This window comes from Limnohabitans sp. Rim8, assembly GCF_943326455.1.
Lineage (GTDB): Bacteria > Pseudomonadota > Gammaproteobacteria > Burkholderiales > Burkholderiaceae_C > Limnohabitans_A.
On record NZ_CALPTI020000023.1, the window covers coordinates 1 to 52,911 of the forward strand.

52 protein-coding genes and 1 pseudogene are annotated in these 52,911 nt (G+C 60.6%); 33 read left to right on the forward strand and 20 right to left on the reverse strand.

Translation table 11 applies throughout. From position 1 onward, the window contains the following. Positions 1-1,826: selenide, water dikinase SelD (gene selD, locus Q1M54_RS13480; protein WP_300558075.1), on the reverse strand; the 1,826-nt coding region annotated here is incomplete at its 3' end. A 166-nt stretch (positions 1,827-1,992) separates the two neighbouring features. On the opposite strand from selD, the gene arsS reads away from it, so the two are divergent. The 5 genes from arsS to Q1M54_RS13505 are packed head-to-tail and all read left to right on the forward strand — an operon-like array spanning position 1,993 to position 6,178. After that, positions 1,993-2,994, forward strand: coding sequence for an arsenosugar biosynthesis radical SAM (seleno)protein ArsS (arsS, locus tag Q1M54_RS13485; protein WP_300558078.1), 1,002 nt, complete (start codon positions 1,993-1,995; stop codon positions 2,992-2,994). 7 nt (positions 2,995-3,001) lie between these two features. Further along, entirely contained in the window at positions 3,002-3,685 is a 684-nt protein-coding gene (locus tag Q1M54_RS13490) for a TIGR04283 family arsenosugar biosynthesis glycosyltransferase (protein ID WP_300558080.1), read from the forward strand. After that, positions 3,682-4,365, forward strand: a complete 684-nt coding sequence (locus tag Q1M54_RS13495) for a TIGR04282 family arsenosugar biosynthesis glycosyltransferase (RefSeq protein WP_300558083.1) — start codon at positions 3,682-3,684, stop codon at positions 4,363-4,365. Before Q1M54_RS13490 ends, Q1M54_RS13495 begins: the two co-directional genes overlap by 4 nt. Next, positions 4,362-5,330, forward strand: a complete 969-nt coding sequence (locus tag Q1M54_RS13500) for a hypothetical protein (RefSeq protein ID WP_300558086.1) — start codon at positions 4,362-4,364, stop codon at positions 5,328-5,330. Before Q1M54_RS13495 ends, Q1M54_RS13500 begins: the two co-directional genes overlap by 4 nt. Positions 5,331-5,332: 2 nt before the next feature. Next, positions 5,333-6,178, forward strand: coding sequence for an MTAP family purine nucleoside phosphorylase (locus Q1M54_RS13505; protein ID WP_300558089.1), 846 nt, complete (start codon positions 5,333-5,335; stop codon positions 6,176-6,178). 6 nt (positions 6,179-6,184) lie between these two features. Here the strand turns inward: Q1M54_RS13505 and senB are convergent, their stop codons facing one another. After that, positions 6,185-7,147, reverse strand: coding sequence for a selenoneine biosynthesis selenosugar synthase SenB (gene senB, locus Q1M54_RS13510; protein ID WP_300558092.1), 963 nt, complete (start codon positions 7,145-7,147; stop codon positions 6,185-6,187). Between the two features lie 181 nt (positions 7,148-7,328). Here senB and Q1M54_RS13515 point away from each other — a divergent pair, with 181 nt between their 5' ends. The 5 genes from Q1M54_RS13515 (at position 7,329) to senA (ending at position 14,563) form a co-directional block, all read left to right on the forward strand. Further along, on the forward strand, positions 7,329-8,684 hold the full coding sequence (locus Q1M54_RS13515) for a TolC family protein (RefSeq protein ID WP_300558095.1): 1,356 nt from the start codon (positions 7,329-7,331) through the stop codon (positions 8,682-8,684). A gap of 5 nt (positions 8,685-8,689) precedes the next feature. Beyond that, positions 8,690-9,865 (forward strand): efflux RND transporter periplasmic adaptor subunit, encoded by a 1,176-nt coding sequence (locus tag Q1M54_RS13520; RefSeq protein WP_300558098.1) that lies wholly within the window; start codon positions 8,690-8,692, stop codon positions 9,863-9,865. Positions 9,866-9,879: 14 nt separating this feature from the next. Further along, a complete protein-coding gene (locus Q1M54_RS13525; RefSeq protein WP_300558101.1) occupies positions 9,880-12,969 on the forward strand; it encodes a CusA/CzcA family heavy metal efflux RND transporter in 3,090 nt (1,029 codons plus the stop codon). Between the two features lie 15 nt (positions 12,970-12,984). Next, complete coding sequence (locus tag Q1M54_RS13530) at positions 12,985-13,314, forward strand: P-II family nitrogen regulator (protein WP_300558104.1); 330 nt, start codon at positions 12,985-12,987, stop codon at positions 13,312-13,314. Positions 13,315-13,402: 88 nt separating this feature from the next. Continuing rightward, positions 13,403-14,563: a selenoneine synthase SenA gene (senA, locus tag Q1M54_RS13535; RefSeq protein ID WP_300558106.1), complete on the forward strand. Its 1,161-nt coding sequence runs from the start codon at positions 13,403-13,405 to the stop codon at positions 14,561-14,563. A 7-nt stretch (positions 14,564-14,570) separates the two neighbouring features. Here senA and egtD read toward each other — a convergent pair whose 3' ends face one another. Continuing rightward, entirely contained in the window at positions 14,571-15,539 is a 969-nt protein-coding gene (gene egtD, locus Q1M54_RS13540; protein WP_300558108.1) for an L-histidine N(alpha)-methyltransferase, read from the reverse strand. Positions 15,540-15,711: 172 nt separating this feature from the next. Here egtD and Q1M54_RS13545 point away from each other — a divergent pair, with 172 nt between their 5' ends. The 4 genes from Q1M54_RS13545 to phnE are packed head-to-tail and all read left to right on the forward strand — an operon-like array spanning position 15,712 to position 19,191. After that, a complete protein-coding gene (locus Q1M54_RS13545; protein ID WP_300558111.1) occupies positions 15,712-16,587 on the forward strand; it encodes a putative selenate ABC transporter substrate-binding protein in 876 nt (291 codons plus the stop codon). An 18-nt stretch (positions 16,588-16,605) separates the two neighbouring features. Then, entirely contained in the window at positions 16,606-17,442 is an 837-nt protein-coding gene (locus tag Q1M54_RS13550) for an ATP-binding cassette domain-containing protein (RefSeq protein WP_300558113.1), read from the forward strand. Positions 17,443-17,476: 34 nt separating this feature from the next. Beyond that, positions 17,477-18,361, forward strand: a complete 885-nt coding sequence (locus Q1M54_RS13555) for an ABC transporter permease subunit (RefSeq protein WP_300558116.1) — start codon at positions 17,477-17,479, stop codon at positions 18,359-18,361. Continuing rightward, positions 18,358-19,191 carry a phosphonate ABC transporter, permease protein PhnE gene (phnE, locus tag Q1M54_RS13560; RefSeq protein ID WP_300558119.1) on the forward strand — a complete coding sequence of 278 codons (834 nt, stop codon included), beginning with the start codon at positions 18,358-18,360 and terminating at the stop codon, positions 19,189-19,191. The genes Q1M54_RS13555 and phnE overlap by 4 nt, the downstream gene beginning before the upstream one ends. A 36-nt stretch (positions 19,192-19,227) precedes the next feature. Here the strand turns inward: phnE and Q1M54_RS13565 are convergent, their stop codons facing one another. From Q1M54_RS13565 to Q1M54_RS13585, 5 genes are all read right to left on the reverse strand, one after another. After that, positions 19,228-19,395 (reverse strand): hypothetical protein, encoded by a 168-nt coding sequence (locus tag Q1M54_RS13565; protein ID WP_300558122.1) that lies wholly within the window; start codon positions 19,393-19,395, stop codon positions 19,228-19,230. Between the two features lie 11 nt (positions 19,396-19,406). After that, entirely contained in the window at positions 19,407-20,480 is a 1,074-nt protein-coding gene (locus Q1M54_RS13570) for a YeeE/YedE thiosulfate transporter family protein (RefSeq protein WP_300558125.1), read from the reverse strand. Positions 20,481-20,489: 9 nt separating this feature from the next. Continuing rightward, positions 20,490-21,440 carry a sulfurtransferase gene (locus tag Q1M54_RS13575; RefSeq protein WP_300558128.1) on the reverse strand — a complete coding sequence of 317 codons (951 nt, stop codon included), beginning with the start codon at positions 21,438-21,440 and terminating at the stop codon, positions 20,490-20,492. A gap of 147 nt (positions 21,441-21,587) precedes the next feature. Further along, positions 21,588-22,838 (reverse strand): MFS transporter, encoded by a 1,251-nt coding sequence (locus Q1M54_RS13580; protein ID WP_300558131.1) that lies wholly within the window; start codon positions 22,836-22,838, stop codon positions 21,588-21,590. A 55-nt stretch (positions 22,839-22,893) separates the two neighbouring features. Next, positions 22,894-24,426, reverse strand: a complete 1,533-nt coding sequence (locus Q1M54_RS13585) for a YifB family Mg chelatase-like AAA ATPase (protein ID WP_300558133.1) — start codon at positions 24,424-24,426, stop codon at positions 22,894-22,896. Between the two features lie 195 nt (positions 24,427-24,621). Here Q1M54_RS13585 and Q1M54_RS13590 point away from each other — a divergent pair, with 195 nt between their 5' ends. From Q1M54_RS13590 to Q1M54_RS13625, 8 genes are all read left to right on the forward strand, one after another. After that, positions 24,622-25,365: a TorF family putative porin gene (locus Q1M54_RS13590; protein WP_300558136.1), complete on the forward strand. Its 744-nt coding sequence runs from the start codon at positions 24,622-24,624 to the stop codon at positions 25,363-25,365. Positions 25,366-25,393: 28 nt separating this feature from the next. Then, on the forward strand, positions 25,394-25,732 hold the full coding sequence (gene glnK, locus Q1M54_RS13595; protein WP_019426247.1) for a P-II family nitrogen regulator: 339 nt from the start codon (positions 25,394-25,396) through the stop codon (positions 25,730-25,732). 23 nt (positions 25,733-25,755) lie between these two features. Next, positions 25,756-27,291: an ammonium transporter gene (gene amt, locus Q1M54_RS13600; RefSeq protein ID WP_300558141.1), complete on the forward strand. Its 1,536-nt coding sequence runs from the start codon at positions 25,756-25,758 to the stop codon at positions 27,289-27,291. A gap of 117 nt (positions 27,292-27,408) precedes the next feature. Further along, entirely contained in the window at positions 27,409-28,239 is an 831-nt protein-coding gene (locus Q1M54_RS13605) for an SDR family oxidoreductase (RefSeq protein ID WP_300558144.1), read from the forward strand. Between the two features lie 39 nt (positions 28,240-28,278). After that, positions 28,279-29,220, forward strand: a complete 942-nt coding sequence (locus tag Q1M54_RS13610) for an SMP-30/gluconolactonase/LRE family protein (RefSeq protein WP_300558147.1) — start codon at positions 28,279-28,281, stop codon at positions 29,218-29,220. 77 nt (positions 29,221-29,297) lie between these two features. Next, the gene (gene glcE / locus Q1M54_RS13615) at positions 29,298-30,443 is read left to right on the forward strand and encodes a glycolate oxidase subunit GlcE (protein ID WP_300558149.1); all 1,146 of its coding nucleotides are present in this window, start codon (positions 29,298-29,300) and stop codon (positions 30,441-30,443) included. 11 nt (positions 30,444-30,454) lie between these two features. Continuing rightward, the gene (gene glcF / locus Q1M54_RS13620; RefSeq protein WP_300558151.1) at positions 30,455-31,696 is read left to right on the forward strand and encodes a glycolate oxidase subunit GlcF; all 1,242 of its coding nucleotides are present in this window, start codon (positions 30,455-30,457) and stop codon (positions 31,694-31,696) included. A gap of 128 nt (positions 31,697-31,824) precedes the next feature. Next, the gene (locus Q1M54_RS13625; RefSeq protein WP_300558154.1) at positions 31,825-32,211 is read left to right on the forward strand and encodes a hypothetical protein; all 387 of its coding nucleotides are present in this window, start codon (positions 31,825-31,827) and stop codon (positions 32,209-32,211) included. Between the two features lie 45 nt (positions 32,212-32,256). Here the strand turns inward: Q1M54_RS13625 and Q1M54_RS13630 are convergent, their stop codons facing one another. From Q1M54_RS13630 to Q1M54_RS13645, 4 genes are all read right to left on the reverse strand, one after another. Next, complete coding sequence (locus Q1M54_RS13630) at positions 32,257-32,739, reverse strand: glutathione peroxidase (protein WP_300558157.1); 483 nt, start codon at positions 32,737-32,739, stop codon at positions 32,257-32,259. A 69-nt stretch (positions 32,740-32,808) separates the two neighbouring features. Beyond that, on the reverse strand, positions 32,809-33,597 hold the full coding sequence (locus tag Q1M54_RS13635; protein WP_300558160.1) for a hypothetical protein: 789 nt from the start codon (positions 33,595-33,597) through the stop codon (positions 32,809-32,811). Positions 33,598-33,637: 40 nt separating this feature from the next. Then, positions 33,638-34,534: a DMT family transporter gene (locus Q1M54_RS13640; RefSeq protein ID WP_300558163.1), complete on the reverse strand. Its 897-nt coding sequence runs from the start codon at positions 34,532-34,534 to the stop codon at positions 33,638-33,640. 8 nt (positions 34,535-34,542) lie between these two features. Beyond that, on the reverse strand, positions 34,543-35,259 hold the full coding sequence (locus Q1M54_RS13645; protein ID WP_300558166.1) for a DedA family protein: 717 nt from the start codon (positions 35,257-35,259) through the stop codon (positions 34,543-34,545). 137 nt (positions 35,260-35,396) lie between these two features. Between Q1M54_RS13645 and alr the strand changes: the two genes are divergently transcribed. Next, positions 35,397-36,494: an alanine racemase gene (alr, locus tag Q1M54_RS13650; RefSeq protein WP_300558170.1), complete on the forward strand. Its 1,098-nt coding sequence runs from the start codon at positions 35,397-35,399 to the stop codon at positions 36,492-36,494. 55 nt (positions 36,495-36,549) lie between these two features. After that, the gene (locus Q1M54_RS13655) at positions 36,550-37,473 is read left to right on the forward strand and encodes a DMT family transporter (RefSeq protein ID WP_300558173.1); all 924 of its coding nucleotides are present in this window, start codon (positions 36,550-36,552) and stop codon (positions 37,471-37,473) included. Between the two features lie 60 nt (positions 37,474-37,533). Here the strand turns inward: Q1M54_RS13655 and Q1M54_RS13660 are convergent, their stop codons facing one another. The 3 genes from Q1M54_RS13660 to Q1M54_RS13670 form a co-directional block, all read right to left on the reverse strand. Then, positions 37,534-38,292, reverse strand: coding sequence for a TSUP family transporter (locus Q1M54_RS13660; RefSeq protein WP_300558175.1), 759 nt, complete (start codon positions 38,290-38,292; stop codon positions 37,534-37,536). A gap of 280 nt (positions 38,293-38,572) precedes the next feature. Next, positions 38,573-40,261 carry a GMC family oxidoreductase N-terminal domain-containing protein gene (locus Q1M54_RS13665; RefSeq protein WP_300558177.1) on the reverse strand — a complete coding sequence of 563 codons (1,689 nt, stop codon included), beginning with the start codon at positions 40,259-40,261 and terminating at the stop codon, positions 38,573-38,575. A 53-nt stretch (positions 40,262-40,314) separates the two neighbouring features. Beyond that, entirely contained in the window at positions 40,315-41,826 is a 1,512-nt protein-coding gene (locus tag Q1M54_RS13670) for a CoA-acylating methylmalonate-semialdehyde dehydrogenase (protein WP_300558197.1), read from the reverse strand. Between the two features lie 105 nt (positions 41,827-41,931). Between Q1M54_RS13670 and Q1M54_RS13675 the strand changes: the two genes are divergently transcribed. Further along, the gene (locus Q1M54_RS13675; protein ID WP_300558200.1) at positions 41,932-42,906 is read left to right on the forward strand and encodes a LysR family transcriptional regulator; all 975 of its coding nucleotides are present in this window, start codon (positions 41,932-41,934) and stop codon (positions 42,904-42,906) included. Positions 42,907-42,915: 9 nt separating this feature from the next. Here the strand turns inward: Q1M54_RS13675 and Q1M54_RS13680 are convergent, their stop codons facing one another. From Q1M54_RS13680 to Q1M54_RS13690, 3 genes are read right to left on the reverse strand one after another with little or no spacing between them, the layout of a single operon-like run. After that, a complete protein-coding gene (locus Q1M54_RS13680; protein WP_300558203.1) occupies positions 42,916-43,551 on the reverse strand; it encodes a MarC family protein in 636 nt (211 codons plus the stop codon). A gap of 18 nt (positions 43,552-43,569) precedes the next feature. Continuing rightward, on the reverse strand, positions 43,570-44,055 hold the full coding sequence (locus Q1M54_RS13685; protein WP_300558205.1) for a MaoC family dehydratase: 486 nt from the start codon (positions 44,053-44,055) through the stop codon (positions 43,570-43,572). Continuing rightward, positions 44,055-44,801 (reverse strand): SDR family oxidoreductase, encoded by a 747-nt coding sequence (locus Q1M54_RS13690; protein WP_300558208.1) that lies wholly within the window; start codon positions 44,799-44,801, stop codon positions 44,055-44,057. Before Q1M54_RS13690 ends, Q1M54_RS13685 begins: the two co-directional genes overlap by 1 nt. A 76-nt stretch (positions 44,802-44,877) precedes the next feature. Between Q1M54_RS13690 and Q1M54_RS13695 the strand changes: the two genes are divergently transcribed. Continuing rightward, complete coding sequence (locus tag Q1M54_RS13695; RefSeq protein ID WP_300558211.1) at positions 44,878-45,480, forward strand: 2-hydroxychromene-2-carboxylate isomerase; 603 nt, start codon at positions 44,878-44,880, stop codon at positions 45,478-45,480. A gap of 25 nt (positions 45,481-45,505) precedes the next feature. Then, complete coding sequence (locus Q1M54_RS13700; RefSeq protein WP_300558214.1) at positions 45,506-46,195, forward strand: dienelactone hydrolase family protein; 690 nt, start codon at positions 45,506-45,508, stop codon at positions 46,193-46,195. 45 nt (positions 46,196-46,240) lie between these two features. Here the strand turns inward: Q1M54_RS13700 and Q1M54_RS13705 are convergent, their stop codons facing one another. Together Q1M54_RS13705 and hemB are read right to left on the reverse strand one after the other, a co-directional pair. Further along, entirely contained in the window at positions 46,241-47,386 is a 1,146-nt protein-coding gene (locus tag Q1M54_RS13705; protein ID WP_300558233.1) for a magnesium transporter CorA family protein, read from the reverse strand. 32 nt (positions 47,387-47,418) lie between these two features. Next, positions 47,419-48,423: a porphobilinogen synthase gene (gene hemB, locus Q1M54_RS13710; protein WP_300558217.1), complete on the reverse strand. Its 1,005-nt coding sequence runs from the start codon at positions 48,421-48,423 to the stop codon at positions 47,419-47,421. Between the two features lie 325 nt (positions 48,424-48,748). On the opposite strand from hemB, the gene Q1M54_RS13715 reads away from it, so the two are divergent. The 6 genes and pseudogenes from Q1M54_RS13715 to rpsL form a co-directional block, all read left to right on the forward strand. Beyond that, on the forward strand, positions 48,749-49,177 hold the full coding sequence (locus Q1M54_RS13715) for a CopD family protein (protein WP_300558220.1): 429 nt from the start codon (positions 48,749-48,751) through the stop codon (positions 49,175-49,177). Positions 49,178-49,201: 24 nt separating this feature from the next. Continuing rightward, positions 49,202-50,308, forward strand: coding sequence for a VanZ family protein (locus tag Q1M54_RS13720; RefSeq protein ID WP_300558223.1), 1,107 nt, complete (start codon positions 49,202-49,204; stop codon positions 50,306-50,308). A 36-nt stretch (positions 50,309-50,344) separates the two neighbouring features. Continuing rightward, on the forward strand, positions 50,345-50,689 hold the full coding sequence (locus Q1M54_RS13725) for a (2Fe-2S) ferredoxin domain-containing protein (RefSeq protein ID WP_300558226.1): 345 nt from the start codon (positions 50,345-50,347) through the stop codon (positions 50,687-50,689). After that, on the forward strand, positions 50,689-51,315 hold the full coding sequence (locus tag Q1M54_RS13730) for an alpha/beta family hydrolase (protein ID WP_300558228.1): 627 nt from the start codon (positions 50,689-50,691) through the stop codon (positions 51,313-51,315). Before Q1M54_RS13725 ends, Q1M54_RS13730 begins: the two co-directional genes overlap by 1 nt. 104 nt (positions 51,316-51,419) lie before the next feature. Further along, positions 51,420-52,577 carry a D-alanyl-D-alanine carboxypeptidase family protein gene (locus tag Q1M54_RS13735; RefSeq protein ID WP_300558230.1) on the forward strand — a complete coding sequence of 386 codons (1,158 nt, stop codon included), beginning with the start codon at positions 51,420-51,422 and terminating at the stop codon, positions 52,575-52,577. 138 nt (positions 52,578-52,715) lie between these two features. Next, positions 52,716-52,911, forward strand: a pseudogene (gene rpsL, locus Q1M54_RS13740) (30S ribosomal protein S12); the annotation flags it as partial.

A 52,911-nucleotide genomic window follows, 5' to 3' on the forward strand; every position in this document is an offset into this window, starting at 1 on the left:
AGCACATCGCCCGGCTGCATGCCGCCCTTGCGCATCACGCTCTCCATCTTTTCATCGATCAGGCCGTTGATGGCAAAGCCCAGAGCCAGCTCTGCGCCCTCGCCCGTGTGACCACCGACCAGGGCGCAGCCTGCGGCGTTCAGCACTTCGATGGCCCCGCCCATCATCTGGGTCAGCAGGTCTTCGACCTTGCTCTCCAGACCCGGCGGCACGGTGACCACGGCGGTGGCTGTTTGCGGCTCGCCTCCCATGGCAAACACATCGCCTAAAGCGTGGTTGGCTGCCACCTTGCCAAACAGGTAGGGGTCGTCTATGAATGCCCTGAAAAAGTCAACCGTCTGCACCACCGCCATGCCCGGCGGCACGCGCACCACGGCCGCATCGTCTGGCGAGTGCAGACCAATCAACACATCTTCACGTTCGACAGGCTGCAAGCTGCCCAGTGCGCGGGACAAAATGTTGGCGCCTACTTTGGCACCGCAGCCCCCGCAACGCATGGCGATGGCCGAGATGGCTTGAAGCGACTCTTCGGACGTCAGACTCAAACGCGAGGTGGACGCTTTGCCTTGACTTTGAAGGTTCTTGAAAAGTTGGCCAAGGGTGTCCAGCGCTTGGCGCACATGGGCCACTGGGGACGGGTGACCTGAACTGTGCATGGCGGGCAGGTCAGTGAAGCGCCGCATGAAAGTTCTGTCAATTCGGTCTTTCCACCGCCAGACCCAATCACCCCCAAAGCCCAATGAGCCGCGTGAACCCACGGCATAGCGGTTGCCGGTTGAAATCAGGGCCAGCCAGTGGCGTTGCGGGCTATAGGCCAATAATTTTTGTCCGCGCAAGCTGCGTCGCAAATTCGCGGCCAAGGGCTTGGCCATGCGCACCGCAAAAACGCCGGCTTTTTCGAGGGAGCGATCGACAAATGAAGCCACATCGCCTGCGGCAAACACCAAAGGGTCGTTCAAAGACTGCAATTGCGGGTGGACCAAGATGAAACCTTGCGCGTCCAGAGCGAGCCCCGTGCTTTGCAACCAAGCCGGGCCACCTGCCTGCGTGACCCACATGGTCTCATCGGCGTCAAAGGTTCGCCCATCGCGCGTGTGCAGGCAACCGGGCGAGACTTGCACCACTTCGGCATGGGGATGCACTTCGACATTGCGCTCTTGCAGCACATGTGCAAACCGTGCGCGCACACCCGGGTTGTGGGTGGGCAAAATGGACTCACCGGATGTCAACAGCACAAATTTCAGGTCTTCTGGGTTGCGCCCCAAGGCCTTGAGCTCGTGGCGCAAACGGTATTGCATGGACAACACCAGTTCCACACCACCCGCGCCGCCACCCACCACCGCGATCGTCATGCGTCCTCGGTGGGATGGCCATTGGCGCGCCTTGTCCAGCAGGGCCAGCCAGCGCTGGTTGAACTGTGCAATCGGTTTGACCGGTGTGGCCAGCGCTTGCGCGCCTTCGATGTTTTGTACTTGGGGCGTCGAGCCGGTGTTGATGGACAACAGGTCGTAAGCCACCGGTGGCCGGTTGGCGCAGATCACACGCTGGTTTTGGCGGTCAATGCCCACCACCGCATCGCGGTAAAAGCGTGCACCCGCAAAGGCACACAAACGACCCAGATCAATGTGCACTTCGTCAAAGCTGTAATGCCCTGATATGTAACCCGGCAACATGCCAGAGTAAGGCGTGTCGATGTCGCTGCAGATCAGCGTGAGGCGAACCCCTGGCTCAGGCTGCATGGCGAACATGCGCAGCACGCCCACATGGCTGTGGCCGCCGCCAACCAACACCAGGTCACGCAGCACGGGTTGAGGGGTAGATTGCATTCTCAAAAGGTCCAGGGGTTGACATGCACCCAGTGGTGCCCGGCTGCTGGGATCACAGCCACCGCTCAAGTGTGCCACCAGATTAAGTAGGGGCAACTGTCACTTTTTGATCTGATGTAACGTATTGAATTCAGAATCAAGCCATTTTGACCAGGAACCCCCTTTCATGCACCCCACCTTTCCGCTTTTGAAGGCCACCGACTTCCCAGCCATACAGCGCAAAACCCTTGACATCTTGCAGGTCAACCTGGGCTACAAGTGCAACCAAAGTTGCTTGCACTGCCATGTGGGCGCAGGCCCCAACCGCACAGAGATGATGGATGCGGTCACCATCGATGGTGTGTTGGCAGTGTTGGCGCGCCGAAACATTCAGACCCTTGACCTCACTGGGGGAGCGCCCGAACTCAACGACGGCTTTCGGTCATTGGTGGTGCGTGCGCGTGCTTTGGGTGTGCGGGTCATTGACCGCTGCAACCTGACGATCTTGAGTGAGCCCGGCCAAGAGGGTTTGGCCGAATTTTTAGCCGACCACCAAGTCGAGGTCACGGCTTCCTTGCCGTGTTATTCACCGGCCAACGTGGACCGCCAACGGGGTGACGGTGTGTTTGAGCGCAGCATTGCCGGTCTCCAGCAGCTCAATGCCTTGGGCTATGGCCAAGCATCGCACCCCGAGTTGGTGTTGAACTTGGTCTACAACCCCCAGGGCCCTTCCTTGCCGCCGCCCCAAGAAGCCTTGGAGGCTGACTACAAGCGCGAGCTGCTGGCGCATTTCGGCATTCGGTTCAACCACCTGTTTGCCTTGACCAATATGCCGGTGCAGCGTTTCGGCAGCACCTTGGTCAGCAAAGGTCAATTTGCCACTTACATGCAGTTGCTGCGCAGCGCCTACCGGCCTGAAAACCTGGACACGGTGATGTGCCGAACGCTCATCAGTGTGGATTGGCAGGGCCAGTTGTACGACTGCGACTTCAACCAAATGTTGGGCATGGCAAGCCCTCTGTCTGGGCCCAAGCCGGCCCGCATTGAAGACCTGTTGACCTTGGATGTCGCTGGTCAAACGATCGCCATCGCAGACCACTGCTACGGCTGTACCGCGGGTCAGGGCAGCAGCTGCGGGGGCGCTTTGGAAGACAAACAGGCCATAGCGGCCATGGCGCATTCGGCTTGAGATGCCCTTGCCCACGTCGTCCTCTTTGTGCATCGTGGTGCCCGTGCTGAATGAGGCTCAAGGCATTGAAGCTACATTGCGCGCTTTGGCACCTGTACGCCAGCGTGGCGCTCGCGTGGTGCTGGTGGACGGTGGCAGCCAAGATGACACCTTGGCCCTGGCCCGTCCGAGCGCCGATGCCGTGATCGTGTCCCCGCGCGGACGCTCGGCCCAAATGAACGCTGGCGCTGCACTCGGCTGGGGCGATGTATTGCTGTTCCTGCACGCTGATACCACTTTGCCTGAGCGGGCCGATGTGCACCTGTTGAAGGCCTTGGCCCAAGGGCGCGCTTGGGGGCGCTTTGATGTGCGCATCGACGGGCGGCCGCGCATGCTGTCGGTGGTGGCCATGATGATGAACCTGCGCTCGCGTTGGACCGGGATTGCCACGGGCGATCAGGCCCTCTTCATGCGCCGCGAGGCCTACGACCAGGTGGGCGGCTTTGCGCCGCAGCCCTTGATGGAAGACATTGAAATTTCCAAGCGACTGCGCGTGCTTGGCGCACCAGCTTGCCTGCGCGAGCGGGTGATCACCTCCGGGCGGCGCTGGGAGCAGCGCGGTGTGTGGCGCACCATTGCCTTGATGTGGCTTTTGCGCTGGCGTTATTGGCGAGGAGAGTCTGCGCACGTTTTGGCTGAGGATTACCGGTGAGCACAGCATTGATCATTTTTGCCAAAGCCCCTGTCGCCGGCCAAGTCAAAACACGCATGATCCCGGCCTTGGGGGCGGAAGGCTCGGCGCATCTGGCCCAGCAGTTGTTGCTGCATGCGGTACAGCAAGCAGCGCAAGTGCCTTGGAATGCGCTGGAGCTGTGCGTCAGCCCCGACGGCACGCACCCGGCTTTTGCGGTGGCACAAAAACTGACGCAAGACCTGACGCAAACCCCCACCGTGCCCAAGGTCCCATGCCATTTGACTCTGAGCGTTCAAGGCGATGGCGATTTGGGGCAACGCATGCACCGCGCTTTGGTGCGCGGTTTGTCGCAACATGCGGCGGTCTTGCTCATGGGCACAGATGCTCCGGGTCTGAATGCTGTGGTGTTGCAGCAAGCGGCACAGTGCTTGCAAACGCACGATGCCGTGTTTGTGCCCGCGCACGACGGGGGCTACGCTCTGGTGGGCTTGCGCCAGCCAGTACCTGAGCTGTTCGAGGGCATGGTTTGGAGCACGGCCAGCGTCATGGCCGATACCCGGATTCGCGCCCATCAAGCCGGTGTTCGCTGGTTCGAACTGGCGCCGATATATGACATGGACGAACCCACCGATTTGCACCATTTGCCGCCTGATTGGCCTAGCCGATCTGATTTGCTCAAAGCCATTTCAAATCCATGAACCCAAACACCCAAGCAGGCCGCAGTTGCCCCCTGCACTACCAATACGGCCCCGACGTTTTCAACTCAGCCCCCGACCCGCAGTTGACCGATCTGGACACGCTGTATGTGGTGGGTGGTCTGTATGGCAACGAGTTGGCGCTCCACGAGGTGCTGCGCCTGTTTGAACAAGAGTCCGGCCGCAAGCGTCTGGTGTTCAACGGTGACTTTCACTGGTTTGACATCGACCCGGCCATCTTCGCGCGGGTGCAAACGGCGGTCTTGTCGCATGTGGCTTTGCGCGGCAATGTCGAGACCGAATTGGCGCAAGACGACCCTGACCCCGAGGCCGGCTGCGGCTGCGCCTACCCCGACTGGGTGGGTCAAGACGTGGTCTCGCGCTCCAACCGCATCTTGAACCAATTGCGCACGGCCACCATGCCCGAGCAGCGCGCGCAGCTGGCCGCTTTGCCCATGTGGCGCGTGGCGAGGGTGGGTGATGTGCGCGTGGGTCTGGTGCACGGCGACGCACAGTCCTTGGCTGGCTGGGGCTTTGCCCAAGAACACTTGCGCGACCCCGCACATCTGCCCTTGGTGCGGCGCTGGTTCGAGCGGGCGCAAGTGGACGTCTTTGCCAGCACCCACACCTGCTTGCCGGTGTTTCAGCAGTTCAGCGTGCCCGGCCGTGCCCGCAGTGCCTGGGTGCTCAACAACGGCGCGGCGGGCATGCCGAACTTTCAAGGCGATGCGGCGGGCTTGCTCACGCGCATCGCGCGCACAGCGTTCTCGGGACCGCAGCGCCGCTGCACGGTGCAAGTCCACGGCCTGCACTTCGAAGCCATCGCCATCGAGACCCCTGCGGCAGCAGCGCAAGCGCGCTTTTTGCAGCAGTGGCCCGAGGGTTCCGACGCACACGCGTCTTATTTTTCGCGCATTGCGGCAGGCCCGGCCTACCGTGAAGCCGATGTCATTCGTTGGGAGACTTGAACATGCTGGCCATCATCGGAGGCACCGGCCTCTACGAACTTCCGAGCTTGCGCATCACGCAGCGGATCGAAGGCATCACTCCTTTTGGGCAGGCCTCGGGCGATGTGCTGCGCGGGCAGTACCACGACCAAGAGGTGCTGTTTTTGGCGCGCCACGGCAGCGGCCACCGTTTGCTGCCGCACGAGGTCAACTACCGGGCCAACATCTTCGCCCTCAAGCAAGCCGGAGCCACGCAGTTGCTCGGATTTTCAGCCGTGGGCAGCTTGAGCCTGGAGGTCAAGCCCGGCGACATGGCCATGCCCGAGCAGTACTTTGACTGGACCCGTGGCCAGCGCAAACGCACCTTCTTTGGCCAAGGCGTGGCTGCCCATGTGTCCACCGCCAAGCCCGTCAGTGTCGGTTTGGTGGATGCCGTCTCTCAGGCCGCGCAGCGCTGCGGCTTGTCGGTGCACCGGGGCCTGACCTATGCCTGCGTGGAAGGCCCGCGTCTGGGCACGCAGGCCGAAAGCCATTTCCTGCGCCAAGCGGGTTGCCACCTGGTGGGCATGACCAATGTGCCCGAGGCTTTCTTGGCCCGCGAAGCCCAGATGGCTTACGCCACCGTGGGCCTGGTCACCGACTACGACTGCTGGTTGGACGATCCGGCGCAGCACGTCAGCGTGTCTGGCATTTTTGATTTGTATGGCAAGACCTTGGGCAAAGCCGCGCAGGTGCTCGATGCCTTGCTGTCGCAGCCCTTGCCCGAGCCCGACCCGGCCAGTCGCCAGGCTCTGGCCAGCGCCATGCTCACGCCCGATGCGGCACTCACGCCCGAGCAGGCCCAGTGGTTGTCGGTGCTGCGGCGCTGAGCGGCCTCACCCGCTGAGCGCTTTTACCCAGCGGTGCAAAGCGGCGCGCTCGGCTGCAGGCGCAAACAAAGGGGCGCGCACAGCGCACTGGGCCTGGAGTTGCTTCAGCGCTGGGGTATTTGTGCGCAGCGCCAACAAGGCGTTGGCCAATGCGTGCGCATCACCGGGCTCGAAGTAGCCTGCGTAATCTTCGCCCAGCAGGCCCACATTGCCGTCGATGCGCGAGGCCAGCACGGGCGAGCCGCTGCACATCGCCTCCATCAGCACATGCGCGCCACCTTCCATGCGGCTGCAGTGCACCAGCAGGTGCGCGCGTTGGATGCGCTGCAGGGTTTGGGCGTGGGGCACAGCTCCCAACCAGCGGTAATGCGGGCACTGGGCCTGCGTGGCCTCAGCCGCTTGGCCCAGTGCTGGGTCGAGCGCAGCGCCAATGTGGTCGATGAACACGCCCGCGTCTGGGGGCAACAGACGCGCTGCGGCCATCAGGGTCAGCGGGTCTTTTTCTTCGCGCAAATGGCCCACCATGAGCACGCGCAGGTGGCGCGAGGTTTTGGGCAGGGTCTGGCGCGTGCCGGTTGACTGAAAGATCACGCGGGCCTTGGCCTGGTGCTCGCTGGGCAGGCTTTGCACGCCCAGGCTTTGCAGCACCACCAGCGAATGCGCCAGGGCCAAAGAGCGCTGCGCTTGCGGGTCGTGCGCGATGTCGCGGTACAGGTCGGTGCCGGTCAGCACCAGCCCCAAGCCGCGTTGGCCATGCCGGGCATGCCAAGTCTGAATCGAGTCGGCCGAGCGGCGGGCGTGGAGGGCCAGCATGAGATTGTCATCCTCTGCCTGCGCGTCAGGCCACTGACGCACGATGCGCGCGCGGTGCGGCAGCAGCAAACGCTGCCAGCGGCGCGCGGTTTGCCAGTTGCCGTTGTTGGCGTCCGCCAAGGCGGGGCTGACGATGACGATGCGCAGGGGATTCATGGTCTGTTTATAGCCGAGCACTCTGAAACGCAGTCAAGAGCAGTGGCTTTGGATAAAACTACCTTTTTTGTGTTCAATTCCCCCTTTGAATTTCGGATAAATCTGAATGTATTCTTTAATCGTTCCGTTTTTTGTAGAATATCGAACTTGTTTGCGATTCTTTCATACCCAGGACCATTTCATGATTCGCTTTAGGCGCGCACCGCTGCCACTGCACAGGCATTCTTTGAACACCATGGCGTGTTTGGCCATCTCGGTGGTCGTTTACGCAGGGGCCATCCCGGCTTTGGCCGCCACCCCAACCAGCACTGCCAGCGCAGCGCAGACCACAGGCCCCAACCGTGCGGCCGAGGTGCAAGAATTTGACACGGCCAGTTTGGAGGCCCTGGTCCTTCAATTCAACCCCTTGCTGCGGGCCACCAGCCAGTCCGTCGACGCTGCTCGGGCATCGGTCACTTCGGCCGGTGCTTTGCTCAACCCGCGCATCGACTTGTCACGCGGGCCTTGGCAACAATTGGGCTCGGGCTCTGCTTCCAGCCAAAGCTGGACTTTCACGCAGCCCATCGAAAACCCCCAGCTGCGCAGGGCGCGCATTGACAGTGCCCAAGCCGGTGTTTCCAGCGCCGAACAGCAGCGTGCCAACGTGCGCAACGATTTGTTGGCGCAATTGCGCATGCGAATTTTTGAAGCCTTGCTGCACCAAGGCGAAGCCGAAGCTGCAGCAGAGTCTTTGGGCTTGTTGGAGCAAGTCCAGCAGCGCGTGCGCGTTCGGGTCAGCAGTGGTGAGGCGCCGCGCTATGAACTGATCAAAGCCGACTCCGAAGTCATCAATGCCCGCGAGCGCCAGCAAACCGCCGCCTTGCGCGCCGACAACACGCTGCTTGAAATCAACCGATTGGCAGCCGGTCAGCTGCCTGCCCGCTGGAAGCTCAAGTCGCCCACCCCCAGCGAAAGAGCGCTCAACCAAACCCTGGAGCAATTGCAAGCCAGTGCCAGCCAGTTCAACCCCGAGTTGAGGATACTGCAGCACGAGTTGGACCGTGCCCAATCGCGTTTGGCAGCTGTACGTGCCAGTGTGATGCCCTCGGTGGACCTGCGTTATTCGCAAATGTCAGACCCTCAGGTTCGCCAATCTCAATGGGGCATCGGCGTGCAGATCCCCTTGTTGGATCAACGCAGTGGCCCCATTGCCGAGGCGGTGGCGGAGCTTGAAAGGGCGCGTACACGCTATGAGGGCCGACAAGCCGAGATGACCCAACAAATTCTGTTGGCTTGGCGGTCTCTTGAAATGTCTCGCCTGCGGGTCGAGGCCTTGAGCCAAGGCGTTGTTCGCGAAGCCGAGTCGGCCTTGCGTGTGGCTGAAGCAGCCTACCGTTTTGGCGAGCGTGGCATTCTGGATGTGCTGGACGCCCAACGTGTTTTGCGCAGCGTGCGCGCCGACCTGTTGCAGGCCCGTTACCAGATGCAAGTCGCCCGCATCACCCTTGTTCAACTCAGTGGCCGCTACGCCGCCGATTCCAACCCATCCGTGAAATGAAACCTATGTCCATCCATGTCCGATCTTTCGTGGGCACGCGTGTCTTGCTGTTGTCCGCTGTTTTGAGCGCAGTTGTTTTGGCAGGCTGTGGCAAGCCCTCTGCGCCAGTGGCGGCCGAGGTGGCCAAACCCGCAGGGGATCCCTTGCAAATCAAGGTCGAGCCTTCTATGGCCAGCCGGTTTGTGGCGGGCGAAGTGCGCATGAGCATCCTGGTTCCGATCCAAGAAGTGCCTGGCCGAATTGAGGCCAATGAACGTCAAGTGACGCGCATCGGCGCCTCGGTCACCGGCCGTGTGACCGAGCTGTTGGTAGAGGTCGGTGACCGCATCAAGGCGGGCCAACCCCTGGCGCGGATTGCCAGCCCTGAGTTGACACAAGCCCAGATGGCCTTCTTGCGCGCCCACTCCAATTCGGGCTTGGCCGAGCGTGCCGTGGACCGTGCGCGCCAACTTTTCCAAGCCGATGTGATCGGTGCGGCCGAGCTGCAACGCCGTGAGTCTGAGTTGTCGGTGGCCCGCGCCGAAATGCGCGCATTGAGCGACCAGCTCAAGTTGTTGGGTATTTCAGGTGCTCCGCTCGAGGCGCTGCGTGACCAAGGCGCTTTGCAATCCCACGCGCCCATCTTGGCCACCCAATCTGGCGTTTTGCTGGAGAGAAAAATCAGCAATGGCCAAGTGGTGCAACCCGGTGACCACCTCTTTACCGTGGCCGATTTGGGCAACGTCTGGGTGAGCGGTGCTTTGCCAGAGCAAACCGCGCGCTCGGTGCGCATCGGCCAACAGGTGGACATCGAAGTACCGGCCCTGGGCAACCGCCAGTTGTCGGGAAGAATCATCTATGTGGGCGACGCTGTGTCACCCGAGACGCGCACGGTGCCGTTTCGCACCCAGGTGGAAAACCTCAGCCGTGACCTGAAGCCCCAAATGCTGGCCACCATGCGCATCCGGGGCGAGGCCGCCAGTGAATTGGTGGTCCCCAACGACGCGGTCATCCGCGAAAGTGACCGTGACCATGTGTATCTGAAAGTCGGCGAAGGCACATACCGGTTCACCCCGGTCGAATTGGCACCCGCACAACACGATTTGCGCCCGGTGATCCGTGGCCTCAAGTTGGGCGATCTGGTGGTGGTCGAGGGAGCTTTCCATTTGCACAACGAGCGCAAGCGCGCTGAACTTCAGTAACAAGGAGCAACCCCATGCTGAAGTCTTTGATCCGCGCCGCCCTCACCCAGCGTTTGCTGGTGGTGGTGGTGGCGCTTGTGTTGCTCGGTTTTGGCGGGCGCGCCGCCATGCGCCTGTCCGTAGACGCATTTCCCGATGTGACCAACGTGCAAGTTCAGGTGGCCACCGAGGTGCCTGGCCGTTCGCCCGAAGAGGTGGAGCGCTTTGTCACGATGCCACTTGAGGTGGCCATGACCGGTTTGCCGGGCCTGACCGAAATGCGCGCGCTCAACCGTGCGGGTTTGTCACTGGTCACCCTGGTGTTCACCGACAAAACCGATGTTTACTTTGCGCGCCAATTGGTGATGGAGCGTTTACTCGAAGTCACCCCCAAGATGCCTGACGGGGTAGTCCCGGTTTTGGGACCTGTCTCCACCGGATTGGGCGAGGTCTACCAATACACCTTGGTCCATCCGGACGATGGCCAGCGCAAGCTTTCCGACAGCGAACTGATGGAGCGCCGCGTCATCCAAGACTGGGTGCTGCGCCCCATGCTGCGCTCCATTCCGGGCGTGGCCGAGATCAACTCGATGGGTGGTCTGGAGCGACAATTTCAGGTGCTGGTCAACCCAGACCGCCTGCGCCACTACCGTTTGTCTTTGCGCGAGGTGCTCGAATCGATTGAGCGCAACAACGCCAACTCGGGGGGCGGTCTGCTGCGATCGTCTGCAGAGCAGTACCTGATCCGCGGCGTGGGCTTGATCCAAACCGCCGAGGACATTGGCAACATCATCTTGAAAGAGTCGGGTGATGTGCCCGTGTTCGTGCGCGATGTGGCGCAGGTCCAAGTGGGCGCTGCTGTGCGTCAGGGCGCCATCGTTCGAAATGGCGAGACCGAAGCGGTTGCCGGCATCGTGATGATGCTGCGCGGCGCCAACGCCAAAGAGGTGGTGGGCAGGGTCAAGACCAAGGTGGATGAAATCAACCAAAAGGGCATGCTGCCCGGTGGCCTGCAAATCGAAGCCTTCTACGACCGCACCGAGTTGGTGGATTCGGCTTTGTGGATGGTGACCAAAGTGCTGTTGGAAGGCATTGTGTTCATCATCATCATCTTGCTGTTGTTTTTGGGCGATGTGCGCTCTAGTCTGGTGGTGGTGGCCACCATCGTCATCACGCCTTTGGTCACCTTCATGATGATGAACCAGTTGGGCATTTCAGCCAACCTGATGTCGCTCGGGGGTTTGGCCATCGCGATCGGCCTGATGGTGGACGGCACGGTGGTGGTGGTTGAAAACGTTTTCCACAAGTTGGGGCAAGCTGGCCGCAGTCGAGAGTCCAGGTTGCGAACCATCTTGGAAGCCACCAATGAAATCGCCAAGCCCACGGTCTATGGCATGTCCATCATCATCTTGGTGTTCTTGCCCTTGATGACCTTGACGGGCATGGAGGGCAAGATGTTCGCGCCTTTGGCTTTGACCATCGCCATTGCCTTGGCGGTGTCTTTGGTCGTGTCGCTGTTTTTGTCACCTGTGCTGTGCAGCTATGTGTTGCGCGGCGGCAGCGACCACGACACCAAGCCGATCGCCTTTTTGAAGCGCCATTACCTGACGGTTTTGCATTTGGCCTTGGGCGCTGAAAAGAAGACGATCACGATTGCCGTGGCTTTGTTGGTCGGCTCCTTGTCTTTGTTTCCTCTGCTGGGTAAAAGCTTCATCCCCACCATGAAAGAAGGCAACATCGTTCCTCAGATCGTTCGGGTGCCCAGCATTTCACTCGAGGAATCGCTCAAAGTGGAGTACGAGGCGATGAAAATTGTCTCGCAAGTGCCCGGTGTCAAATCGGTGGTGGCCAAGCTGGGCCGGGGTGAGTCTTTGGCCGATCCAGCTGGGCCCAACGAATCCGATCCGATTGTGGTGATCGACCGCGAGGCCGGGCGCACCCAGACCGAGATTGAAGAAGACATTCGCAAAGCTTTGGCGGTCTTGCCGGGTGTGCAGGTCATCATGAACCAACCCATCGCACAGCGGGTGGACGAGATGGTGACCGGCGTGCGTTCGCAGTTGGCCATCAAGGTGTTTGGCGATGATTTGGCCGAGCTCAAGCGCATCTCTGAAGAGGTCGCGCGCATCACCAGCACCGTGCCAGGGGCGATCGACTTGCGTGTCGAGCGCTTGTCGGGGCAGCAGACCTTGACGATTGAAATCGACCGTCAATCGATTGCCCGCTATGGCATCAATGTCTCTGATGTCAACGACCTGATCGAAACCGCTTTTGGCGGCAACGAAGTCGGTCAGTTGTACGAGGGTCAGCGGCGCTTTGCCATTGTGGTGCGCTACCCACAAGAAAACCGCAATTCGATTCAGGCCATCCGCAACACGACCTTGAAAACCAGGGATGGCACTTTGGTTCCCCTGTCGGCCGTGGCCAGCATTGAGTTGCTGGACAGCCCACCGACTATCAGCCGTGAGTTTGGCAAGCGCCGCGTGGTGGTGGGCGCCAACGTGAGTGGCCGAGATTTGGGCGGCTTTGTCCAAGAGGTGCAGCAACGCGTCGATGCTGAATTGACCTTGCCCGATGGGTATTACCTGTCTTGGGGCGGTCAGTTTGAAAACATGGAGCGCGCCATGGAAACGCTCACCATCATCGTGCCGCTGACCATCGTGGCCATCTTTTTCTTGTTGTTCATGCTGTTCAACTCGGTCCGATTGGCCACTTTGATCATCTTGGTTTTGCCGTTTGCATCGATTGGCGGCATCTTGGCCCTGTTTGTGTCGGGTGAGTACATCAGTGTGCCTGCCTCGGTGGGCTTCATCGCCTTGTGGGGCATTGCGGTGCTCAATGGCGTGGTGCTGGTCAGCTCAATCCGCAAACTGCGCGAAGACGGCATGTCGGTTGCTGCTGCGGTACGCGAGGGTTGCGTTCAACGCTTTCGACCTGTGCTCATGACCGCCACGGTGGCGCTCCTGGCCTTGGTGCCCTTCCTGTTTGCCACGGGCCCAGGATCAGAGGTTCAACGCCCCTTGGCCGTGGTGGTCATTGGGGGTTTGATTTCCTCTACATTACTGACACTGGTCGTTTTGCCGGCGCTCTACAGGTGGTTCGACGACGTGCCACAAGAAGCTTAAATTTGGAGACAGTTGATGAAAGAAGTACGAGCCATCATTCGCCCGAATCGCCGTGAACGCTTGCGAGAAGCCTTGCGTGCGATCCCTAATTTTCCGGGCATGTCGATGTTCAGTGCCCAGGGCTTCACGGCCCCAGCCTCGATCGACAAGCGCACTGTGCGCGACGAATTGACCGATTTCACAGAGAAGTACATGGTGTGTGTGCTGTGCCCAGATGACATGGTGGAAACCATTCGCAATGTCATCGTGACCTCTTGCGGCACTGGCAATTTTGGCGATGGCTTGGTGTGGGTGCTGGACGTGGCCTCTGTGCACCGGGTTCGCAACGGTGAGCCCATGGCTTGAGACCGCTTTGAATTTGGCAATGGCTGGTATTTTTTGACTTTATTCGCTTTGTGATCTTTACTGTTCACGCACCCCATTTCAGATTATCTTGACAGGGCCTTACGTCAACACGCTGCGCACAGATGGCATCAGAGCCTTAGAAGCGGCTTTGTCACAAACCCGGCAGCGGACGCTGGGCTTGATGCAAGCATGGCAGTCGGCGGTGACCGATTTGTCGGTTCCACTTTCACCTCAAATGAATCCGCCGCTTTGGGAGTGGGGCCACATCGCTTGGTTTCAGGAATGGTGGACGGTGCGCAACCGCCAGCGCTACCAAGGCACACGCAGCGCTTCCTCGGGCAATGGTTTTGCTGCTTCGCTCTTGCCCCACGCCGATGCGTTTTACAACTCCAGTGAAGTGGCGCACGACAGCCGCTGGTCGCTGGCACTGCCCGAGCTACAACAAACCCAGTGCTATATGGCCGATGTGCAGGCGCACAGTCTGGCCCATTTGAGGGCTGCTCCGGATGCCAGTGATGAGGCACTTTACTTTTGGCGCTTGGCCATGCAGCACGAGGCCATGCACAACGAGGCTTCGGTTTACATGGCGCAAAACTTGGGCGTGGCTTTGCCGGAATCTGTGTGTGTAGGGCATGCGCAGAAAGTTGGCCCTGTTGTTTCCAGTCGCGCTTTGCCCATACCCGCCCAAGTCTGCACTTTAGGCCATGCCGGACCTGGATTTGCCTTTGACAACGAATGCCCCGCACACGCGGTGGCCTTGGCGGCGTTCGAGATCGATGCGACGGCCGTGACGTGGGCGCAGTACCTGCCCTTCTTGCAAGAAACGGGTTACGCCCTGCCACCCCATGTCCGCTTGGTGCAAGGTGATTGGCAGGTCCAAGTCTTTGGCCACTGGCAAGCGATGCCGATGGACGCACCCGTGGTGCATGTCAATGCATGGGATGCCCAGGCGTGGTGCCAATGGGCTGGCAGGCGCTTGCCCACCGAGGCTGAGTGGACCTGCGCTGCGAACACCCAGGGTTTTGTGTGGGGCCAAGTGTGGGAGTGGACGTCGAGCGATTTCGCGCCTTACCCGGGTTTTGTGCCCCATCCTTACCGCGAGTATTCAGAGCCATGGTGGCAGGGTCACCGCGTGCTCAAGGGCGCATGCCGGGCCACGTCGCAGCATCTGGTCGATGTGCGGTACCGCAACTTTTTTGTGCCCGAGCGGCGCGATATCTTCGCGGGCTTTCGCTCGGTGGCGCTTTAAAGCGCCATCAGGCCTGCGCCCACAGTACCGCAAAGCGCTGGGCTGGATCGGTCCAGACGCGGGTGCTGGCAAAGCCTGCTGAGCGGAGCAAGACCTCAAAGTTTGGCACCGTCCATTTGCAGGCGTTTTCGGTGTGGATGGTCTCGCCTGCCGCAAACAAGCGCTCGCCTCCTGGCCATTGCACGGTGACCGCTTGACGTGCCTGCAGGTGCATCTCGACCCGCGACTGTGCCGCATTGAAGCGCGACAGGTGCCGCCAGTCGCGCACCGAAAAGTTGCTGCCCACCAAGCGGTTGATGTGCAGCAGCAAGTTCAGGTCAAAAGCGGCGCTCACGCCCAAGGTATCGTCGTAAGCGGCTTCCAATTCGGCGGCATCCTTGACCAAATCCACCCCGATCAGCAAGCCACTGCCCATGGCCGTACCGCAAGCGCGGTGCAGGCTTTGCAAAAAGTCCAGGGCCTGATCGGGCGTGAAATTGCCGATGCTCGAGCCCGGGTAAAACAACACCCGTGGCTGCGCCGGGTCCAGGTCCAAGGCGTCTGGTAAATTCAGTCCGCCAGAAAAGTCGGTGCCCAAGCCCGTCATGGCCAGGCCCGGGTGCTGCCGCTGCAGGCTGCCGAGGGCTTGACGCACAAAGTCCACCGAAATGTCCACCGCCACATAGCGGGCCGCTTGCATAGGGCCCAGGAGACGCCCGGCTTTTTCGCAGTTGCCGGCACCCAGGTCCACCCAGCACGCACCTGTGGGCAAGTGCTGCGCCATGTCAGCGCTGTGCAGGCGCATGAGCAGCGCCTCGGTGCGCGTCAGGTCATATTCGGGCAGCTCGGTGATGGCTTCGAACAATCGCGAACCCAACGCGTCGTAGAGGTATTTGGGCGAGGTGAAGGCCTGTGGGGCGCTCAAGCCCTGCAAGAGTTCTTGCGCCACAGCAACGGCGTTGTGCTGGTAAAGCTGGATGAATTGGGTGGTGCTCATGAGGTATGTTAGGTCAGAGATCTTGCGGGTGTCACTGGGGGAGGAACAAGTCCTTGGTCCTTGTTTTGGGGTCGATCAGCGTCTTGCTCTTCGGGGTTGTTTCGCGCAATCGACGCCAAGCGTCTTGAATTCAGGTTGTAATCGAGTTTGTTTGTTTTTTTGCAAGGGCACCATGTTCAAAGCTTTTCTCTCCCCCATTTTGTCCAGCGTTTTTATCGGCCTGCTGGCACTGTCGGCCAATGTGGCATCGACGGCACAAGCCCAAACCACGCTGCGCGTGACCACCATTCCTGAAGAAGCCGCCACCGAGCAAGTGCGCAAATTCACGCCCTTGGCCAACTACTTGGAAAAGCAGCTGGGCATGAAGGTGTTGTTCACGCCCGTGACCGATTACCCCGCTGCGGTGGAGTCTTTGGTGAACAAGAAGGTGGACGTGGTCTGGTTTGGTGGCTTTACCTTTGTGCAAGCGAGCATCCGCTCGGGTGGCAAGATCGTGCCCATCGCCCAGCGCGAAGAGGACACCCGATTCCAATCGGTGTTCATCGCCAAGACCAACTCGGGCATCAAAAGCTTGGCCGACATGAAAGGCAAGCAGGTCTCGTTTGGCTCGCAAAGCAGCACCTCGGGCCACCTGATGCCGCGCAGCTTTTTGCTGCAAGCCAACATTGACCCTGAAAAAGACTTCAAGCGCATCGCCTACAGTGGCGCGCACGACGCCACCATCGCCTCGGTGGTCAGTGGCAAGGTCGATGCTGCTGCGCTGGACATCACGGTTTGGCGTAAGTTTGTGTCCGAAAACAAGGTCAACACGCAAGACGTGAACGTGTTCTTCACCACCGCGCCTTACTTCAACTACAACTGGTCGGTGCATGCCGACATGCCCGCCGATTTGCGCGAAAAGATCAAGGCCGCCTTGTTGGCCCTGAACCCCGCCAACCCTGAGCACGCAGAGATCTTGAAGCTCAACCGCGCCACCCGCTACATCGCCACCACGCCCGAGAACTACAAGGGCCTGGAGTCTGCAGCCCGCAGTGCGGGTTTGCTCTAAAACCAGAGCCCTTGCGCAGTGAGCATTGATCTGCAGTCTTTGGAGGCGCGCCACCCGGCCGCCCTGCCGGGTACGCCAGCGGCCTTGCGTGCGCTGAACCTGCGCTTGGGCGCTGGCGAACAGGTGGCCATCATCGGCCCTTCGGGCGCGGGTAAGACGACCTTGCTGCAGGTGTTGGCTTGCGCGCAGCGGCCCACGCAGGGCACGTTGCAGTTGTCGGGCGTGAACCCCTGGACGCAATCGCCTGGCGCGTTGCGCGCTTTGCGTGGTCAGTTGTTTTTGGCCCCGCAGGTACCCCCCTTGCCGCCGCGTCAGCGGGTGGTGACCTCGGTGCTGGCCGGGCGCTTGCCTGTCATGGGTTGGTGGGCGAGTCTGCGCTCACTTTTTTATCCATCCGACATCCCGGCGGCTTACGAAGCGTTGACGCACTTTGACCTGGGCGACAAATTGTTCGAACGGGTGGACCGCTTGTCGGGCGGTGAGCGCCAGCGTGTGGGCCTGGCCCGCGCCCTGCTGGCCCCGGCCAACCTGTGGTTGATCGACGAACCGCTGTCGGCCCTTGACCCGATGCGCGCCCGCATGGCCATGACGGCCTTGGTGGGTTTGGCGGCCGAGCGCCAAGTCACGCTGGTGGCCACCTTGCACCAGGTGGACATGGCCTTGGCGCATTTCCCGCGCATCGTGGGTTTGCGCGACGGGCAGCTGGTTTTTGATTTGCCGTCTGCACAAGTCAGCCGCGAGCACTTGGCCCACCTGTATGACCAGCACGAACACGAGTTGCGCGGCGAAGCGCCGATCAGTGTGGACGAGCTGGCCACGGCAACGCCTGCGCCGGCTGTGATGCATTGCCGCTGACGCGGCCTGCGACCTGATTCTTCACGCACGCGACATGTTTGCCACCGTTTCTCGAATACCCGATGCGCGACCCCCTGGGCTGCCACCGGCCAGCGCGCGTTCGGGTGCGCCCTCGCGAGATCCGGCGTTTTTATCTCGGGTGTTCTGGTTGAGCCTGGCGCTGGTGCTGCTGTGGCCATTGGGCGTGGCCACCGAGTTCCGACTTTGGGTGCTGTGGGCGCCTGAGAACCGCAAGGTCACGGCCGACTTTGTGGCCAGCTTTTGGCCGCTGGTGCACAACGCCGAATTCATCGACATGGTGGTGCGCGAAACCTGGCGCACCGTGGCCATGGCCACTGCGGGCGTCACGCTGGCGCTGGTGCTGGCCGTGCCATTGAGCCTGATGGCCACCCGCGTGTTGTCGCTATCGGCCTTGTCCGGCCGCATGGACCGCTGGCCTGCTGCGGTGCGTTGGTGCGTGCGGGCCACCTTGATCGTCTTGCGCAGTGTGCCCGAGTTGGTCTGGGCCTTGGTGTTTGTGCGCGTGGTGGGTCTGGGCCCCACAGCGGGCGTGCTGGCCATTGCCCTGACCTATGGTGGCATGTTGGGCAAGGTGTATGCCGAAATTTTGGAAAGCGGCGAAAGCCACGCCACCCAAACCCTGATGCGCAACGGCAGCGGACGCCTGCAGGCTTTTGTCTATGCGCTGCTGCCCAGCCATGCGGCCGAGCTGGCGTCTTACACGGTGTACCGCTGGGAATGCGCGATCCGCTCGTCGGTGGTGCTGGGCTTTGTGGGCGCGGGCGGCTTGGGCCAGCAGCTCGACAACTCGATGAAGATGTTCAACGGCGGCGAAGTCGCCACCTTGCTGCTGGTGTTCATTGCGCTGGTGGCGCTGGCGGACCGCGTGAGCGCTTGGTTGCGAAAGGCGCTGGCATGAAGTCTTTTGCACGTGAAGCGGCCAACCCGCCCTACAAATTGCCGCCACCCTTGTTTGACGCCCGCTGCCGCGCTTGTTGGTTCACGGCGGCCTTGCTGCTGCTGGTGGTGGCCAGTTTTGTGTCGCTGGACTTGGACTGGGCTGCTTTTGCGTCCATGGAGGCCGCACGCAGCATGGGCCGCTTTGTGGCGGAATTTTTCCCGCCCGATTTGTCGCCCGTGTTTTTGAACAAAGTGGCATGGGCCGCTTGGGAAACCCTGGCCATGTCGGCCTTGGGCACTGTGATGGCGGCGGCGCTGGGCTTGGCGCTGGCTGTGCCCGCCAGCCGCATGTCCGCACAAGACCCGGCTTGGCTGCGCAGCCCCACGCGCTGGTTGCTCAATGCCCTGCGCGCCATCCCTGAATTGGTGTGGGCCGCGTTGCTGTTGATTTCGGCCGGCCTGGGGCCCATGGCCGGCACCTTGGCGCTGGCGCTGCACACCAGCGGGGTGCTGGGACGCTTGTTTGCCGAGGCCATGGAGAACATACCCACCGGGCCGGGTGATGCCTTGCGCACCCAAGGCGTAGGGCCAATGCGTGTGTTCTTTTACGCCACCTTGCCCCAGGTGCTGCCGCAACTCATGAGCTACACGCTGTACCGCTGGGAGAACAACATCCGCGCGGCCGCCGTGCTCGGCGTGGTGGGTGCTGGGGGTTTGGGCCAGATGTTGTCTTTCCATATGGGCCTGTTCCACATGAACAAAACGGCCACCATTTTGGGCGCGATGCTGTTGATGGTGGCCTGTGTCGATGCGCTCAGTTTTGCAGCGCGGCGTTGGTTAACACGTTGATGCGCTCAGACACGGTGGCGTTCAGGCGCAGTTGATTCACTTCGCCATCGAGCAATGCCCCCCGCTGCTCGCCTGGCCGGAGCCTGCAGCGATCAGGGGTGGTTCGTTGCGCAGGTCCACCGGGTCGGAGGCCAGAAAGTCCCAAGCCAAAAACGCGCTCAGGACCAACCAAAAAACCGCTTGCAACTTGTGTGTGTGGCTCATGCGGTGCTCCTTCAAAATTGGTAGTGGCGGCGCACGCGCACGCCAATGAGCGTGCCCGCAAAAGCCAGGGGCACCCACAACCAACCGTGCAGGCTGCCAGTCGAGATGCCACTGAGCATGGCGCCGATGTTGCAACCAAAAGCCAGTCGTGAGCTGTAGCCCATGACGAAACCTGCCACCAAGCCAATCACCCATTGCTGCGTGGTGAGGGGCTTGCTGCCGGCTGGGGACTTGGCCGAGACCCACAGCGCACCGCCCAGAATGCCGATGTTGGTGATGGTGGTGACGTCCATGAACACGGTTTGCGTCAGGCGTTGTGCGTTGCCGGCTTGACCCCAAAAGGCATTGGCGGCAGGTTCAAACGCGCCCAGCGCCACCGAAATCTTGGCCGCCCACAGGCCAAAGCCATACACCACGCCCCATGGTTGCCCAGCCAGCAACAAGTTCAAGGTGGCCAATACGGCAAGCGCCACCGCGCCCCAGACCCAGCGTTTGTCGAGCCAGTTTTGGCCCGCGCCCACCCACAGGCGCACGGCCACCAGCACGGCTGCCAGCAAAGCCAGCGTCAAGACCAAAGCGCCGCCTGTGCCCAGGCTGGCTGAAAAACTGACCGGGGCCATTTGGCCCAGCGACAGCCAGCTGTCCAGGTGTACCGAGCCCAAGAAGCTGCCCAGTGCAAACAGCGGCAAGATGCCCATGTTGAGCGGTACGCCCAAGCCCGCTTTGTACAAACTGCCCGAGCCGCAGCCGTCGGCAATCTGCATGGTCAGCCCGAACACGAAGGCCCCCACCAGCAAGCTCACGCTGGGTGGCCCGAGGGCCGCGTGCAGTTCAGAAAATTGCCCCAGCAGCGGCAGGGCTGCCAAGCTGGCCAGGGCCAGCAGCAGCACTTGGCCGACCACGCCTTGCGGGTTGCGTTGTTCAATGAGTTGTCGCCAGCCGGTGGTGAAACCAAAGCGAGCCCCTGCCAAAGCTGAGCCCATGCCCACGCCCACCAGCATCAGCACGGCTTGCCGGATGGACACGGACAGCGCTAAAAAGATGAAAAAGGCGGCCAGCAAGGCCGCCAAAGGAAGGCGTTTCATGTCCTGAATTTATTTGAAGGTTTTCTCGGCCCAAAATTTGGCGTCGATCATCAGTTGCTTGGGGCGGCTGGGCACATTGGCCATGGGCAGGCCGCTGGCGTCTTTGGACCATTCCACCATCGAGCCTGCATAGAGCTTCACGTTTTTCTGGCCCAGCACTTCAGACATGGCAAACCAGTTGGTCGCAGCCCAGTGGCCAGTGTTGCAAAAGGACACGGTCTCTTTGGCCGGATCGATGGGGCTGGTAGCCGCCACTTTTTGGGCCTGCTCGGTGTTCAAAAAGGTCGAGGTGCCGGGGGCAAACCATTTGTCGTGCTCCACGTTCACCGCGCCTTGCAAGGTGCCGGGCACGCTGGCGGCCACATGGCGGGTCTCGCCCTTGAAGAATTCGGCCGGGCGTGCATCGATCAAGGCGGCGTCACCCGATTTGACGCGGGCCACCAGCTCTTCCTTGGTGGCGACCAGGCTCTTGTCGATTTGCGGCTGGAAGCTGCTGGCCGCTACTTTGACGGCTTGGTTGTTTTGCGGCAAACCTGCGGTGGCCCAAGCCTTCACGCCGCCGTTCAACACCGACAGCTCTTTGAGGCCCAGCACTTTGAGTGTCCAGTACACCCGGGCCGAGGCCCCAAAGTCGGTGGCATCTGCACCGCTGGACACAATCACCGCATGGGTGCTGGGGGACAGGCCCAGGCTTTGTACCAAGGTGGTCAGCTTGGGCAGACCGGGCAATTCCCCCGGGTTGCTGGCCGGGCCGCGCCAGGTGCCATAAGGCGCACTCACCGCGCCAGGGATGTGGTTGGCCGCATAGGATTTGGGGTCTCGGATGTCGATCACGCGCACATTGGCGTCAGACAGTTTGGCTTGCAGTTCAGCGGGGCTGAGCAGAGGTTGGGCGGCCAAAGTGGACGCAGAGAAGGCGGTGGCCGACAGGGCCAGAACCAGGGCAGTTATGTGTTTCATGGGGGCGTTCCTGAATGAAAAGTCGAAAGATGGCGCGATTGTGGTCAGTCGCCAAAGACATGGGAACGATTTTTTAATTGGTTATATATGTCGATATAGATATAAGCCGAGGGTGAACCTAAGACCTTGTCGGCTTGAAAGAGACCTTCAGCGCAGTGTCTTCAGAGCAGAGCGCTGGGCGGCCCACAGGGCTGCCGTGCCCATCAAGCTGGCCGCCAACAGCCACCACAGCGCCAAGCTGTAGCCATGTTCCGCTGACCACAGCAGGCCCAAAATCAAGGGTGCTGCGGCCCTGGCCAAGGCGATGGGCAAACCCAGCAGGCCATTGAGTTGCCCGACATGCGCGCGGCTCACGTACTGCGCCATGGCCGTGCCTTTGACGATGGTGTTCATGCCGTTGCCCAGACCGTAAAGCAGCACAAACAAAAGCGAGGCTACAGGGCTGAAACCACCGATCAGCAAAGCCACGATTCCCGCCGGAATGAGGGTCGGAATCCAGCGGTTGGCGGCATGCACATCCCAATAACGCTCAAACATGAACAGCACCAAGCGCCCCAGCACCTGAATCACCCCAATGGCCGCCGGAATGGCCAGCACCCAAGCAGTGGACAGGCCCGACTCTTGCAGCAAGGCGATCATGTGCGCGGGCAGGGCTGAAGTCACCGACATGGTCAGCACCATGAACAAGGCCAGCAGCCAAAACGGCGCGTGGCGAAGGTGTTCGCGCACGGGCACGGCGGGGTTCCGCTTGCCCGCGGGTGCGGCGTGCTCGGGCTGTGTGCGGTCGGCATGGCTGACCTGCGGGCGTGGCGCCCCGTGCAGCACCCAGAAGTGCACAGGCATGCACACCAGAAACTGCAGTCCGGCTAACGCCCAGAGCGCTTGCCGCCAGCCCCACAGCTCCATCCACCACGCAAACAGCGGAATGAACACCGTGCTGGCCAAGCCACCTAAAAACGTGAGGGTGATGATGGCGCGCCGAAAGTCTTGAGCAAAGCGCCGTGTGACCACGGCAAACGCCGGGTTGTACAGCGTGGCCGCCATCCCTAAGCCCAGCCATATCCAGGCGGCATAAAAACCCACAACCGATGTCACAAAGCTGTGCACCATCAGCCCCAAGCCCACCCACAATGAGCCCAGCGTCATCACCCGCCGCTCGTGCCCGGCATCGATCCAACGGCCCACTTGGTAGGCCATCAGGCCTTCGGCCAGCAGCGCCAAGCTGAAAGCCAGCGAGGACTCGGCCCGGCCCATGCCCAGCTCAGCCTCTAAAGGCGTCATGAGCAATGAGAAAGTGTAGAAAACACTGCCCCAAGTGATCAATTGAGGCAGCGACAGCCAGACACTGAAAGGCCCCAGTGCCTTGGCTTGCGGGGAGTGCTGACGCGCATCGGGCATCCTCACATTATCTGTGCGCCTCAATGCTGCGTGTGTCTCAGCCGTTCAAGGCCTGTCAAGGCCCATTGAGCACACGTCGGTATTGAATGGCTTCGGCCACATGGGCGGCTGCGACGGTGTCGCTGCCTGCTAAATCCGCAATGGTGCGTGCCACTTTCAGGCTGCGGTGCGTGCTGCGCCCACTCCAGCCGAGTTTGTCGGCGGCCCTTTGCAGCAAAGCGGTGGCGCTGTCTTCAAGCCGTGCCTGTGCATCGATGGCTTGGCCTTGGAGGTCTGCATTGGTGCAGTTTTGCCGGGCGATGGCGCGTTCGCGTGCGGCCAAACTGCGCGCCGCAATCTGCTCGGTGCTTTCGCCCGGTGGCGCGTTCAACAGATCGTGCGCGCCCAAGCTGGGCACTTCGATGTGCAGGTCGATGCGGTCGAGCAGCGGGCCACTCAGCTTGCCTTGGTAGCGGCTGACTTGGTCAGGCGTGCAGCGGCATGACCTGTTGGCGCTGCCCAGATAGCCGCAGGGGCAGGGGTTCATGGCCGCGATCAATTGAAAGCGTGCCGGGAACTCGGCTCGCCTTGCCGCTCGTGCAATGGTGATGCTGCCGGTTTCCAGCGGTTCGCGAAGAGCCTCCAGCGCGGCCCTGGGGAACTCGGGGAGTTCGTCCAGAAACAGCACGCCATGGTGCGCCAGCGAGATTTCGCCTGGCCGGGGCGGTGAGCCGCCGCCCACCAAAGCCACCGCACTGGCCGAGTGGTGCGGCTGACCCGTGGGGCGCTGGGCCCAACGCGTCAAATCAAAACGTCCGGCCAAGCTGGCAATGGCCGCCGATTCCAGCGCCTGTTCGGTGGACATGGGCGGCAGCAAACCGGCAAAGCGCTGCGCCAACATGGACTTGCCCGAACCCGGTGGCCCCAGCATGAGCAGCGAATGGCCCCCAGCGGCGGCGATTTCCAGCACGCGCTTGACACCCGCTTGGCCTTTGACGTCCGCCAGGTCGGCATAACGCGGTGGATCTGTGGGTGTGGTGGCGGCCATGCGAGCCCAGCCGTCGCTGGGCTCGGGCGGCGCTTCGTTGGACGGCGGTAAAAACTGCTGCACCACATCGAGTAAGTGGCGCGCCCTGAAGACTTCGGCATCGGGCACCAGTGCTGCTTCTTCGGCACTGCCCGGTGGCAGCACCAGCCGGGTGCGCACTTTTTGTTGGCGCAACACCAGGCTCATGGCCAAAGCGCCGCGCACTGGGCGCAGCTCGCCCGACAGTGACAACTCACCTGCAAATTCATAGCCTGCCAGTTTGCTGGCATCGATCTGCCCACTGGCCGCCAAGATGCCCAGCGCAATCGGCAAGTCCAGTCGCCCCGAGTCTTTGGGCAAGTCGGCTGGGGCCAGGTTGACGGTGATGCGCTGGTTGTGCGGAAAGTCGAGCCCACTGTTTTGCAAGGCCGATCGCACCCGCTCGCGGGCTTCTTTGACTTCGACATCGGCCAGCCCCACCAGCGTGAAGCTGGGCAGCCCGTTGGCCATGTGCACCTCGACGGTGACGGCGGGCGCTTGCAGGCCGACCAAGGCGCGGCTGTGCACCAAACTGAGACTCATATGCCCTCCCTGCCCCGTATTGGTGCGCTTTGTGTGCCCTGTCGCGCAGTCCGAACGCGCAGAACTTATTGAAATGTCATTCAAGCATGCAAGGGCTAAAAGTGCACGGGGATAAGCCCGAATAGAGCGCGCGGCCTCAGTTGGCACGCTCCCTGCTTTAAGGGTTTGTCCTTTTTTCATTTTTTGGAGTTCCTCATGAAAAACATCCTCGTTCCTTCCTTGTTGACTTTGTCTTTGTTGGGCATGACTGGTGTGGCTCAGGCGCAAGCGGCTGAGAGCACTTTGTCCTTCAATGCAGGTGTTGTGTCTGACTACCGCTACCGTGGTATTTCCCAGTCGCGCCTGGAGCCAGCGGCGCAAGGCGGTTTTGATTACGCCGACAAGAGCGGCTTTTATGTCGGCGCTTGGGGTTCGAGCATCAAGTGGATCAAGGACACCCCTGGCGCGACCAAAGGTTCTACCGAGATCGACCTCTACGGTGGCTACAAGTCAACGGTTGGAGACTTGGCTTATGACGTCGGCTTTCTGCGTTACGAGTACCTGAGCAACAACTACGCTTCGGCCAGCGGTGTCAACGCGAACACCAATGAGGTTTATGGTGCCGTGACGTACGGTGTGTTCACCGCGAAATACTCGCACGCCATCTCCAATCTGTTCGGCAATGCCAACAGTAAAAACAGCTATTACGTTGATTTGAGTGCTGCCTTTGACATGGGTAACGGATTGACATTGACGCCGCACGTTGGATACCAGAGTGTGAAAAACGTGGCCAATGCTTCTTACACAGATTACGCCTTGACCCTTGCCAAAGATCTGGGCAATGGTTTGAGTGCCACCGTGGCAGCTGTCGGCACCAATGCCGATGAAGGTTTTTACAGCTTGAAGGGCAAATACAACGGCAAGACGGGCGCCGTCGTGGGCCTGAAGTACACCTTCTGATTTCATCCATTCAGATCAAGGAACCATCATGAAACTGGTGACCGCCATCATCAAACCCTTCAAGCTGGACGAAGTGCGTGAAGCACTTTCGGGCATCGGCGTGCAGGGCATCACCGTGACCGAAGTCAAAGGCTTTGGTCGTCAAAAGGGCCACACCGAGCTGTACCGTGGTGCGGAATACGTGGTCGACTTTTTGCCCAAAGTGAAAATCGAAGCCGCTGTGTCCGACGAGCTCGTCGAGCGCGTCATCGAAGCCGTCGAAGCCGGTGCCCGCACCGGCAAGATCGGCGACGGCAAGATCTTTGTGTACGACCTCGAGCAAGTGGTTCGCATCCGCACCGGTGAAACCGGCGCAGAAGCCCTTTGATAGACAAGAAAGAGAGTCGACAAATGAAAAAACTACTCGCTACCCTGGCCTTGGGCCTGAGTTTGGGCCTTGGTGTGTTCGGTGCGGCTTCTCTCGCCACCGCACAGACCGCGCCCGCTGCCGTGACCGCACCAGCCGCAGAAGCCAAGCCAGCCGATGCTGCACCGGCGCCTGCAGCGCCTGCTGCAGCAGCAACGGCCGCTGCCGAAGCTGCGCCCGCACTGGTGCCCAATAAGGGCGATATCGCTTGGATGATGGTCGCAACCATTTTGGTCATCTTGATGGTCATTCCGGGCTTGGCCCTGTTCTATGGCGGCTTGGTGCGCAGTAAAAACATGCTGTCTGTGCTGATGCAGGTCGTGGTCACCTTCTCGATGATCACCGTGCTGTGGTTCATCTACGGCTACAGCCTGGCGTTCACCGAAGGCAATGCCTTCATTGGTGGCTTTGACCGCCTGTTCATGAAAGGCATCTGGGACAACGCAGCAGGCACTTTTGCCAACGCCGCTACTTTCAGCAAGGGTGTTGTGATTCCTGAAATCACCTTCGCAGCCTTCCAGGCCACGTTCGCAGGCATCACTTGCGCACTGATCGTGGGCGCTTTTGCTGAGCGCATCAAGTTCTCTGCCGTGCTGGCTTTCATGGTGTTGTGGTTCACCTTCAGCTACCTGCCCATTGCGCACATGGTCTGGTTCTGGATGGGTCCTGATGCCTACACCGCCAAAGAGGTGGTGGACGAGATGACCGGCAAAGCAGGTCTGATCTGGCAGTGGGGCGCTTTGGACTTCGCTGGCGGTACCGTGGTGCACATCAACGCTGCTGTGGCTGGTCTGGTCGGTGCCTTCATGGTCGGCAAGCGCGTGGGTTATGGCCGTGAAGCCATGGCCCCACACAGCCTGACTCTGACCATGGTCGGTGCCTCTTTGTTGTGGGTGGGCTGGTTCGGTTTCAACGCTGGCTCGGCGCTCGAAGCCAACGGTTTCGCAGCGCTGGCTTTCATCAACACTTTGGTCGCCACAGCGGGTGCGGTGCTGGCCTGGTGCGTGGGTGAAGCCCTGATGCGCGGCAAAGCCTCCATGCTGGGTGCAGCTTCGGGTGCGGTGGCCGGTCTGGTCGCCATCACGCCAGCCGCTGGCAACGTGGGCATCGGCGGCGGTCTGGTGATCGGCATCGTGGCAGGCTTTGCTTGCCTGTGGGGTGTGAATGGCCTCAAGAAGATGCTGGGTGCAGATGACTCCTTGGACGTGTTCGGTGTGCACGGTGTCGGCGGTATCGTCGGCGCCTTGTTGACCGGTGTGTTCAACTCGCCCGCTTTGGGTGGTCCGAGCGCTGTGGGCGACTGGGTCACGGTGGCCATGGTGGCACCTGATGCTTATTCGATCGCTTCGCAAGTGTGGATCCAAGCCAAAGCCGTGTTGCTGACCATCGTCTGGTCGGGTGTGGTCTCGGTGGTCGCCTTCAAGATCGTTGACCTGACCATTGGTCTGCGTGTCACCGAAGAAGAAGAGCGCGAAGGCCTGGACATTGCCTCGCACGGCGAGTCGGCCTACCACGGCTGATCCGGCAAGTTTCATTGCAAGGGGTGGTTTGCCGCCACCCCATTTTCTCAAGCCCGTTGCACCCCGTGCACGGGCTTTTTTGTTATGGTGTCGGCTTTGACGCACAGAGGCAGACGCATGACATTGGCAGATCGGAAAGTGGCCGTGGTGACGGGCGGTGCCCGTGGCATAGGTCTGGCCATTGGCCAGTGGTTTTTGGCCAACGGCCATCAGGTCGTGCTGCTCGACGTGGACAACACCACACTCGACGCCACACAAAAACAACTGAACAGGTCCGGCGACCTGCTGTGCCTGCACACCGATGTGTCGAGTCCTGAGCAGGTGCAGGCCGCTGCCGACCAAGTGATGGCACGTTTTGGCCGCGTGGACGCGCTGGTCAACAACGCGGGCGTGGCGGTGTTCAAGCCCGCGCTGGAAACCACCTTTGAAGACTGGCGCCATGTGCTCTCGACCAACCTCGACGGCGCGTTTCTCTGCACGCAGGCGTTTGGCGCCATCATGGCGCGCCAGCGCAGCGGCGCAGTGGTCAACATCGCGTCCATCTCGGGCCTGCGCGCCAGCACCTTGCGCTTGGCCTACGGCACCAGCAAGGCCGCGCTGATCCACCTGACCAAGCAGTATGCCGCCGAATTGGGCAACTACGGTGTGCGCGTCAACGTGATCTGCCCCGGCCCGGTTGAAACCGAGATGGCCAAGTTGGTGCACAGTGCGGCCATCCGCGCCGACTATTACGACACCATCCCGCTGGGCCGCTACGGCAGCACCGAAGAGATGGCCGACACCGTGGGCTTTTTGTGCAGCCCCCAGGCCAGCTACATCAACGGGCAGTCCATTGCGGTCGATGGCGGCTTTGACGCCTCGGGCGTGGGCCTGCCCACCCTGCGCCGCACCACGCCCGAGCTGCAAACCGTGGGCCAGGTCGATGGATCGGGTGGCCCGACTTCTTGAATGCCAGCGCACCCCGCCGCTGACGGCACAATTGTCTGGATGAACGCTTGGACCCGCATCACCCCCAAACCTGACGCTTTGGGCGAATCGCCCTTTTGGCACCCGCAAGAGCAGCGCCTGTATTGGGTGGACATTCCGGGTAGGCGCATCGCGCGTGTGGCGGTAAAGGGCCTGCAGGCGCAAGGCCAGGTTGAGTATTGGCCCTTGACGCAAGAGCCCGGTTGTATTGCGCCAGTGCAAGGTGGCGGCCTGGTCATGGCCCTGCGCGATGGCATTTACTTGGCCCGTGAGTGGGGCGGCCCCTTGCAGCTGCTGGCGGCAGCGCCCTACGACACCGCCAAGCAACGCTTCAACGACGGCAAGTGCGACGCCCAAGGCCGCTTTTGGGCCGGCAGTTTGTACGAGCCCAAAGACCTGGCGCTGGGCGCGTTGTACATGCTGGACGGCCAAGGCCTGCACGCCATGGTGGGCGGCACGAAAGATGGCGTGGATAGTGGCGTGGTAACCGCCAACGGCCTGGCCTGGTCACCCGATGGCCGCACCGCCTACTGGGCCGACACCACTGCGCACCAAGTGCGCGCTTTTGACTTTGACGCCGCCAGCGGCCAACTCACCCACGGCCGCGTGTTCTACCAAGCCGCCCCCAAACCCGCAGGCTGGGCCTGGGGCAGCGCCGCGCTATACGGCGGCCGGCCCGATGGCGCGGCGGTGGACGCTGAAGGCTGCTATTGGTCGGCCCAATACGAAGGCGGGCGCCTGCTGCGCCTGTCCCCAAAAGGCGAGGTGCTGGCCGAAGTGCCCACCCCAGCTCTGTGCCCCACCATGCCCTGCTTTGGCGGCGCGGACTTGAAAACCCTGTTCATCACCACATCGCGCCAAGGTCGCAGCCCTCAAGAGCTGGCGCAGTACCCCAGTGCGGGGTGTGTTTGGGCGATGCGGGTGGAGGTAGCGGGGTTGGCGGTGAATGCTTATCGGGCTTGACCCGCGCAATTTCCCACAACCCCATCGTTCAAAAAATTCACACAGTCCCTTAAGGCCGGGGGTTACCATCTTGGCCCATGGAAGCTCAACTCAACTCCTTCATCGACGCCGTGCGTCAGGCCGCTGCGGATGGCCGCACTTTGCGTTTGCGCGGTGGTGGCAGTAAAGATTTTTGGGGCCAGAGCCTGTCGGGCGAGGTGCTGGACACCCGGGCTTACAGTGGCATCGTGAGTTACGAGCCCAGCGAGTTGGTGGTAACGGTGCGTTGCGGTACGCCACTGGCCGAGCTCGAAGCCGCCTTGGCCGAAAAAGGCCAGTGTTTGGCGTTCGAGCCACCCCATTTCGGACCCCATTCGACGGTTGGCGGCATGGTGGCCGCAGGCCTGAGCGGCCCGGCCCGGGCCACCGCTGGCGCTGTGCGTGACTTTATTTTGGGTGCCCGTTTCATCAACGGCTTGGGTGAGCACCTGACTTTTGGTGGTCAGGTCATGAAAAACGTGGCCGGTTACGACGTGAGCCGTCTCATGGCGGGCAGCTGGGGCACGCTGGGCCTGATCACCGAGGTCAGCCTTAAGGTCTTGCCGGTGGCCCCGGCCGAAGCGACGTTGATGATCGCGGGCCTGGCCCAAGGCCCTGCACTGGATTTGTTGCACCGCTGGGGTGGTCAGCCCCTGCCCTTGAATGCCAGCGCTTGGGTGCGCGACACCACGACCGAGCCCGTAGCCGACTATTTGTTTGTCCGCTTGCGCGGCGCGGTGGCGGCGGTGCAATCGGCCACCGGCAAGATGGCTGCAGATGCCGTGGCCTTGGGCGCCCAAGTGCAAGCCATGGACAATGCCGAAGCCGTGCAAGATTGGCGTGCCAGTGCAGAGCAGTCGCTGGTGTTCTTTGATGCGCCCAGCCCCGATGTCTGCCTGTGGCGTTTGTCGGTGCCGCAAACCGCACCGGTTTTGGACTTGCCCTATGCCACCTACATCGAATGGCAAGGTGCCCAGCGTTGGTTGTGGGCACCCGCTTCGGCAGCGTTGCCTTTGCGCGAATTGGCCCAATCGGTGGGCGGTCACGCCACTTTATTCCGTGCCAGCGCCGCACATCCCGAGGTAGACAAAGCCGCAGGCGTGAACACCCCACTGGATGCCGTGCAGCAGCGCATCCAGCAACAATTGCAAAAGCAGTTTGACCCGAAGGGCGTGTTCGCCACCGGTCGCTTGCACCCCCTCTGAGGCGACTCGTCATGCAAACCAACCTCGCCCCCGAATACCAAAACACCCCCGATGGCCTGGCGGCCGAAGCGATTCTGCGAAAGTGCGTGCACTGCGGCTTTTGCACCGCCACTTGCCCCACCTACCAGCTGCTGGGCGATGAGTTGGATGGCCCGCGCGGCCGCATTTACCTGATGAAGCAGGTGCTGGAGGGCGAAACGCCCACCCGCAAAACCCAGATGCACCTGGACCGCTGCCTGACCTGCCGCAACTGCGAAAGCACATGCCCGAGTGGCGTGCAATACGGCCACCTGGTGGACATTGGCCGCAAGCTGGTGGAAGCCAAGGTCGAGCGCCCTGCGGGTGAAAAGTTGATCCGTTGGGCGCTCAAAGAGGGCCTGCCTTCGCCCCTGTTTGCCCCTGCGATGAAGATGGGCCAGATGGTGCGCGGCCTGCTGCCCGACAGCCTGAAAGCCAAAGTGCCTGCGCCACAAGACGCCGGCGCCTGGCCAACACGCCAGCACGTCCGCAAGGTGCTGATGCTGGCCGGTTGCGTGCAGCCGAGCATGAGCCCCAACATCAACACCGCCACCGCCCGCGTGCTGGACGCCGCAGGCATTCAGGCCGTGACCGCCCCCAAGGCCGGTTGCTGCGGCGCGCTCAAGTTTCACCTGAACGACCACGATGGCGGCAAGGACCACATGCGTGCCAACATCGACGCTTGGTGGCCACTGGTCGAATCGGGCGAGGTCGAGGCGATTGTGATGAACGCTTCGGGCTGCGGCGTGATGGTCAAGGACTACGGCCATGTGCTCAAAGACGACCCGCAGTACGCCGACAAAGCCGCCCGCATCGGGGCCTTGACCCAAGACCTGAGCGAGTTGCTGCCCGAGCTGGTGCCGCTGCTCAAAGACAAGCTGAAACCCCAGGCCCTGCAAGCCGCAGGTCTGCAGGCCTACCACCCGCCCTGCACGCTGCAACACGGCCAGCAGCTCAAAGGCGGCGTGGAAAAGCATTTGGGCGATCTGGGCTTTCAGATCAAGGTCACGGCCAATGAGTCGCACCTGTGCTGCGGCTCGGCAGGCACTTACAGCGTGCTCAACCCGGATCTGTCCAAACAACTGCGCGACCGCAAGCTGGGCCACCTGAATGCGTTGCAACCGCAGGGCGTGATCAGCGCCAACATCGGCTGCATCACCCACCTGCAAAGCGGCAGCGGCCTGCCCGTGCGGCATTGGGTGGAGTTGTTGGACGAGGCGATCAGCGGTTCTTGACCGCGCCATCTAAGTCCTTTTGCCTGCCCGACAAGGCCAGCGCCCGAGCACGCCAAAAAGCCCACAGAGGTAGTATTGAGCGCTAGACGGCAGACTGCGCTGGATCAGCGCACACAAAGGACAAGACGATGGCGATACCTTGGTTGATGGCGCTCAAAGTGATTCCCTGGGGCGATGTGATCGAACATGCGCCTTCGGTCCTGAAAGCCGCGCGCAAGCTGATGGACCGTCAACCCGCTCAGCCCCCCGGCGAAGCGGGCACCCCGGCCACCACAACGCCGGTGAGTGCTGTGCCCAGCTTGGGTGAACTCAAAAACGCCTTGATCGCTGCGCAAGGCCAGATCGATCGCCAAGCCCAAACCCAGCGCGAATTGACCGAAACCCTGGCCGAGTTGGCCGAGCAAAACGCACGCTTGGTCAGCACCGTGGAAGTGCTGCGCTTGCGCACGCGGGTGTTGGTGTGGGGTGGCGCTGCGATGCTGCTGTGGTTGGCCGTGTTGACTTGGCGGGCCTGAACGGACTCCGGCCCAAATGGACACAGGCCCGATAGGCCCCGTCGGTCAAGCCGCCAGCGCCGCCTCAATGTCCTTGGCGATCTTCTCTGGCGAGTCCTGCGGTGCATAGCGCTTGATCACACGCCCATCGCGCCCCACCAGAAACTTGGTGAAGTTCCATTTGATGGCCTTGCTGCCCAAAATGCCGGGGGCCTCGGCCGTGAGCCATTGGTAAAGCGGGTGGGCACCGTCGCCATTGACCTTGATCTTGCTCATCATCTGAAAGCTGACGCCGTAGTTTTTCTGGCAGAAGTTGGCAATTTGCGCGTCATCACCCGGGTCTTGGCTGGCGAACTGGTTGCAGGGAAAGCCCAATACGGCCAGACCTTGAGCGGCGTATTTTTGGTGCAGTTTTTCCAAACCAGTGAACTGGGGCGTGAAGCCGCAGGCGCTGGCGGTGTTGACGATCAGCATCACCTGGCCTTGGTAGCGCGACAAGGGCACGGTTTGGTGGTCGATGCTTTGGGCTTCGAGGTCGTACAGGCTCATGGTGCTTTTCCGAATATTGAAAAATTGATGAATGACAAGATTGAAATCCAAATGAAGCAATGCGTTCATTCAGGACCTAGGACCGAATATAAATTTTTCGATGGCTGTGTAGGCTTCCTCGCCCGCACCGTAAAACATGTGAAAACCTGAGCTACACGGATTTTGGGGCTGCGCCTCGCCGCCTTTTATCATTATGAACTCGGTTTTTGAGGGGTTGGTTTTTTGCTGCTGCTCAAACACCATTTTGGCGCTTGAAGGAAGTGACTTGGGGCATTGTTCGCGCTCGTGACCCAAGAAAAGAATGGGTAAACGTGTTTTGTCATTGAAGTTGGAACCCATGCGCGCTGAGCTGTAAATGGCACCTTCAATCAAATCTTCCTTTTTTGACTTTTGAAGCATCTTGTAAAACTCTGTGATGCTGACGGCCCCGTTGCTGTGGCCCATGATCCAAACAGGCAAACCGAATTGATCTTTGAAGTGACGCACAACGCTTTCGATTCGCAGCAAATGCTCTGAGCTTTGTCTGGAAGTCGGGTATTCAACACCGGGTAATTGAATCGGTGAGTCAAACACCACCACGTTCAACTCACCGCGGGATAAAGTTGGGTCGCTCAAGGGTTTAAGGGTGCTGCCATAAAAACCACCCAAATTTTTGCGATCTGGCGTGATCCCCAGTCGACCTTCGCCGCCGGGAATGAAAATCAACGTTGCCTTGGCTTGTTTGGCTGGCCAGAGAAAACTCAGGGTAGGTGCCTCACTGAACAAGAACCCTTTTTCTTTGAACTCGATGCCCACTACTTGCGCCAGTGTCAAAGATTGCGTCAACAAGCAAACACACAAAACGATCCATTTGGACATGGCTATTCTTTGAATGAAAAATGCAGGGGAGCTAAATGTTTCAATGATCCTTGTGACTCGGCCCGACGATGGACAGCAAAGCCGCCAACAAAATCAGGGCCCCGCCAATCAGGGTACGGCTGTCCCAGCTGGAGGCACCCAGCAGCACCGATGACACACTGGCAAACAGCACCTCAGACAGCATGACCAGCGCCGTGGTGTGGGCGGCCAGGCGGGCGGCGCCGTATTGCAAGGCCAGGTTGCCCAGCAAAAATGAAACGCTCAACAATGCCACCAAGGGCACCCAAGACCAAGTAGGGGCTGTGCCCACGGCCACGATGCCTGTGGCCAAGCCGACCAAGGCAGCCAGCGTGGCCATGACCGCACCGCCACCAAACATGGCCAAGGTGCGTGAGGCGTTGGGGGTGTCTTTGAGTTTGAGCAGCAAGGCGTTGGTGATGGCAAAGGTCAGGCCACCCATCAGGGCCAGCACGTCGGCCAAGCTTTCGGGCACAGGCCAAGGTGTTTCGGGGGTTTTGAGCACGATGAACAAACCGGCCAGCGCCAGCACCAAGCGCAGCAAGGCCATGGGGGTGGGCTTTTCACCCAGCAGCCACCAAGCCACCAGCACGGACCAAGCGGGCATCAGATAAAACAACAACACCACGCGCACCACGTCGCCAACTGTCACCGCCCAGTTGAAGCCGACATTGGTCAGGCCTGATGCCAGCAGCAAAAGCCATAAGCCGGGGTGACCGCGCCAGCTTTGCAAGTGCCCACTGCGCCACAGCCATATGAGTAAGCTCAGAAAAACGAAGGCATAGACGATCGCTGTGGCCCAAAGTGGATGCAGGCCTTGGGATTCCAGTTGTTTGAAGGGCCACCAGCACACGCCCCAAACAAAGGCGTTCAAGAGAAGCCCGGCAACGGCCAAGCCTTTGGGGGAATGGTTGCCCATGTGGGCAGTCAGGAGGCGTCGCCTGAGGCTTTGGCGGCCGCCAGCGTGGCTTGGCGCTTGCGCCACCAGCGCCAGCCCAGCCAGACGAGACCGATGCCCAGCAGGGCAAAAATGCCATGCTGGAACTGGCGCAGCACGCCAAACATCCAGTCCCAGTTTTGCGCACCAAAGTAACCCAGATAGACCCAGATCGGTACACTGATCAAAGCGGCAAAGCCGTCCATGAAAAACCATGTGCCGAAGCTCACCCGGCGACTCATGCCGGCCGAGAAAAACACCGGCGTGCGCAAGCCGGGCAAGAAACGGGCAACAAACATGACCCACTTGCCGTATTTTTCAAAAGCTTCTTGGGCGCTGGCAAAGCGCGCGGGTGTCAGGATTTTGCGAAAACCGGGCAGTTTGGCAATGCGCTCACCATACAGGCGGCCCAGAGTGAACATCAGGCCATCACCCACCATCACGCCCGCCATGCCCACCGCGAACATGGTGTTGACGTCGGCATGCCCAAGGCCTGCAATCACGCCACCCGTGACCAAGGTCACATCCTCAGGAATGGGGACGCCAAAACCGCAAATGAGCAACATCACAAACACAGCCAAATAGCCGTATTCGGTGAAAATGGGCATCAAAAACTCAAAAACTTCCATGGATTTCAAAGTTTGGTAACGCAAAAAACCAGTGACGAAATGCACAGGTTCAGCAGGCAGCGGGCCAGTGTAAAGCATTTGTAAGCCCCTTCCAGAGGCGGGTCAGGCGGGGTATCACCCGCAACTTCAAGGCAGTGTCCTTGGGCGTCTGCTGGGTTGCAGGGCCTGACTTTGCTGGCACACTTGCGTGTGTTCGTCAGTCCTTTTGCACACCCATGCCCCGCCCGATACAAGCCACCATTCACCCCCAAGCTTTGCGCGACAACCTGAACCGGGTGCGCTTTGCCGCCCCCGATGCGCAAGTTTGGGCTGTGGTCAAGGCCAATGCTTACGGCCATGGCATTGAGCGTGTGTTTGAGGGGCTGCGCGCAGCCGACGGTTTTGCCATGCTGGACTTGAACGAGGCCGAGCGTGTGCGTGCATTGGGTTGGCGAGGCCCGATCTTGCTGCTGGAAGGTGCTTTTGAGGCGCGTGATCTGGAGTTGTGCTCGCGTCTGCATTTGTGGCACACCGTCCACTGCGATGAGCAGATTGACATGCTGGCGCTGCACAAGACACATGAGCCGCACCGCGTTTTTCTGAAAATGAACTCCGGCATGAACCGCTTGGGCTTTGCACCCCAGCGCTTTCGTTCGGCTTGGACGCGCTTGAACGCTTTGCCCCAGGTGGACGAAATTTCCCTCATGACCCATTTCAGCGATGCCGACGGCCCCAAAGGGATCGCAGCGCAAATGGCTCATTTTGAAGAAGCCACCCGTGATTTACCCGGTGAGCGCAGCTTGAGCAACAGCGCTGCGACTTTGCGCCATGCGCAAGATGTGGCGGTCAAGGCCGATTGGATACGTCCGGGCATTGCGGTGTATGGCAGTTCGCCCGACTTTCCTGAAAACTGCGCGAGCGATTGGGGTTTGCAGCCTGTCATGAGTTTGAATGCCCAGGTGATTGCGGTGCAGTCGCTGCAAGCGGGCGACAGTGTGGGCTACGGCTCCAGCTTTGTGGCCGATCAGGCCATGCGCATCGGTGTGGTGGCCTGTGGTTATGCCGACGGCTATCCGCGCATCTGCCCCACAGGCACGCCGGTACTGGTGAACGGGCAGCGCGGCCGCACTGTGGGCCGGGTCAGCATGGACATGTTGACCGTGGATTTGAGTCCCTTCCCTGATGCGGGAGTCGGCAGTACGGTCACGCTTTGGGGGCAGTCGGCTTCGGGCCCGGTGCTCAGCATCGACGAGGTGGCACAAAAGGCCGGCACCGTGGGCTATGAGCTCATGTGCGCATTGGCGCCGCGTGTGCCTGTGGTGGTGGTCGACTGAAAGTTTGCTGCGCGGGGGACATGGCCCTCTTGCGCTTGCCAGCACAATCGTTTGCATGCCCCATCGCACCCCCCAGCACCCCCATGACCAACGTGCCTTGGTGGTAGCGCTGGTCTTGATCGTCATCTGGGGTGGCAACTTCACGCTGCAAAAGTACCTTTTTGACCTGATCACGCCCGGTGGTTTTTTGTGGGCGCGTTACCTCATCATGCCCGTGTGTGCTTTGCTGCTGATGCGCTGGCGGATGGGCGCTTGGTTGCCGCCCCTGCCGCGCAAGGACTGGATGCACATGGCTTGGCTGGGGTTCATTGGCCATTCTTTGCATGTGGGTCTGGTGACTTACGGCATCCATTGGTCTACGGCGTTTTCCAGCTCGGTCATTTTGGCCTGTGGACCGATCTTCACGTTGCTGATCTTGCGCGTTCAGGGCTTGGAGCGTTTAACGGGCGCGCAAATAGCGGGGGTCACGCTGGCTTTCGGCGGTGTCTTGATGTTCTTGTCGGACAAATTGTTGGGCGGCAACTGGCGGGCTGGTGGAGGTGACTTGGTGTTGTTGGTCGCCGCCTCTCTTTTTTCGTATTACACGGTGGCCGTGAGGCCCGTGATGCAACGGCATGGGCCCGTGCTGACCATGGGCTATGCGACCTTGTTAGGCGGTTTTCCAGTGATGCTGTTGTCGGTGCCTGCAGGGCTGGAGGCTAACTGGTCAATGCTCGATTTTTGGGCGTGGGTGGGCTTGTTTTGGTCGGTGCTGGTGTCGGCCTTTTTGGGCTGGCTGGCCTGGGGTTGGATCAACACGGTGCGGGGCGTGGCCCGGTCTGCGCCCCTCATGTACCTCATGCCGCCCATGGCGGGCCTGTTTGCTTGGGCGCTGTCTGGCGAAAGCTACACCTGGATCAAGATTGCCGGGGCGGGCGTGACCTTGCTGGGCGTGGCTTTGGCCCAATATGCCGGGCAAATCAAGTGGCGACTGCGCTGAGCCGGTGCCAGCGCTGTTGGAGCTGCTTGGCTTTTGCCGCCATGGCTTCAGCGGGGCCCATCACTTGAGCCAAGTGTCATAAGCGGTTTTGCAGATCAAGGCCAAGACCACGAATATGAAGACTTGGCGCACAAAACCCGAGCCGTGCTTGAGCGCCAAACGCGTGCCGATCAAGCTGCCCACGATGTTGGACACCGCCATGGCCAGCGCCAAATGCCACCAAACATGGCCTTGGTAGGCGAACAGCATGAGGGCTGAAAAATTGGTCGCTACGTTGATGAACTTTGCCGAAGCCGAGGCGTTCAAAAAGTCATAACCCAGCCAGCGCACATAGGCAAACACCAAAAAGCTGCCTGTTCCGGGGCCAAAAAACCCATCGTAAAACCCGATCGTCAGACCGATGCTGGAGGCGATCCAGATCTCTTTTCGGCCGGTAAAGCGTGGCGCGTGTTCTCGGCCCATGTCTTTTTTAGCCAGGGTGTAGACCAGCAAGACCACCAGCATGACGGGCAGTGCTTTGCGAAACAAGGAAGGGTCGATTTGCGTGACCGCCCATGCCCCGATCACCGAGCCCACCAGGCCCGCACCTGCCGCCGGGAGCAAGGAGCGCCAAGGCATGACCACCTTGCGGCTGTATTGGAGGGTGGCAAAAGCCGTGCCCCAAATGGATGCACTTTTGTTCGTGCCAAACAAAGTGGCGGGCGGTGCGCCTGGAAAGGTCGCAAACAAGGCTGGAATCAAAATCAACCCGCCGCCGCCCACAATAGAGTCCACCAGCCCGGCCAAGAGCGAGGCCAACGAAACAATCAATAATTCCATGAGGGGGATTGTGTCATCGCAAGGGCACTGAGCCTGTCGCACAGAGGCTGGGAAGCAGGCAAAAAAAAGCGCCGCTTGCGCGACGCTTTGGAAAGTACATCTCGTTCGGATGTTGGTTGATGTTCGAGTTCTTTGGGGTTCGAGTTGTCTCCTCGGCCCTCAAGATGCAGTTACTGCTGTGCACCGAGTAGATGCAATGTAAGGGATGATCCGTTTGATTTTTCTCAGGGATTTCCCGATCCGGGGGTAAATCCCTGTTTGAATCAGAGGGCGCGCTGGCTCAGGTCGCCAGGGCTGCATCGGCCACGATCCATTGAGCGGCTTTCTCGGCCACCATGAGCGTCGGGCTGTTGGTGTTGCCGCTGGTGATGGTGGGCATGACACCGGCGTCGACCACGCGCAGACCGGCCACGCCGCGCACTTGCAAACGCGCGTTGACCACCGCCATCGGGTCGTCATCTCGTCCCATGCGGGTGGTGCCCACCGGGTGAAAGATGGTGCTGGCAATGTCACCGGCCAGCTTGGCCAACTCATCATCGGTTTGGTACTGCACGCCGGGTTTGAACTCTTCCGGAGAAAAAGGCGCCATGGCTGTTTGCGCCATGATGCGGCGCGTCACCCTCAGGCTGTCAGCGGCCACTTTGCGGTCTTCGTCGGTGGCCAGGTAGTTCGGTGCAATCGCGGGAGCGTCTTCAAAGTGAGGCGTCTTGATCTGGACGGTGCCCCGGCTGGTGGGATTCAAATTGCACACGCTGGCCGTGATGGCCGGAAAGCTGTGCAGGGGTTCGCCAAAAGCGTCCAAGCTCAAAGGCTGAACGTGGTACTGGATGTTGGGCCAGGCGCGGCCCGGATCGCTGCGGGTGAAGGCCCCCAACTGGCTGGGCGCCATGCTCATGGGGCCGGTGCGCTTAAGGGCGTACTCCAGCCCGATCTTGGCCTTGCCCCACAGGTTGCTGGCCAAGGTGTTGAGGGTGGTGGTGTTCTGCACCTTGTACACCGTGCGGATTTGCAAATGGTCTTGCAAGTTGGCGCCCACGCCCGGCAGATCGACCAACACGGGCACACCTTTGGCCCGCAGCAACTCGGCTGGGCCAATGCCTGAGAGCTGCAAAATCTGCACCGAACCGATGCTGCCTGCGCTCAGGATCACTTCGGACGCGGCATTCACGTTGACCGTTTGCCCTTGACGCAGCAACTTGGCGCCGACGCAGCGAATGCGGCCATCAGGCTGGGGAGCCAGCTGCAGGGCTTGCACCCGGGTTTCAGTCCACACGGTCAGGTTGGGGCGTTGCTGCGCTGGCCGCAAAAAAGCTTTGGAGGCGTTCCAGCGCCAACCGTCTTTTTGGTTCACCTCAAAATAGCCCACACCTTCGTTGTTGCCCGTGTTGAAGTCAGGCGTGGCTGGAATGCCAGCCTGCATTGCCGCTTGGGCAAAAGCATCCAGCACGTCCCAGCGTAGCCGTTGTTTTTCGATGCGCCACTCACCACCGTGGCCATGGAGCTGGGCATAGGCATCGCGAGCCCCGCCGTGCTGACGGGCAAACTCATGCGGCATCTGGGCGTCGAGCTTGTGGTGGTTCTCATGCGCTTTGAAGTCGGGCAAGCACTGCCGCCAGCCCCACGACTCGTCGCCCGTGACCTCGGCCCAATGCTCGTAATCGCGCGATTGGCCGCGCATGTAAATCATGCCGTTGATGCTGCTGCAACCGCCCAGCGCTTTGCCACGCGGGTAGCGCAGACTGCGTCCGTTCAAGCCCTCGGCCGGTTCGGTTTGGTACAGCCAATCGGTGCGCGGGTTGCCAATGCAATACAAGTACCCCACCGGGATGTGGATCCAGTGGTAGTTGTCTTTTTTGCCCGCCTCCACCAGCAAGACCCGCTTGCTGCTGTTGGCACTGAGCCGGTTGGCCAACAAACAGCCCGCCGTGCCCGCGCCGATGATGATGTAGTCAAAGCTGTTGTCGTTCATGGTTCTGGCCAGTCGCCCTCGCGGAAAACAGAAATGCGGCTCTTAAAGACACTTCACTTGGCCGTGGGCATCACAAACTCAGCGCCTTTGCCGATGCTCTCGGGCCAGCGCTGCATGATGGACTTTTGTTTCGTATAGAAGCGCACACCCTCTTCGCCGTAGGCATGCATGTCGCCAAACAGCGAACGCTTCCAGCCCCCAAAACCGTGCCAAGCCATGGGCACTGGAATCGGCACGTTGATGCCGACCATGCCCACCTGGATGCGGCGCGCAAATTCGCGCGCCACGTTGCCGTCGCGGGTGAAGCAGGAGACGCCGTTGCCGAACTCGTGGTCGTTGATGATCTGCACCGCGGTGCCAAAGTCGGGCACACGCACGCAAGACAGAACCGGGCCAAAGATTTCTTCTTTGTAGATTTTCATGTCGGTGGTCACGTTGTCAAACAACGTGCCGCCGAGCCAGAAGCCCTTGTCGCAACCGGCGCCAGCCTTGGCACCGTCAAACTCGCGGCCATCGACCAAGAGCTTGGCGCCTTCGGCCACGCCAGCGTCGATGTAGCCCTTGATGCGTTGGCGCGCTGCATCGGTCACGATGGGGCCCATTTCGGCGGCGAGGTTTTCGCCGTTCAGCACTTTCAATGTTTGGGTGCGTTCGATCAGTTTCGGGATGATCTTGTCGGCCACATCGCCCACCAACACCGCTACCGAAATCGCCATGCAACGCTCACCGGCCGAGCCGTAACCTGCGCCAATCAGCGCGTCCACGGTCTGGTCGATGTCGGCGTCGGGCATCACCACCAAGTGATTTTTCGCGCCGCCCAGAGCTTGCACGCGCTTGCCGTGGTGCGCGCCGGTTTCATAGATGTAGTTGGCAATCGGCGTGGAGCCAACAAAGCTGATGGCTTTCACATCGGGGTGCACCAGCAAGGCGTCCACGGCTTCTTTGTCGCCTTGCACCACGTTGAACACGCCGTCAGGCAGACCGGCTTTTTTCAGCAACTCGGCCATGAAGAGCGACGGGGTAGGGTCGGTCGGGCTGGGCTTCAAGATGAAGGTGTTGCCCGCCGCAATGGCCACTGGGAACATCCACATGGGCACCATCACGGGGAAATTGAAGGGCGTGATGCCCGCCACCACACCCAGGGGCTGGCGCAGGGTCCAGTTGTCGATGCCAGTCGAGACTTGGTCGGTGAAGTCGCCCTTGAGCAGCTGCGCAATGCCGGTGGCAAATTCCACGATGTCGATGCCGCGAGAGACCTCGCCCTGCGCGTCGGTAAAGACCTTGCCGTGCTCGGCGGTGATCATGTGGGCCAACTCGTCCTTGTGGGTGTTCAGCAGTTCGAGGAACTTGAACATCACCCGGGCGCGTCGCAGGGGTGGTGTGTCAGCCCAGGCGGGGAAGGCCGCTTGCGCAGCGGCCACGGCTTGGGCCACTTCGGCGCGGTTGGCCAATGCCACGCTGCCGGTCACTGCGCCAGTGGCGGGGTTGGTCACAGGCTGGCTGCGGCCCGAAGTGCCTGCGGCGACTTGGCCGTTGATGTAGTGGCCGATGTGGGAAATGCTCATTTGGGACTCCGTGGGTGAAAGTTTGCATGCAGTTTAGGTACCCGCGATTTCCCCCGCAATGCCGCAAAGCTGAATTGATTGTTCAAAATAGTGAACAATGTATGAATGGAAGAGCAAAAGATCAACACCCTCTGGACACACCTGCACTGGCTGAGCGTGCTGGCGCAGCAGGGCAGTTACACGGCTGCGGCCGCCCGGCTCGGCGTGAGCAAGGCCGCGATGAGCCAACGCATTGCCGAGTTGGAGCGTGCCGCCAAGGTCACTTTGGTGCAGCGCACCACACGCAGCCTGCGCCTGACCGAGGCGGGTCAAAGGCTGGTGGACGAGACCCGTGCTGCGTTTGAGCAAATCGAACAAAGCTTTGCCCAAGTGCGCGATCTGGCTGAACAGCCCAGTGGCTTGTTGCGTGTGACCGCGCCGGTGGCGTTGGCAAGGCAGCAACTTGTGCCCTTGTTCGCCGCTTATCTGAAAGATTTTCCGGATGTGCGCATCGAGCTGGACCTGTCCGATCGCCTGAGCGCCTTGGCTACCGAAGGTTATGACTTGGCGATACGCCACACCGCCCGCCCGCCCGACACCCATGTGGCTTGGGCGCTGTGCGCCACCGAATCGGTGCTGGTGACCACCCCAGCGTACATTGGCCAACATGGTGAGCCACAAAGCCCAGCCGAGCTGCAAACCCACAACTGCCTGCATTACCCCCGTTCGCAAGACACGCCAGCTTGGACTTTCGAGCCGCGTCCGATTTCAAATCCAGCTTGGGATGCGGCTTTGGAGCAAACGTCCAGCGGGTTCGAGCGCATCACGGTGCCCGTGACAGGCAATTTCGCCGCCAACAACAGCGAAGCCCTGCGTGAAGCGGCCTTGACCGGCGCAGGGATTGCGCTGATGCCGGACTTCAGTGCCCAAGCCGAATTGCGCAAGGGTCAGTTGGTACGCGTATTGCCCGATTGGAAGCCCGTAGGAGCCTTTGCCGAAACCATCTACGCCATACGCCCTTATGCACCACATGTACCTCGCGCAATAGCGGCTTTGGTGGCGCACCTTCGAACTGGCCTGGTCGGTGGTTTTGGCGTCTGAAACAGCAATTCAGCGATTGGCCAGCACTGGAAATAACTTGGTCAGACCATCTGCCATCACTTCGACAGCCAAGGCCGCCAAGATCAAACCCATGAGCCGCGTCATGACGTTGATGCCGGTTTTGCCCAGGATGCGGGCAATCGGGGTGGCCAGTGAAAAACACAAGGCCGTGGCCAGCGCGATCACCACGCCGTAGCCAACCAAGGTGGCTAACTGCATGAAATCTTTGGCTTTTTCGGCGTAAATCACCACGGTGGACATGGTGGCAGGTCCGGTCAGCAGCGGGATGGTCAATGGCACCACGGCGATGCTGGCCCCCACAGCCGCTTTGGCTTCGGCGTCATGCACCTCGTCTGCGTTGGCGCGGGCTTCGGCGGGCTGGGCGTTGAGCATCGACAAGGCCGCTGTCAGCAACAGCATGCCGCCGCCCACTTGGAAACTTGCCAGCGAGATGCCGAAAAACGCCAGAATTTGCAAACCCAGCAGGGCGCTGGCGGCGATCACCACGAAGGCGCTGAACGACGACACCCAGATGGTGCGTTGCCGCTGTGCATGGCTGAAGCCCTGCGTGTAGTGGATGAAAAACGGGACGATGGCCAAAGGGTTGACGATGGCCAGCAGGGTGATGAGCGGTTTGAAGTCCATCACCGCATTGTGCAGGCTTCAGGGTGGGGTCGTTGTGGCCGGTGTGCGGCGGCGGAACATGCCCCAGCCTTCCATGTGCAGCACTTTGTCACCGTGCTGGTTGAACATCTCCCACAGGTTGCGCGTCATGCCCACATCGGGGCGTTTGCCCATGGGCTTGGTTTCCAGAACAGTGCTTTGCAGTCGCAAGATGTCGCCCGGAAAAACCGGCTTGAGCCATTTGATGCCCTCTAGGCCAGGTGAGCCCAAGCTGGAGGTCTCGCACAAGAAATTGGTCACCATCAGCCGCATGGCCATGGCGCAGGTGTGCCAACCGCTGGCAGAGAGGGCACCGAATACCGAGGCCTTGGCCGCTTCGTCGTCCAGGTGAAAGGGTTGCGGGTCGAACTGAGTGGCGAAGGCGATGATTTCTTCGCGGGTGGGCGTGATGGTGCCCAAGTCGCGCACCTGGCCCACGGCCATGTCTTCCCAGTAGTACTTGATGGGGGTCTCGATGCGGGACATCAACGGCCTCCGGAGACGTCAATCAAACTCATGGTGGTGTAGCTGGCCGCGTCAGACAAGAGCCAGACAATGCTTTGCGCCACCTCGTCGGCGGTGCCGCCGCGTTGCATGGGGACCAGGTGCTGCAGGTCTTTCACGCGGTCCGGCAGGCCGCCAGAGGCGTGGATTTCGGTGTCGATCAGTCCCGGGCGCACGGCATTGACGCGCACGCCTTCTGCCGCCACCTCTTTGGCCAGACCCAAGGTGAAGGCGTCAATCGCCCCTTTGGCCGAGGCGTAGTCCACATATTGGCCGGGCGATCCCAGTCGGGAGGCTGCACTCGAGACGTTGACGATGCTGCCGCCTTCACCGCCGTAGCGGGTGCTCATGCGGCGCACGGCTTCGCGGGCGCAAATCAGGCTGCCCATCACGTTGATGTCGAACATGCGTTTCAAGCGCGCGACACTCATGTCAGCCACGCGGGCATAGACGTCGACCACACCCGCGTTGTTGACCAGGCCAGAAAGGCGACCCAGTTTGGCGTCGATGTGTTCGTACATGCGCAGGACCTGCGCTTCGTCAGCCACATCGGCCTGAACCGCGATGGCGTTGCCGCCTGCGCTGCGGATCCGGCGCACCACCTCATCGGCAGCGAGCGAGTTGGCGGTGTAGTTCACGGCCACCGTCCAGCCCTGCTGGGCTGCCAAAAGGGCTGTGGCTGCACCAATACCGCGGCTGCCGCCCGTCACCAACAAGACCTTGTTCATCGCGTGTCTCCTGCAAAAATGATTTATAGCGGTTACAACCGCACATTGCCAATTACACAACGTACAAGGAGTCATCATGGGTCGCACAGTGGACTATTACCTCGCCCCGCAAAGCCCCTGGGCTTATTTGGGTCACCAGCGCTTGGCCGACATCGTGCAGCGCACGGGGGCTGTCGTGCGCGTCATGCCCATCGACTTGGGTGGCAAGGTGTTCCCGATCTCGGGCGGTTTGCCATTGGGCCAGCGTGCGCCACAGCGCCAGGCCTACCGCTTGGTGGAGCTGCAACGGTTTAGCAAGCATCTGAATGTGCCTTTGAACCTCAAGCCCAAATATTTCCCGGTGGGGGGTGACGATTCTGCCCGTTTGATCATTGCCGCCGATCTGACCCAAGGTCCGTTGGCCGCCATGAAAATCGCGGGCGCGATTTTGACCGCTTGTTGGGCCCAAGAGCGCAACATGGCCGATGACAAGGTGCTGGCCGAGTTGTTGCAAGAGCAGGATTTACCCGCCAGCTTGATGACCCAGTCGCAAAGCCAAGCGGTGCAAGAGCGCTATGAAAGCTACACCCAAGCGGCCATCGATGCGGGTGTTTTTGGTGCCCCCAGCTATGTGGTGGCGGGCGAGATTTTTTGGGGACAAGACCGACTCGAGTTTGTCGAGCGCGCTTTGGCCCGTTGAATTGTTGACCAACCAGGAGATGTGCATGGGAAAGATGATCGAGCTCAAAGCCGCTGATGGCACCGCGGTGCCTGCCTACGAGGCCCGGCCTGTCGGTGCGCCCAGGGGGGCGGTGGTGGTGATTCAGGAGATTTTCGGGGTGAACAGCCACATTCGTGCCGTGGCCGACGGCTATGCCGCCGAGGGTTATCTGGCCGTGGCCCCGGCTGCCTTTCAACGCGTGAAACCCGGGGTGGAGCTGGGTTACACCGATGCCGACATGGGCGAGGGCTTTGGCTACAAAACCGCCTCAGAGGCCTTGCCAGCGCCGGGTGTGATGCAAGACATTCAGGCCGCAATTGACCATGCAGCCGAAGTTTCGGGTGGCAAGGTGGGCATCGTGGGCTATTGCTGGGGCGGCTTACTCACCTGGCGTGCGGCGTGCACTTTGTCTGGCCTGAGTGCTGCGGTGCCGTATTACGGCGGTGGTGTGACCACCGCTGCCGAAACCGCCCGGCATCCGCAAGTGCCCGTGCTGGCCCACTTTGCCGAAGAAGACCATTGGATACCGATGGACACGGTCGAAGCCTTCAGAAAAGCGCACCCCGAAGTGGCTGTCCACACCTATGCCGCGCACCATGGTTTCAACTGTGACCAGCGCGGCTCGTGGCATGCGCCTTCTGCCCAGTTGGCGCGCGAGCGCACGTTGGCGTTTTTTGCCAAGCACTTGGGCTGACGGTTTTTGTGTGGGCGCCCCGTTCTCTGGGCGAAGGCGATGTCCCTAGTCGCCGGTTCTGGCCAGGTAGCGCTTGCGCCAGAACACCAGCCCCATGATGAGGGCGATGGTTCCCATGCTGCCCAGCGTCCACCAAAAAGCGCTGGCGGTATGTAGCCAAGGGATGAACTCGAAGTTCATGCCAAAAATGCCTGCAATCAGGTTCAACGGCAAAAAGATGGCCGTCAGCCCCGTCAGCGTGCGCATGATGTCGTTGGTGCGGTTGCCTTGTGCGTTGAAATGCATTTGCACGGCGGTTTCGGTGTTGTGTTCCAGGCGGCGAACATGGTGCATCACCCGGTCGATGTGTTCCAGCACGTCACGGCAGCGCAATTTCAGTAACTCGTGTTCGCGCAGCGCGGCCGGTTCGTCGCTGACTACCCAGTCGTCCAGGGTTTCGTTCCAGCTGAGCATGGCGGTGTGCTGGTCGTCGCACAGGTCTTCCAGCTGGTGCAAAGCCAAGCGGGCCTGCAGCAAGGCGTCCCAACGTCGAAACCGAGTTTTGGGCTGAATCAATTCGGTTTGCCAATGGTCCAATTGGCGGCTGAGTTCCCGACGCAAATCCAAATAGGCATCTACCATCTGGCTGACGATGCGCAGCATCATGTCGGCCGAGCTGAAAGGGATGCCACGCGCTCCTGCAGATCGTGGGTCTTGGCTGTTCGCTTGAAAAGCTGTGGCGGCCAGCAAGCGGCTGGCATAAGCGTCTCGAACGGCGCAGTCGTCGGGGTGCACGCTCAGCAGTAAGCGGTCAAACACCGCAAAGCCCACCGGGCTGGTGTCGATGCGTTGAAGAATCGGGGGGCCGGGCCGCTTGCTGCGGGGGAGGCCTGGGCGGTCGGCATTCGTCCGACTGGGACTTACCGATTGCGGCGCCAAGCGTCGAAAGACCAACAGGTCGTAGTGCGAGGTGTAGTCGTAGCGGGAAGGTAACTGGCTGCTCAACAGGTCGGATACATGCAAGTCAACCAAGCTGTGGTCGGTCAGTTGCTGCAGGCAAGCCTGGACCTCTGGCAATTGGCGTTCAAATTGCGTTCTCGAGAACGCCAGCCAGACGAAGCCTTGTTCGGGCAAAGCGCTGGGCAAAGCGGACAGCGAGGTCTCCGCTGATAAAGCTTGAACCTGGCCGTCGCTGATGCTGAATGCCCGCATGCCGGGCACGTTTTCAGACGGGCTGGCTTGGCTCAACGGGCCGCAATCCAGCGTGCAGCGTCGCGTGCGAAGTAAGTCAATACGCCGTCGGCACCGGCACGCTTGAAGGCCAGCAGGCTTTCCATCATGACCAAATCGTGGTCCAGCCAGCCGTTTTGTGCCGCCGCTTTGAGCATGGCGTACTCCCCCGACACTTGGTAGGCAAAAGTGGGCACTTTGAATTCGTCTTTGACCCGGCGCACGATGTCCAGGTACGGCATGCCGGGTTTGACCATGACCATGTCTGCTCCCTCGGCCAAGTCCATGGCCACTTCGCGCAGGGCTTCGTCGCTGTTGCCAGGGTCCATCTGGTAGACCTTCTTGTTGCTCTTGCCCAAGTTGCCCGCCGAACCCACCGCGTCGCGGAAGGGGCCATAAAAGGCGCTGGCGTACTTGGCGCTGTAGGCCATGATCCGGGTGTGGATCAAGCCTCGGGCTTCGAGCGCTTGGCGGATCGCGCCGATGCGCCCGTCCATCATGTCGCTGGGTGCCACCATGTCCACGCCAGCCTCGGCCTGGGTCAAGGCCTGCTGCACCAGCACGGCGGTGGTTTCGTCGTTCAGGATGTAGCCGGTATCGTCCAGCAGGCCATCCTGGCCGTGGCTGGTGAAGGGGTCCAGCGCCACGTCGGTCATCACGCCCAGTTCGGGGAAGCGCTTTTTCAACTCGCGCACCACCCGTGGCACCAGGCCGTTGGGGTTCATGGCTTCGCTGCCAGTTGGGTCCTTCAGGCTGGCGTCGATCACTGGGAACAGCGCCATGACCGGGATACCAAGCTTGACGCAGTCTTCGGCCACGGGCAGAAGCAGGTCCAGGCTCAGGCGCTCAACGCCGGGCATCGAGGCCACTTCCTGGCGCTGATTGTGGCCGTCCAGCACAAACACCGGGTAGATCAGGTCGTGCGGCGTGACCTGGTGTTCGCGCACCAAGTTGCGGGTGAATTCATCACGGCGAAGACGGCGTGGGCGATTGGCGGGGAAGGTGGCAACTGGGTTCATGTTCAAAATTGTGCCTGAAGTCCCTGCCGATGCCAAAGCCTGGCGGACGTGTTCAGTCGCTCAGGCAACAAGATCGCCGACAGGGCATCATGTTTGTGTCATAAACATCAAAATCACCACTAAAAACAAAATTCAGGCTTGTTAACGGTTTTGATATTTGATAAATTGACCCCGGGCAGCTTGCTGCCTCCCGCTTTACCTCCCTGAGCGGGGCCTGGACGCGGTAACGCCGACAGGTTTCCCACCCTCGGCCTCTGGCCGGGGGTTTTTTTTGCCTGCTCGCCCGGAGTGTGCGGCGCCAGCCATCTCTGACTACACTTGAGCCATGCTCTGGATCAAAGCCCTTCACATCGTTTTCATCGCCAGCTGGTTTGCCGGCCTGTTTTACCTGCCCAGAATCTTTGTCAATTTGGCGATGGTGGAGCCGGGCTCGGTGGCTGAAAGGGATCGGTTGCTCTTGATGTCGCGCAAGTTGTACCGCTTCATGACCATTTTGGCGGTGCCCGCCTTGGCACTGGGCTTGTGGCTTTGGCTGTATTACGGCATTGGCCTGGGTGGTGGCCAGGGTTGGATGCATGCCAAATTGCTGATCGTGTTGGCGCTCTTGGGGTACCACCACAGTTGTGGCGTCTTGCTGCGCCAATTGGAAAACGGTCAGTCTCAGCGCAGCCATGTCTGGTACCGCTGGTACAACGAAGCCCCGGTGCTCCTGATGGTGGCCGCGGTCATTTTGGTGGTGGTCAAACCCTTTTAAGGGGGACTGTCCCATGGGCTCGGCATGAAAAGGCGCACATCAGCCGCTTGGCCTTTGTTCTGCGTTTATGCAGTTCTGATTGTTTACGCCAGCCTCTACCCGTTTGAAAACTGGAGATTCCAGGGGGTTTTCTCCTGGTCTTTTCTGACCGCTTCATGGCCACGCTATTGGACCGGTTTTGATGTGCTGTCCAATGTGCTGGGCTATGCCCCCTTGGGTTTTTTGTTGGCGCTGAGTTTGCGCCGCATGCGTCCCCATTGGCCAGCTGTGGTGGCGGCCACTTTTTTTGCTGGCTTCCTGTCGTTGACGCTCGAGTCGCTGCAGATGTTTTTGCCCATTCGGGTGCCCTCTAACGTGGACACGGCCTTGAACATTGGCGGGGCTTGGGCGGGTGCGGTGGTGGCCCGTTGCTTGGTTTGGGTCGGCTTGATGGACCACTGGAACCGGTTCAGAGACCGTTGGTTTGAAACCGAAGCCAGTGGCGCTTTGGCTTTGTTGGCGGTGTGGCCCTTGGCCTTGATGTTCCCGGCCGCGGTGCCTTTTGGCTTGGGTCAGGTGTTGGAGCGTTTGGAGGGTACTTGGATTCAGCTTCTACAAGACACGCCTTGGCTGGAGTCTTGGCCTGTGCGCGAGGTGGAGCTCCAGCCCATGTTGCCGATGACCGAGTCAGTGTGTGTAGCCCTGGGTTTGCTGCTGCCTTGCTTGCTGGCGTATGGCGTGGTGCAACGCAGCAGTCAGCGCTGGGTTTTGGCCGGCTTGTGTATGGCCGTGGGCTTGCTGGCCAGTGCTTTATCGGCGGCCTTGACCTACGGGCCGGTGCACGCTTGGGGCTGGGTCAGTTCCGAAGTTATCCAAGGGCTTGCTGTGGCCGTGGCCGTCGCTTTGGGCTTGTCTTGGGCTTCGCCACGCTTGAGCTGGGTGCTGGCCCTGGCTGCACTGGTGCTGCAGTTGAGTTTGCTCAACACAGCATCGGCAGACGCTTACTTTCCATTGACCTTGCAGACCTGGGAGCAGGGGCGCTTCATCCGTTTTTATGGCCTGATCCAGTGGTTGGGTTGGTCGTGGCCTTTTGCCCTGCTGGTTTACTTGGTGCGAAGATTGTCCATGTCTCCTTCCGCTGGGCGGGCCTGAATGTGAGGCCTACCCCAGCAGGCCTAAAATTGCCAGATGAGCACTCCCCAGACCCCACCCTATTTCAAGCGGCACATCTTTTTTTGCCTCAATGAACGCAAAAACAACGAAGCTTGTTGTGCCCAGCACAATGCGCAGGCCGCTTTTGACCACTGCAAAGCCCAGGTCAAAGCCCATGGCTTGGCCGGACCCGGCGCCGTGCGGGTGAACAAGGCCGGTTGCCTTGACCGATGTGCGGGTGGCCCGGTGGCGGTGGTCTATCCCGAGGGGGTCTGGTATTCGTATGTTGACCACTCGGACATTGACGAGATCGTCGAATCGCACCTGAAGAACGGTCAGGTGGTCGAGCGCCTTGTGACCCCCGAGCACTTGGGACGCTGATGAACCAGGCCACCCAAACCCTGACCTTGCAAGGCGAAGCGGGCAGCTTGGAGGCGCTTTTGGATGCGCCCTTAGAAGGTGTGGTGCTGGGCACGGCAGTGATCGCCCACCCTCACCCCTTGTTTGGCGGCACCATGCACAACAAGGTGGTGCAAACCTTGGCGCGTGCTTTTGTGCAATGTGGCTGGCGTGCTGTGCGTTTCAATTTCAGGGGGGTGGGCGCAAGTGCGGGCACTTACGACGAAGGGCGGGGCGAGGCCTTGGACATGCAGCGTGTCATTGAGCAGTTGGCCCCAGACGGGCCTGTGGCCTTGGCAGGGTTTTCTTTCGGGGCCTTTGTCACCACCCGTGTGGTGCAGGCGCTGGGCGAGACGCGTTTGCCGCATGCCTTGGTGCTGGTGGGCACAGCGGCTGCGCGTTTTGAGGTGGCGCCAGTGCCTCAAGCGCTTCATGAGCGTTGCTTGGTGGTGCATGGTGAGCAAGACGACACAGTGCCACTGGCCAGCGTGATGGATTGGGCGCGGCCCCAATCCCTGCCAATCACCGTGATTCCGGGGGGTGAGCATTTCTTTCACGGACAATTGCCTTTGCTTAAATCCTTGGTGATTCGTCATCTGAAGGCCTGAGTGGCTTGACCTGCTGGGCGCTGACTTCCTTTTTTGCTGCCCCCCGTTGACGGCGCCCATCCGGCGTCACCCACGGCGGGTCGATTTTTCATGATTTATCCGCAATGAACACTTTCTTCAAAATCTTGGTCAGCTGTTTTTGCCTGACCTTTTCTTGGGCAGCCCAAGCCCAAATGCCCCAGCCGCCCGAGTTGGCCGCGAAGGCTTATTTGCTGATGGATTTGACAGCCAACCAAGTGCTGGCCGCCAAAGACCCTGACATGACTGTCGAGCCGGCGTCTTTGACCAAGCTGATGACGGCTTATTTGGTCTTCGATGCCCTCAAATCCCGCAAGCTGAACCTTCAGCAAACATTGCCCGTCTCGGAGCGGGCCTGGAAGATGCCCGGTTCGCGCATGTTCATTGACCCCAAGATGCAAGTGCCCGTCGAGGATTTGATCAAAGGCATGATCGTGCAATCGGGCAATGACGCCACTGTGGCTTTGGCCGAAGGGGTGGCGGGCAGTGTGGAGCGCTTTGTCCAGCTGATGAACGACCAGGCCCGAATTTTGGGCATGAACAACACCGCCTACAAAAACCCAGAGGGTTTGACCGCCCCTGGCCACACCACGACCGCCCGAGACTTGGCTGTGCTCGCTACCCGCTTGATGCGTGACTTTCCTGACTACGTGCCTTACTACGCCATCAAAAAGTACCGTTATTCAGGCACCCCCGCCGCCAATGACAGCAACCGGAATTTGCTGTTGTTCAGAGACCCTACCGTGGACGGACTTAAAACTGGCCACACCCAAGCGGCGGGTTACTGTTTGGTGGCTTCGGCCAAGCGCGAGTTCCCCAATGTGGGCACGCGCCGCTTGCTGAGCGTGGTTTTGGGCGCTGAAAGTGAAAATTCTCGTGCCAACGAAAGCCAAAAGCTGCTCAATTGGGGTTATGCAGCCTTTGATGCGGTGAAGTTGTTCGACGCCAACCAAGCCGTGGTCACGCCCCTGGTCTGGAAAGGCAAACAAGCGGTGGTCAAACTCGGATCAGACCGCCCCTTGATCGTGGCGGTGCCATCGGGCACTGCGGCCCAATTGAAAACCCAGGTGGTTCGCCCCGATCCCTTGATCGCACCATTTGTCAAAGGCCAATCTGTGGGCAGTCTCAAGGTGCTGCAGGGCGACAGGCCCTTGTTAGAGCTGCCTTTGACGGTGCTTGAGCCGGTCGAGCAGGCGGGCATTTTTGGGCGCGCCTGGGGTTCGGTGCGCTTGTGGATCAAATAAGCCTTGCGTGTGCATCAGGTGTCAGATTGTGGATAACTTGCCCATAGTTCGCTGTGCGGTTATACTGGCGGGCTTTTCCGCTTTTGGGGCGGGGAAGTTTCTTTTGTCAAAATTCAACGTTTAGGGACGTTACAAACAATGCCAACCATCAATCAATTGGTGCGTCAGGGGCGCGAGGTCGAAACGATCAAGTCCAAAAGCCCTGCGATGCAAAACTCTCCACAGCGTCGTGGTGTCTGCACCCGTGTGTACACCACAACGCCTAAAAAGCCTAACTCCGCTCTGCGTAAAGTTGCCAAAGTGCGCTTGACCAACGGTTTTGAGGTCATCTCTT

What these genes read in the sequence shown, in the direction of transcription:
- glcE (WP_300558149.1), top strand. Translation starts at nt 29,298, where the DNA reads ATGGAAGCTCAACTCAACTCCTTCATCGACGCCGTGCGTCAGGCCGCT.
- Q1M54_RS13605 (WP_300558144.1), top strand. Translation starts at nt 27,409, where the DNA reads ATGACATTGGCAGATCGGAAAGTGGCCGTGGTGACGGGCGGTGCCCGT.
- Q1M54_RS13700 (WP_300558214.1), top strand. Translation starts at nt 45,506, where the DNA reads ATGGGAAAGATGATCGAGCTCAAAGCCGCTGATGGCACCGCGGTGCCT.
- Q1M54_RS13625 (WP_300558154.1), top strand. Translation starts at nt 31,825, where the DNA reads ATGGCGATACCTTGGTTGATGGCGCTCAAAGTGATTCCCTGGGGCGAT.
- Q1M54_RS13660 (WP_300558175.1), bottom strand. Translation starts at nt 38,292, where the DNA reads ATGGAATTATTGATTGTTTCGTTGGCCTCGCTCTTGGCCGGGCTGGTG.
- Q1M54_RS13670 (WP_300558197.1), bottom strand. Translation starts at nt 41,826, where the DNA reads ATGAGCATTTCCCACATCGGCCACTACATCAACGGCCAAGTCGCCGCA.
- Q1M54_RS13685 (WP_300558205.1), bottom strand. Translation starts at nt 44,055, where the DNA reads ATGTCCCGCATCGAGACCCCCATCAAGTACTACTGGGAAGACATGGCC.
- Q1M54_RS13655 (WP_300558173.1), top strand. Translation starts at nt 36,550, where the DNA reads ATGCCCCATCGCACCCCCCAGCACCCCCATGACCAACGTGCCTTGGTG.
- Q1M54_RS13735 (WP_300558230.1), top strand. Translation starts at nt 51,420, where the DNA reads ATGAACACTTTCTTCAAAATCTTGGTCAGCTGTTTTTGCCTGACCTTT.
- Q1M54_RS13705 (WP_300558233.1), bottom strand. Translation starts at nt 47,386, where the DNA reads ATGCGGGCATTCAGCATCAGCGACGGCCAGGTTCAAGCTTTATCAGCG.
- Q1M54_RS13645 (WP_300558166.1), bottom strand. Translation starts at nt 35,259, where the DNA reads ATGCTTTACACTGGCCCGCTGCCTGCTGAACCTGTGCATTTCGTCACT.
- Q1M54_RS13720 (WP_300558223.1), top strand. Translation starts at nt 49,202, where the DNA reads ATGAAAAGGCGCACATCAGCCGCTTGGCCTTTGTTCTGCGTTTATGCA.
- hemB (WP_300558217.1), bottom strand. Translation starts at nt 48,423, where the DNA reads ATGAACCCAGTTGCCACCTTCCCCGCCAATCGCCCACGCCGTCTTCGC.
- Q1M54_RS13630 (WP_300558157.1), bottom strand. Translation starts at nt 32,739, where the DNA reads ATGAGCCTGTACGACCTCGAAGCCCAAAGCATCGACCACCAAACCGTG.
- Q1M54_RS13715 (WP_300558220.1), top strand. Translation starts at nt 48,749, where the DNA reads ATGCTCTGGATCAAAGCCCTTCACATCGTTTTCATCGCCAGCTGGTTT.
- senB (WP_300558092.1), bottom strand. Translation starts at nt 7,147, where the DNA reads ATGAATCCCCTGCGCATCGTCATCGTCAGCCCCGCCTTGGCGGACGCC.
- Q1M54_RS13565 (WP_300558122.1), bottom strand. Translation starts at nt 19,395, where the DNA reads ATGAGCCACACACACAAGTTGCAAGCGGTTTTTTGGTTGGTCCTGAGC.
- Q1M54_RS13515 (WP_300558095.1), top strand. Translation starts at nt 7,329, where the DNA reads ATGATTCGCTTTAGGCGCGCACCGCTGCCACTGCACAGGCATTCTTTG.
- Q1M54_RS13725 (WP_300558226.1), top strand. Translation starts at nt 50,345, where the DNA reads ATGAGCACTCCCCAGACCCCACCCTATTTCAAGCGGCACATCTTTTTT.
- Q1M54_RS13640 (WP_300558163.1), bottom strand. Translation starts at nt 34,534, where the DNA reads ATGGGCAACCATTCCCCCAAAGGCTTGGCCGTTGCCGGGCTTCTCTTG.
- Q1M54_RS13585 (WP_300558133.1), bottom strand. Translation starts at nt 24,426, where the DNA reads ATGAGTCTCAGTTTGGTGCACAGCCGCGCCTTGGTCGGCCTGCAAGCG.
- Q1M54_RS13570 (WP_300558125.1), bottom strand. Translation starts at nt 20,480, where the DNA reads ATGAAACGCCTTCCTTTGGCGGCCTTGCTGGCCGCCTTTTTCATCTTT.
- Q1M54_RS13545 (WP_300558111.1), top strand. Translation starts at nt 15,712, where the DNA reads ATGTTCAAAGCTTTTCTCTCCCCCATTTTGTCCAGCGTTTTTATCGGC.
- Q1M54_RS13635 (WP_300558160.1), bottom strand. Translation starts at nt 33,597, where the DNA reads ATGTCCAAATGGATCGTTTTGTGTGTTTGCTTGTTGACGCAATCTTTG.
- Q1M54_RS13530 (WP_300558104.1), top strand. Translation starts at nt 12,985, where the DNA reads ATGAAAGAAGTACGAGCCATCATTCGCCCGAATCGCCGTGAACGCTTG.
- Q1M54_RS13555 (WP_300558116.1), top strand. Translation starts at nt 17,477, where the DNA reads ATGTTTGCCACCGTTTCTCGAATACCCGATGCGCGACCCCCTGGGCTG.
- Q1M54_RS13695 (WP_300558211.1), top strand. Translation starts at nt 44,878, where the DNA reads ATGGGTCGCACAGTGGACTATTACCTCGCCCCGCAAAGCCCCTGGGCT.
- Q1M54_RS13525 (WP_300558101.1), top strand. Translation starts at nt 9,880, where the DNA reads ATGCTGAAGTCTTTGATCCGCGCCGCCCTCACCCAGCGTTTGCTGGTG.
- arsS (WP_300558078.1), top strand. Translation starts at nt 1,993, where the DNA reads ATGCACCCCACCTTTCCGCTTTTGAAGGCCACCGACTTCCCAGCCATA.
- phnE (WP_300558119.1), top strand. Translation starts at nt 18,358, where the DNA reads ATGAAGTCTTTTGCACGTGAAGCGGCCAACCCGCCCTACAAATTGCCG.
- glnK (WP_019426247.1), top strand. Translation starts at nt 25,394, where the DNA reads ATGAAACTGGTGACCGCCATCATCAAACCCTTCAAGCTGGACGAAGTG.
- glcF (WP_300558151.1), top strand. Translation starts at nt 30,455, where the DNA reads ATGCAAACCAACCTCGCCCCCGAATACCAAAACACCCCCGATGGCCTG.
- Q1M54_RS13520 (WP_300558098.1), top strand. Translation starts at nt 8,690, where the DNA reads ATGTCCATCCATGTCCGATCTTTCGTGGGCACGCGTGTCTTGCTGTTG.
- egtD (WP_300558108.1), bottom strand. Translation starts at nt 15,539, where the DNA reads ATGAGCACCACCCAATTCATCCAGCTTTACCAGCACAACGCCGTTGCT.
- alr (WP_300558170.1), top strand. Translation starts at nt 35,397, where the DNA reads ATGCCCCGCCCGATACAAGCCACCATTCACCCCCAAGCTTTGCGCGAC.
- Q1M54_RS13500 (WP_300558086.1), top strand. Translation starts at nt 4,362, where the DNA reads ATGAACCCAAACACCCAAGCAGGCCGCAGTTGCCCCCTGCACTACCAA.
- Q1M54_RS13590 (WP_300558136.1), top strand. Translation starts at nt 24,622, where the DNA reads ATGAAAAACATCCTCGTTCCTTCCTTGTTGACTTTGTCTTTGTTGGGC.
- amt (WP_300558141.1), top strand. Translation starts at nt 25,756, where the DNA reads ATGAAAAAACTACTCGCTACCCTGGCCTTGGGCCTGAGTTTGGGCCTT.
- Q1M54_RS13610 (WP_300558147.1), top strand. Translation starts at nt 28,279, where the DNA reads ATGAACGCTTGGACCCGCATCACCCCCAAACCTGACGCTTTGGGCGAA.
- Q1M54_RS13505 (WP_300558089.1), top strand. Translation starts at nt 5,333, where the DNA reads ATGCTGGCCATCATCGGAGGCACCGGCCTCTACGAACTTCCGAGCTTG.
- Q1M54_RS13680 (WP_300558203.1), bottom strand. Translation starts at nt 43,551, where the DNA reads ATGGACTTCAAACCGCTCATCACCCTGCTGGCCATCGTCAACCCTTTG.
- Q1M54_RS13575 (WP_300558128.1), bottom strand. Translation starts at nt 21,440, where the DNA reads ATGAAACACATAACTGCCCTGGTTCTGGCCCTGTCGGCCACCGCCTTC.
- Q1M54_RS13675 (WP_300558200.1), top strand. Translation starts at nt 41,932, where the DNA reads ATGGAAGAGCAAAAGATCAACACCCTCTGGACACACCTGCACTGGCTG.
- Q1M54_RS13665 (WP_300558177.1), bottom strand. Translation starts at nt 40,261, where the DNA reads ATGAACGACAACAGCTTTGACTACATCATCATCGGCGCGGGCACGGCG.
- Q1M54_RS13580 (WP_300558131.1), bottom strand. Translation starts at nt 22,838, where the DNA reads ATGCCCGATGCGCGTCAGCACTCCCCGCAAGCCAAGGCACTGGGGCCT.
- Q1M54_RS13730 (WP_300558228.1), top strand. Translation starts at nt 50,689, where the DNA reads ATGAACCAGGCCACCCAAACCCTGACCTTGCAAGGCGAAGCGGGCAGC.
- Q1M54_RS13690 (WP_300558208.1), bottom strand. Translation starts at nt 44,801, where the DNA reads ATGAACAAGGTCTTGTTGGTGACGGGCGGCAGCCGCGGTATTGGTGCA.